Source organism: Tenacibaculum litopenaei (genome assembly GCF_964514025.1).
Classification (GTDB): domain Bacteria; phylum Bacteroidota; class Bacteroidia; order Flavobacteriales; family Flavobacteriaceae; genus Polaribacter; species Polaribacter litopenaei.
Window position 1 is genome coordinate 304,281 of sequence record NZ_CAZEQT010000007.1, and the last position, 55,690, is coordinate 359,970.

The 55,690-nt window shown below is 38.9% G+C and carries 68 protein-coding genes and 1 riboswitch (2 of these 69 only partly in view); of the genes, 17 read left to right on the forward strand and 51 right to left on the reverse strand.

Annotation, left to right across the window (positions count from 1 at the left end; genetic code table 11):
* Both ACKTS5_RS15920 and ACKTS5_RS15925 read left to right on the forward strand, forming a co-directional pair.
* A protein-coding gene (locus ACKTS5_RS15920) for a helix-turn-helix domain-containing protein (RefSeq protein ID WP_408044883.1) crosses the window boundary here: on the forward strand, positions 1–869 show its 3' portion. 46 nt of this gene lie to the left of the window's left edge; the window shows 869 of its 915 coding nt (coding positions 47–915); its start codon lies off the left edge, out of view; its stop codon occupies positions 867–869.
* A 500-nt stretch (positions 870–1,369) separates the two neighbouring features.
* Positions 1,370–2,479: a YCF48-related protein gene (locus tag ACKTS5_RS15925; protein ID WP_408044884.1), complete on the forward strand. Its 1,110-nt coding sequence runs from the start codon at positions 1,370–1,372 to the stop codon at positions 2,477–2,479.
* Here the strand turns inward: ACKTS5_RS15925 and ACKTS5_RS15930 are convergent.
* The gene (locus tag ACKTS5_RS15930) at positions 2,476–2,730 is read right to left on the reverse strand and encodes a hypothetical protein (protein ID WP_408044885.1); all 255 of its coding nucleotides are present in this window, start codon (positions 2,728–2,730) and stop codon (positions 2,476–2,478) included. The genes ACKTS5_RS15925 and ACKTS5_RS15930 overlap by 4 nt on opposite strands.
* Positions 2,731–2,745: 15 nt before the next feature.
* On the opposite strand from ACKTS5_RS15930, the gene ACKTS5_RS15935 reads away from it, so the two are divergent.
* On the forward strand, positions 2,746–3,117 hold the full coding sequence (locus tag ACKTS5_RS15935) for a hypothetical protein (RefSeq protein ID WP_408044886.1): 372 nt from the start codon (positions 2,746–2,748) through the stop codon (positions 3,115–3,117).
* Between the two features lie 8 nt (positions 3,118–3,125).
* The gene (locus tag ACKTS5_RS15940) at positions 3,126–3,755 is read left to right on the forward strand and encodes a Type 1 glutamine amidotransferase-like domain-containing protein (RefSeq protein WP_408044887.1); all 630 of its coding nucleotides are present in this window, start codon (positions 3,126–3,128) and stop codon (positions 3,753–3,755) included.
* 145 nt (positions 3,756–3,900) lie between these two features.
* Here ACKTS5_RS15940 and ACKTS5_RS15945 read toward each other — a convergent pair whose 3' ends face one another.
* A complete protein-coding gene (locus ACKTS5_RS15945; RefSeq protein WP_408044888.1) occupies positions 3,901–4,707 on the reverse strand; it encodes a DUF1338 domain-containing protein in 807 nt (268 codons plus the stop codon).
* A 157-nt stretch (positions 4,708–4,864) separates the two neighbouring features.
* Here ACKTS5_RS15945 and ACKTS5_RS15950 point away from each other — a divergent pair, with 157 nt between their 5' ends.
* The 3 genes from ACKTS5_RS15950 (at position 4,865) to ACKTS5_RS15960 (ending at position 8,848) form a co-directional block, all read left to right on the forward strand.
* A complete protein-coding gene (locus tag ACKTS5_RS15950) occupies positions 4,865–5,323 on the forward strand; it encodes an Lrp/AsnC ligand binding domain-containing protein (RefSeq protein WP_408044889.1) in 459 nt (152 codons plus the stop codon).
* A 5-nt stretch (positions 5,324–5,328) separates the two neighbouring features.
* Positions 5,329–8,235, forward strand: a complete 2,907-nt coding sequence (locus tag ACKTS5_RS15955; protein WP_408044890.1) for an FAD-binding and (Fe-S)-binding domain-containing protein — start codon at positions 5,329–5,331, stop codon at positions 8,233–8,235.
* Between the two features lie 160 nt (positions 8,236–8,395).
* On the forward strand, positions 8,396–8,848 hold the full coding sequence (locus tag ACKTS5_RS15960; RefSeq protein WP_408044891.1) for a hypothetical protein: 453 nt from the start codon (positions 8,396–8,398) through the stop codon (positions 8,846–8,848).
* A gap of 59 nt (positions 8,849–8,907) precedes the next feature.
* Here the strand turns inward: ACKTS5_RS15960 and ACKTS5_RS15965 are convergent, their stop codons facing one another.
* The 10 genes from ACKTS5_RS15965 to thiS all read right to left on the reverse strand — a co-directional run bounded on the left by ACKTS5_RS15965 (position 8,908) and on the right by thiS (position 17,709).
* The gene (locus ACKTS5_RS15965) at positions 8,908–9,444 is read right to left on the reverse strand and encodes a hypothetical protein (protein WP_408044892.1); all 537 of its coding nucleotides are present in this window, start codon (positions 9,442–9,444) and stop codon (positions 8,908–8,910) included.
* 8 nt (positions 9,445–9,452) lie between these two features.
* Positions 9,453–10,391 (reverse strand): citrulline utilization hydrolase CtlX, encoded by a 939-nt coding sequence (ctlX, locus tag ACKTS5_RS15970; protein WP_408044893.1) that lies wholly within the window; start codon positions 10,389–10,391, stop codon positions 9,453–9,455.
* A gap of 62 nt (positions 10,392–10,453) precedes the next feature.
* The gene (gene moeB, locus ACKTS5_RS15975; protein WP_408044894.1) at positions 10,454–11,527 is read right to left on the reverse strand and encodes a molybdopterin-synthase adenylyltransferase MoeB; all 1,074 of its coding nucleotides are present in this window, start codon (positions 11,525–11,527) and stop codon (positions 10,454–10,456) included.
* A gap of 8 nt (positions 11,528–11,535) precedes the next feature.
* Positions 11,536–12,678, reverse strand: a complete 1,143-nt coding sequence (thiH, locus tag ACKTS5_RS15980; RefSeq protein ID WP_408044895.1) for a 2-iminoacetate synthase ThiH — start codon at positions 12,676–12,678, stop codon at positions 11,536–11,538.
* A 25-nt stretch (positions 12,679–12,703) separates the two neighbouring features.
* Positions 12,704–13,480, reverse strand: coding sequence for a thiazole synthase (locus tag ACKTS5_RS15985; RefSeq protein ID WP_408044896.1), 777 nt, complete (start codon positions 13,478–13,480; stop codon positions 12,704–12,706).
* Between the two features lie 3 nt (positions 13,481–13,483).
* Positions 13,484–14,122 carry a thiamine phosphate synthase gene (gene thiE, locus ACKTS5_RS15990; protein WP_408044897.1) on the reverse strand — a complete coding sequence of 213 codons (639 nt, stop codon included), beginning with the start codon at positions 14,120–14,122 and terminating at the stop codon, positions 13,484–13,486.
* Positions 14,112–14,918: a hydroxymethylpyrimidine/phosphomethylpyrimidine kinase gene (locus ACKTS5_RS15995; RefSeq protein ID WP_408044898.1), complete on the reverse strand. Its 807-nt coding sequence runs from the start codon at positions 14,916–14,918 to the stop codon at positions 14,112–14,114. The genes thiE and ACKTS5_RS15995 overlap by 11 nt, the downstream gene beginning before the upstream one ends.
* A gap of 9 nt (positions 14,919–14,927) precedes the next feature.
* Positions 14,928–15,536 carry a thiamine phosphate synthase gene (locus ACKTS5_RS16000; RefSeq protein ID WP_408044899.1) on the reverse strand — a complete coding sequence of 203 codons (609 nt, stop codon included), beginning with the start codon at positions 15,534–15,536 and terminating at the stop codon, positions 14,928–14,930.
* Between the two features lie 63 nt (positions 15,537–15,599).
* Positions 15,600–17,456: a phosphomethylpyrimidine synthase ThiC gene (gene thiC, locus ACKTS5_RS16005; protein WP_408044900.1), complete on the reverse strand. Its 1,857-nt coding sequence runs from the start codon at positions 17,454–17,456 to the stop codon at positions 15,600–15,602.
* A gap of 49 nt (positions 17,457–17,505) precedes the next feature.
* Complete coding sequence (thiS, locus tag ACKTS5_RS16010; RefSeq protein WP_408044901.1) at positions 17,506–17,709, reverse strand: sulfur carrier protein ThiS; 204 nt, start codon at positions 17,707–17,709, stop codon at positions 17,506–17,508.
* A 65-nt stretch (positions 17,710–17,774) separates the two neighbouring features.
* Positions 17,775–17,868: riboswitch (TPP riboswitch) on the reverse strand.
* A 319-nt stretch (positions 17,869–18,187) separates the two neighbouring features.
* Here thiS and ACKTS5_RS16015 point away from each other — a divergent pair.
* On the forward strand, positions 18,188–18,472 hold the full coding sequence (locus tag ACKTS5_RS16015; protein WP_408044902.1) for a hypothetical protein: 285 nt from the start codon (positions 18,188–18,190) through the stop codon (positions 18,470–18,472).
* 67 nt (positions 18,473–18,539) lie between these two features.
* Here ACKTS5_RS16015 and ACKTS5_RS16020 read toward each other — a convergent pair whose 3' ends face one another.
* The 36 genes from ACKTS5_RS16020 to rpsL form a co-directional block, all read right to left on the reverse strand.
* Positions 18,540–19,499, reverse strand: a complete 960-nt coding sequence (locus ACKTS5_RS16020) for an arginase (protein ID WP_408044903.1) — start codon at positions 19,497–19,499, stop codon at positions 18,540–18,542.
* Positions 19,500–19,563: 64 nt separating this feature from the next.
* On the reverse strand, positions 19,564–20,850 hold the full coding sequence (locus tag ACKTS5_RS16025; protein WP_408044904.1) for a citrate synthase: 1,287 nt from the start codon (positions 20,848–20,850) through the stop codon (positions 19,564–19,566).
* Positions 20,851–21,100: 250 nt separating this feature from the next.
* A complete protein-coding gene (gene eno / locus ACKTS5_RS16030) occupies positions 21,101–22,393 on the reverse strand; it encodes a phosphopyruvate hydratase (protein ID WP_408044905.1) in 1,293 nt (430 codons plus the stop codon).
* 120 nt (positions 22,394–22,513) lie between these two features.
* The gene (gene carA, locus ACKTS5_RS16035) at positions 22,514–23,623 is read right to left on the reverse strand and encodes a glutamine-hydrolyzing carbamoyl-phosphate synthase small subunit (protein WP_408044906.1); all 1,110 of its coding nucleotides are present in this window, start codon (positions 23,621–23,623) and stop codon (positions 22,514–22,516) included.
* A 97-nt stretch (positions 23,624–23,720) separates the two neighbouring features.
* Positions 23,721–24,200, reverse strand: coding sequence for a 50S ribosomal protein L17 (gene rplQ, locus ACKTS5_RS16040; protein ID WP_408044907.1), 480 nt, complete (start codon positions 24,198–24,200; stop codon positions 23,721–23,723).
* Positions 24,201–24,259: 59 nt separating this feature from the next.
* Positions 24,260–25,252 carry a DNA-directed RNA polymerase subunit alpha gene (locus tag ACKTS5_RS16045; RefSeq protein WP_408044908.1) on the reverse strand — a complete coding sequence of 331 codons (993 nt, stop codon included), beginning with the start codon at positions 25,250–25,252 and terminating at the stop codon, positions 24,260–24,262.
* A gap of 98 nt (positions 25,253–25,350) precedes the next feature.
* Positions 25,351–25,956, reverse strand: coding sequence for a 30S ribosomal protein S4 (gene rpsD / locus ACKTS5_RS16050; protein WP_408044909.1), 606 nt, complete (start codon positions 25,954–25,956; stop codon positions 25,351–25,353).
* A 123-nt stretch (positions 25,957–26,079) separates the two neighbouring features.
* The gene (rpsK, locus tag ACKTS5_RS16055; RefSeq protein WP_068703467.1) at positions 26,080–26,466 is read right to left on the reverse strand and encodes a 30S ribosomal protein S11; all 387 of its coding nucleotides are present in this window, start codon (positions 26,464–26,466) and stop codon (positions 26,080–26,082) included.
* 33 nt (positions 26,467–26,499) lie between these two features.
* On the reverse strand, positions 26,500–26,865 hold the full coding sequence (rpsM, locus tag ACKTS5_RS16060; protein WP_408044910.1) for a 30S ribosomal protein S13: 366 nt from the start codon (positions 26,863–26,865) through the stop codon (positions 26,500–26,502).
* Positions 26,866–26,867: 2 nt separating this feature from the next.
* Positions 26,868–26,984 carry a type B 50S ribosomal protein L36 gene (gene ykgO, locus ACKTS5_RS16065; protein ID WP_010181906.1) on the reverse strand — a complete coding sequence of 39 codons (117 nt, stop codon included), beginning with the start codon at positions 26,982–26,984 and terminating at the stop codon, positions 26,868–26,870.
* Between the two features lie 12 nt (positions 26,985–26,996).
* A complete protein-coding gene (gene infA, locus ACKTS5_RS16070; protein WP_068206835.1) occupies positions 26,997–27,212 on the reverse strand; it encodes a translation initiation factor IF-1 in 216 nt (71 codons plus the stop codon).
* A 1-nt stretch (position 27,213) separates the two neighbouring features.
* Complete coding sequence (gene secY, locus ACKTS5_RS16075; protein WP_408045232.1) at positions 27,214–28,536, reverse strand: preprotein translocase subunit SecY; 1,323 nt, start codon at positions 28,534–28,536, stop codon at positions 27,214–27,216.
* A gap of 14 nt (positions 28,537–28,550) precedes the next feature.
* Positions 28,551–29,000, reverse strand: a complete 450-nt coding sequence (gene rplO, locus ACKTS5_RS16080; protein WP_408044911.1) for a 50S ribosomal protein L15 — start codon at positions 28,998–29,000, stop codon at positions 28,551–28,553.
* Between the two features lie 11 nt (positions 29,001–29,011).
* Positions 29,012–29,194, reverse strand: a complete 183-nt coding sequence (gene rpmD, locus ACKTS5_RS16085) for a 50S ribosomal protein L30 (protein ID WP_408044912.1) — start codon at positions 29,192–29,194, stop codon at positions 29,012–29,014.
* Positions 29,195–29,205: 11 nt separating this feature from the next.
* Positions 29,206–29,730, reverse strand: coding sequence for a 30S ribosomal protein S5 (gene rpsE, locus ACKTS5_RS16090; RefSeq protein WP_408045233.1), 525 nt, complete (start codon positions 29,728–29,730; stop codon positions 29,206–29,208).
* Between the two features lie 8 nt (positions 29,731–29,738).
* Complete coding sequence (gene rplR, locus ACKTS5_RS16095; RefSeq protein WP_408044913.1) at positions 29,739–30,089, reverse strand: 50S ribosomal protein L18; 351 nt, start codon at positions 30,087–30,089, stop codon at positions 29,739–29,741.
* Between the two features lie 19 nt (positions 30,090–30,108).
* Entirely contained in the window at positions 30,109–30,654 is a 546-nt protein-coding gene (gene rplF, locus ACKTS5_RS16100; RefSeq protein ID WP_408044914.1) for a 50S ribosomal protein L6, read from the reverse strand.
* Positions 30,655–30,669: 15 nt separating this feature from the next.
* Positions 30,670–31,068, reverse strand: coding sequence for a 30S ribosomal protein S8 (gene rpsH / locus ACKTS5_RS16105; protein WP_408044915.1), 399 nt, complete (start codon positions 31,066–31,068; stop codon positions 30,670–30,672).
* A gap of 344 nt (positions 31,069–31,412) precedes the next feature.
* Entirely contained in the window at positions 31,413–31,682 is a 270-nt protein-coding gene (gene rpsN, locus ACKTS5_RS16110) for a 30S ribosomal protein S14 (RefSeq protein WP_093868905.1), read from the reverse strand.
* Position 31,683: 1 nt separating this feature from the next.
* Entirely contained in the window at positions 31,684–32,238 is a 555-nt protein-coding gene (rplE, locus tag ACKTS5_RS16115; protein WP_408044916.1) for a 50S ribosomal protein L5, read from the reverse strand.
* 2 nt (positions 32,239–32,240) lie between these two features.
* The gene (gene rplX, locus ACKTS5_RS16120) at positions 32,241–32,549 is read right to left on the reverse strand and encodes a 50S ribosomal protein L24 (protein ID WP_408044917.1); all 309 of its coding nucleotides are present in this window, start codon (positions 32,547–32,549) and stop codon (positions 32,241–32,243) included.
* A gap of 13 nt (positions 32,550–32,562) precedes the next feature.
* The gene (rplN, locus tag ACKTS5_RS16125; protein ID WP_086030197.1) at positions 32,563–32,931 is read right to left on the reverse strand and encodes a 50S ribosomal protein L14; all 369 of its coding nucleotides are present in this window, start codon (positions 32,929–32,931) and stop codon (positions 32,563–32,565) included.
* A gap of 1 nt (position 32,932) precedes the next feature.
* Complete coding sequence (gene rpsQ / locus ACKTS5_RS16130; RefSeq protein WP_408044918.1) at positions 32,933–33,190, reverse strand: 30S ribosomal protein S17; 258 nt, start codon at positions 33,188–33,190, stop codon at positions 32,933–32,935.
* 18 nt (positions 33,191–33,208) lie between these two features.
* Complete coding sequence (rpmC, locus tag ACKTS5_RS16135) at positions 33,209–33,400, reverse strand: 50S ribosomal protein L29 (protein WP_320417884.1); 192 nt, start codon at positions 33,398–33,400, stop codon at positions 33,209–33,211.
* Positions 33,401–33,411: 11 nt separating this feature from the next.
* Positions 33,412–33,843, reverse strand: a complete 432-nt coding sequence (gene rplP, locus ACKTS5_RS16140) for a 50S ribosomal protein L16 (RefSeq protein WP_408044919.1) — start codon at positions 33,841–33,843, stop codon at positions 33,412–33,414.
* A gap of 21 nt (positions 33,844–33,864) precedes the next feature.
* A complete protein-coding gene (gene rpsC, locus ACKTS5_RS16145; RefSeq protein WP_408044920.1) occupies positions 33,865–34,581 on the reverse strand; it encodes a 30S ribosomal protein S3 in 717 nt (238 codons plus the stop codon).
* A gap of 11 nt (positions 34,582–34,592) precedes the next feature.
* Positions 34,593–34,997, reverse strand: coding sequence for a 50S ribosomal protein L22 (rplV, locus tag ACKTS5_RS16150; RefSeq protein ID WP_408044921.1), 405 nt, complete (start codon positions 34,995–34,997; stop codon positions 34,593–34,595).
* A 9-nt stretch (positions 34,998–35,006) separates the two neighbouring features.
* A complete protein-coding gene (gene rpsS / locus ACKTS5_RS16155) occupies positions 35,007–35,285 on the reverse strand; it encodes a 30S ribosomal protein S19 (RefSeq protein ID WP_408044922.1) in 279 nt (92 codons plus the stop codon).
* A 6-nt stretch (positions 35,286–35,291) separates the two neighbouring features.
* Positions 35,292–36,116: a 50S ribosomal protein L2 gene (gene rplB, locus ACKTS5_RS16160; RefSeq protein ID WP_408044923.1), complete on the reverse strand. Its 825-nt coding sequence runs from the start codon at positions 36,114–36,116 to the stop codon at positions 35,292–35,294.
* Between the two features lie 11 nt (positions 36,117–36,127).
* Complete coding sequence (gene rplW, locus ACKTS5_RS16165; protein WP_408044924.1) at positions 36,128–36,418, reverse strand: 50S ribosomal protein L23; 291 nt, start codon at positions 36,416–36,418, stop codon at positions 36,128–36,130.
* A gap of 8 nt (positions 36,419–36,426) precedes the next feature.
* Positions 36,427–37,056, reverse strand: coding sequence for a 50S ribosomal protein L4 (rplD, locus tag ACKTS5_RS16170; protein WP_408044925.1), 630 nt, complete (start codon positions 37,054–37,056; stop codon positions 36,427–36,429).
* Entirely contained in the window at positions 37,056–37,673 is a 618-nt protein-coding gene (gene rplC, locus ACKTS5_RS16175) for a 50S ribosomal protein L3 (RefSeq protein ID WP_408044926.1), read from the reverse strand. The genes rplD and rplC overlap by 1 nt, the downstream gene beginning before the upstream one ends.
* A gap of 302 nt (positions 37,674–37,975) precedes the next feature.
* Positions 37,976–38,281: a 30S ribosomal protein S10 gene (gene rpsJ / locus ACKTS5_RS16180; protein ID WP_075342599.1), complete on the reverse strand. Its 306-nt coding sequence runs from the start codon at positions 38,279–38,281 to the stop codon at positions 37,976–37,978.
* Positions 38,282–38,286: 5 nt separating this feature from the next.
* Positions 38,287–40,404 carry an elongation factor G gene (gene fusA / locus ACKTS5_RS16185; RefSeq protein WP_408044927.1) on the reverse strand — a complete coding sequence of 706 codons (2,118 nt, stop codon included), beginning with the start codon at positions 40,402–40,404 and terminating at the stop codon, positions 38,287–38,289.
* A 5-nt stretch (positions 40,405–40,409) separates the two neighbouring features.
* The gene (rpsG, locus tag ACKTS5_RS16190) at positions 40,410–40,886 is read right to left on the reverse strand and encodes a 30S ribosomal protein S7 (RefSeq protein ID WP_408044928.1); all 477 of its coding nucleotides are present in this window, start codon (positions 40,884–40,886) and stop codon (positions 40,410–40,412) included.
* 31 nt (positions 40,887–40,917) lie between these two features.
* Entirely contained in the window at positions 40,918–41,298 is a 381-nt protein-coding gene (gene rpsL / locus ACKTS5_RS16195; protein ID WP_132722869.1) for a 30S ribosomal protein S12, read from the reverse strand.
* Positions 41,299–41,482: 184 nt separating this feature from the next.
* Between rpsL and ACKTS5_RS16200 the strand changes: the two genes are divergently transcribed.
* The 5 genes from ACKTS5_RS16200 (at position 41,483) to ACKTS5_RS16220 (ending at position 49,845) form a co-directional block, all read left to right on the forward strand.
* Complete coding sequence (locus ACKTS5_RS16200; protein WP_408044929.1) at positions 41,483–43,093, forward strand: BamA/TamA family outer membrane protein; 1,611 nt, start codon at positions 41,483–41,485, stop codon at positions 43,091–43,093.
* A gap of 332 nt (positions 43,094–43,425) precedes the next feature.
* Positions 43,426–46,581 carry a SusC/RagA family TonB-linked outer membrane protein gene (locus tag ACKTS5_RS16205; protein ID WP_408044930.1) on the forward strand — a complete coding sequence of 1,052 codons (3,156 nt, stop codon included), beginning with the start codon at positions 43,426–43,428 and terminating at the stop codon, positions 46,579–46,581.
* A 20-nt stretch (positions 46,582–46,601) separates the two neighbouring features.
* Positions 46,602–48,083: a SusD/RagB family nutrient-binding outer membrane lipoprotein gene (locus ACKTS5_RS16210; protein ID WP_408044931.1), complete on the forward strand. Its 1,482-nt coding sequence runs from the start codon at positions 46,602–46,604 to the stop codon at positions 48,081–48,083.
* A gap of 88 nt (positions 48,084–48,171) precedes the next feature.
* Complete coding sequence (locus ACKTS5_RS16215) at positions 48,172–48,903, forward strand: hypothetical protein (RefSeq protein ID WP_408044932.1); 732 nt, start codon at positions 48,172–48,174, stop codon at positions 48,901–48,903.
* A gap of 252 nt (positions 48,904–49,155) precedes the next feature.
* On the forward strand, positions 49,156–49,845 hold the full coding sequence (locus ACKTS5_RS16220; protein ID WP_408044933.1) for a hypothetical protein: 690 nt from the start codon (positions 49,156–49,158) through the stop codon (positions 49,843–49,845).
* On the opposite strand, the gene ACKTS5_RS16225 is transcribed toward ACKTS5_RS16220, so the two are convergent.
* Both ACKTS5_RS16225 and ACKTS5_RS16230 read right to left on the reverse strand, forming a co-directional pair.
* Entirely contained in the window at positions 49,842–50,810 is a 969-nt protein-coding gene (locus ACKTS5_RS16225) for a DUF3179 domain-containing (seleno)protein (RefSeq protein ID WP_408044934.1), read from the reverse strand. The two genes, ACKTS5_RS16220 and ACKTS5_RS16225, sit on opposite strands and share 4 nt — an antisense overlap.
* 47 nt (positions 50,811–50,857) lie before the next feature.
* Complete coding sequence (locus tag ACKTS5_RS16230) at positions 50,858–52,141, reverse strand: metal-dependent hydrolase family protein (protein WP_408044935.1); 1,284 nt, start codon at positions 52,139–52,141, stop codon at positions 50,858–50,860.
* A 108-nt stretch (positions 52,142–52,249) separates the two neighbouring features.
* Here ACKTS5_RS16230 and ACKTS5_RS16235 point away from each other — a divergent pair, with 108 nt between their 5' ends.
* Genes ACKTS5_RS16235 through ACKTS5_RS16250 form a run of 4 tightly spaced genes read left to right on the forward strand, consistent with a single transcriptional unit; the run spans position 52,250 to position 55,631 of the window.
* Entirely contained in the window at positions 52,250–53,212 is a 963-nt protein-coding gene (locus ACKTS5_RS16235) for a DUF898 family protein (protein WP_408044936.1), read from the forward strand.
* A gap of 17 nt (positions 53,213–53,229) precedes the next feature.
* Positions 53,230–53,913 (forward strand): SDR family NAD(P)-dependent oxidoreductase, encoded by a 684-nt coding sequence (locus tag ACKTS5_RS16240; RefSeq protein ID WP_408044937.1) that lies wholly within the window; start codon positions 53,230–53,232, stop codon positions 53,911–53,913.
* Between the two features lie 34 nt (positions 53,914–53,947).
* Positions 53,948–54,538, forward strand: coding sequence for a SprT-like domain-containing protein (locus ACKTS5_RS16245; protein WP_408044938.1), 591 nt, complete (start codon positions 53,948–53,950; stop codon positions 54,536–54,538).
* 13 nt (positions 54,539–54,551) lie between these two features.
* Complete coding sequence (locus ACKTS5_RS16250; protein WP_408044939.1) at positions 54,552–55,631, forward strand: mannose-1-phosphate guanylyltransferase; 1,080 nt, start codon at positions 54,552–54,554, stop codon at positions 55,629–55,631.
* Between the two features lie 38 nt (positions 55,632–55,669).
* Here the strand turns inward: ACKTS5_RS16250 and lpxK are convergent, their stop codons facing one another.
* On the reverse strand, positions 55,670–55,690 hold the 3' portion of the coding sequence (gene lpxK / locus ACKTS5_RS16255; protein WP_408044940.1) for a tetraacyldisaccharide 4'-kinase. 1,023 nt of this gene lie beyond the right edge of the window; 21 of the gene's 1,044 nt are visible here — the last part of the coding sequence; its start codon lies off the right edge, out of view; the stop codon is at positions 55,670–55,672.

Here is a 55,690-nt window from a genome sequence, read left to right on the forward strand (position 1 = left end):
TTTTCACCCCTAATTCCGACACCGATTCACTGTATGGGCAAGATCCTGAAAATTTTTTAATCGCACCGTTTAGTGCCTTTAAAGACCTGATGAATTTACCCATCCCTCTCTACCGGCGATCCGTTACCCAACTCTATGTCATTACCCGAGGAAACATGATTAAAACCTGTAACTCTAACTCCGTAAGCATCAAAAATAACCAGGCTCACTTTTGGTTACAAGACCAGATTACCGGACTCGAATATTTTTCGGAAGACGTCGATGGCTTTTATTGTCATTTTACTACGGAATTTTTGGTACAATCCAAGTTTACCACTATGGTTATGAACGATTTTATCCCGTTGAACTCGCATATGGAGCAACAGGCCGTAACACTCCCGAATGCAACCGTGTCATTACTCATCAACAATTTAACTCGTATGCACGAAATTTACCTCCAGAACTACGATCCAAAATTATTGAGAACCTATCTCCTATCTGTTCTGTATGAAATTAAAAACGCGCTACCAGAGTTCAGCCCACTACATAGTAATGACAATCGACAAGCAAAACTGGTCAATGATTTCAAGCAATTGTTAGCTGACAACATCACCAGAGAGCAACACATTCAATACTATGCTGACCGGCTAAACGTTTCACCGAATCACCTCAACAAAACGGTAAAACAGCTCACGGGAAAAAGCACAAAAACTTGGGTCAATGAAACCTTAATTTTAGGAGCCAAAATACTGCTCAAACAATCGGATTTATCCATTCAAGAAATCGGATACACTCTCGGTTTTACCGATCCGTCGTACTTTACACGCTTTTTTAGAAAACACACCGGACTCGCCCCTTCAAATTTCCTCAAAACCCTTGAAAATGATTGAATTATACTAGTCAGTGATTACTTTGTGAAAGCCTGAACACTGCGAACATTCTATTTTTGAGTATTGTCAAGTATAAGGGTTTTGACAGGTTCACACAAACGGGTTTTAAGGACCGTTGATTTTAAAAAGTTTTCCCCTTTTTTTAACCGCTCTATCCTCAAGTACTCGTAGAAAAAACAACAATGTACACAGGCAACTTAACAAAACACCTGTAGATACCCGCTAGTAATCTTCTCCAAAAAATTACCGTTGTTTTCATAACAACCGGATAGGTCAACCTGTGATATCAATTGAGTAAGTAGTATTGACGTTGTTCTCCAAGGCAACCTAAATCAGTCACTTTCCACCTGTCTGCCTCCTCGAACTCCCCGTCAATTCTCAAACTGTCAACAACCGCAACCTATACCTCCTCATTGTTCGAGATTGAATAATCCCATTTTTAGATTGAATTTTAAAATCGCTCCCCACGGTGCTTCGCTAAGTTTGTAAAAAAGAAACAGATGAGAAAATTAAAATTATTCACCACCTGGGCCCTCGCCTTTTTACTCTTGGCTAGTTGTCAGGACAGCAGCCCTGCAGACCATCCTGATCCAGGGCAACCTGCACCTCCGCAAGTCCAAGTTCAATTCAATAAAATTGACCTACCCACTGAACTGCCACTGCGAAAAATTCAATTTGCCTCTTCCCAAATAGGCTATATCGTAACAGGTACCAGTTATCCCTCAAACAAAGGGAGTATTTTAAAAACTACGAATGGAGGAAAAACATGGAATACTGTATTTGAAAGTGATTCCTTTTATTTTAACGATGTAAGTTGTAAAAACACCACCACAGTAGTTGCAGTGACCAACAATGGTACCATCCTTAACTCGAAGGATGGCGGTCAACAATGGTCAAAACTCGAAACCTTTACCGATAAAGGATATTACATGAGTTCTGTAAGCCACACCAAAAACGACGAATTGTATATCGTTGGTCAAAAAGGGGCGTTGAGTAAAGGGTTTATTTTACACTCTACAGACTCAGGAAGCAGTTGGAATGATCTTGAAAAAAACAATACCAATCCCGCATTAGATTACGCTACACTCTTACACAATAATATACCGACCTGTATTGCCTACCACGCTCCAAGTGATGCCTTAATTTTTAGTGGCGGCATTTGGTCCGAAGGAAAGGTTGCTATTCAACAGAACAATTTCTGGGATGTTTACAATCCGAAGCAACCCGTTCGATTTACGGATTTAGCAATGAAAGAAGGGTTTGTTATAACGGTAGGCAATAACGGTCAAACAGGTTCCGGTGGCGAACGAGGAGCAATGCATACCTATGACTCCCAAACTAAGCTTTGGACAACTATCGATTACGGCTTCCAAAACAAATTAACAGCAGTTGCCTTGCACAACCAACAAATTATCGCAGTTGGTGCCAATAACTCCAACAACCTCATCGATGGAGAATTCATCATTCATTCCGCCGATCAAGGAAAAACTTGGCAACGCCTCAAACATTCTTTTGTTACGGCTGGATGGGAAGATGTATACGCCTATGACCATCGAACATTTTACGCACTGGGGTACAAAGGCCTCTTAGTAAAATTAACGGTAAACTAAGGTCGTCGTACACCTAAAAGATTAGGGTACCTGTGTACTGCTAACAACTCCATCAGGAACCCCGACACTCCCAATGGAATCCATTGACAGCAGTACCTTGTGAACGTACCGATCAACTCCTCAATAACAGCACTGTTTAGAGGAGTTTCCTTACAGAGAATTGGCCAATGATTTTCTCTATTCGTCTGATCAAAATCAGTTAAATAACTACTAACGATTGCTCCTAAGGCCAAGGGAGCAATTTTTACCATTAACACAAGCCTCTAATGCCAAAAATAACCACCATACACAGCCCTAACTGCAATGCTCAATTGTTAAAGAAGATACTAGAAAAACGCTTCATTCCACTAGGCTACGAAGTAGAATACAGCAAACTTCACACTTCTGATGTTCATGTAAAAACAAGTGAATGGATTGCTACCAACCTAAAAATATCGCAGACAAAAGATAGTACCGAGTTTATCGTAAACAACTACATTCCTAACCCAGTCTATCGATTACTGGCAACTGGGCTCTTGAGCTATCTCGTACTCAATACAAAATGGAAAGTACTCGAAGAGGAAATCACAGACTACCTAAAGTCGGAGAATTTCGTTAAAAAGCTAGCTACTGAAAAAATTACCAACCCAATAAACTAAGCCCAGTTATGCGCGTTTTTCTCAGCTCCTCGTATTCGGATGTCGCCTCCTTACTACCGGAGGTATATCGTGAGTTTCGAACAGGTCTCACGGTAACACGTATTGTCCTTTCGCACAATTGCGAAGCAGGTAAGGCCTGCGGTTCGAATGACCAAGAAGTGCTCTTAGCACAAGGATTCAATATTGACGACTTAGACATTACAACCAGCGATCAACAAACAATTGAAACGGTTATTGAACGTAATGACGCACTCTTTATTTCGGGAGAAAATGCGTTCTTGTTGTTACAAGAAGTACAACGTACCCGAGCTGATCAGTACATAAGTAAGCATATACGCAAAGGGAAACTGTATATTGGTGTGTCAGCAGGTGCTGTAATTACCACTCCCAACATCCATTATGTACTGGGTATAAACAATCCTGCAAAAGCGCCATTACTCAGTTCGTTTCGAGCGCTAAATGTCATTCCGTTTTATCCGGTGCCCCATGTTAACCAACCTCCCTTTACTGAAAAGGTTGCCGACATTATTCGTAAATACGAACACCTTTTAGAGCTAATTCCCATTCAAAATTCAGAAGCTATATACTACACTGGCAAACGCTGCACGGTAGTTGACAGCATCGAATTTCCCCAATAGTAATAAGTACCGTTGTAGCAGCCTTACTCAAAATAATTTTTCCCCCGCTACAACACTCGTGCTTATTGTGAATTTTAGCACCCTAGTTAAATAGAAAAACAGCCAAGCAATGCTTGGCTGTTTTAAAAGAATAGACCTAATATGCCTATTGTAATTTCATATCAGTACTCTCGAAAATTTTATCTGCTGAACCTGCGATAAACCCTGAATACAATTGACCGTTACTCATTGGGTGACGGAAAGCAAACTCGTAATAACACGAAGTAATTTCCTTAGTAACTTCTTTAAATGCTACTGGAATTCTATCGGCTAAAACACTTGATTGCTCTAACATTTGCTCTGGAGTTCCTTTGATTTCTCCTCCAGAAGTATTCATTTTAAACCCGTTTTCTTTTAAAAACTCGTTCACTTCCTGTAAAGAGCTAAACGTGCTTAATTTATTCACATCAACAGTAAAGTGGTTAGAGCAGAATCCGTTTACGTACAACCAAGCTGCATATTCACTCTCTTGCTGTAACTTTTCGTATACATCAAAACTCGGTTGTTCCCATAAGCGCCCTTTAAACACTAAAGTACTAGCATCTAAATCAGCTGCTGGAATACTGTCGATCATCGCCTTTACCTCTGCTTGTAATTCAGCAGAAAACTCTTTTGTTTTCAACTGACTGATAAATACACGTGGTGCATTTTTATCCGTAGCATGCTCAAAGTGTTTTGCGTATAACTTTTTAGCTTCAAATACGTAGTCTCCTTTTTCAACATACCCCGCTTCAATGAAAGGCTTAGCCAAAACTTCAATATTAACACGCTCATCATCAAACGTTCTGAATGCCACGTGATCATTGAAAACTTCATTTCCCTGATTACTAAATAATTCCTTTATTTTTTGTGCAGAAGGAGTACGCTCTGTATACTCGTTCCATAACTTATCAAAAATTTGTGTTGTGTTCATTTGAGTTACATTATTTTGCTACAAAAATAAACCGATTTTCTTTTAATAACGCTATAATATAGTTAATTTTACACCCACAACAACTATTTTGTAAAAATATAACTCAAATAACAATCAATAAATATCATATTGACATTATTGAATTAAAAATCACTCTATGGATAATCAATTTGATTATATAGACAAACAAATTCTGAACATTTTAAGAACTGACGCTCGTAAAGCCTATTCTCAAATAGCTGAAGAACTAAAAGTTTCCAACTCGCTCATCCATCAAAGAATTAAAAAGCTCCAACACGAAGGTGTTTTAGGCAAAGCAGAATTCATTGTAGATGAAAACAAGCTCGGTTATAAAACCAAATCATATACAGGGATACGCTTGCGAGAAGCTCGATTTGCGAAAAGTGTGATGAAAGAATTAGAAAAGATTGAAGAAATCGTTGAATGTAACTTTGTTTCTGGGAATTATGCCATATTTATTCTCATCTTTGCCAAGGATAACGAGCACTTGCAAAAGATTTTATACGATGAAGTACACCTCATCAACGGCGTTGCCGGAACCGATACTTTTATCTCTTTTGACACTTGCTTTAAACGTAACATACTTATTAAATAACAACAATGAGTAACAACAAACTACACAACCTACACCTATCATTAGAAGGGGAAGTTCACTTCGATGATTTACATAAAAGTATTTACGCAACCGATGCTTCGGTGTATCGAAAAATACCTTTGGCGGTAGCCTACCCTAAAACCCAAGAAGATTTAAAAAAATTAATCGCCTTTGCCAACGAAAACGAGGTGACGCTCATTCCGAGAACTGCAGGAACCTCCTTAGCCGGTCAGTGTGTAGGCGAAGGAATTGTTGTGGATGTTTCTAAGTATTTCACCAACATCCTTGCTTTCGATGAAGCCAATAAAACTATTACGCTAGAACCCGGAATTATTCGCGACGACTTAAACCGTTTTTTAAAGCCTTTTAAGTTGTTTTTCGGTCCGAATACCTCTACCTCTAATCGCTGTATGATCGGTGGTATGGTAGGAAACAATTCCTCTGGTAGTACTTCTATACGCTATGGAGTAACCCGTGATAAGGTCCTTGCCATAACGGGAATTTTGAGTGACGGAAGCGACGTTCATTTCGGTGAATTAAGTTCAGAAGCCTTTAAACAAAAACGCTTCGAGCCCACACTTGAAGGTCGCATCTATAAAGATTTATACAACGAGCTGAGCAATACAGCAGTACAGCAAGAAATAAAAAAGGAGTTCCCAAAAGCGAGCATTCACCGAAGAAATACGGGCTATGCTGTAGATGAATTTCTGAGTTCTGAATTATTTGGGGGGACAGAAACTACCGTGAACCCAGCCAAATTCCTATCGGGAAGTGAAGGTACCTTAGTATTTTCAACGGCAATTACGGTTCAACTCGATGATTTACCACCACCGGTAAGTATTATGGTTTGCCCACATTTTACAAGTGTTGATGCTAGTTTAAAAGCGACAGTTACCGCCATGAAACACCGATTATTCGCCTGTGAATTGATGGACAAGGTAATTTTGGACTGTACGAAAAACAACCGAGAACAAGCTAAAAACAGGTTCTTTTTACAAGGTGACCCTGAAGCTGTTCTCATGCTAGAAGTCAGCGCCCATACCCTCGAAGATGCAGAGCGCCAAGCGGATGCTCTTATCGATGATTTGAAAACCCACGGGCACGGGTATCACCACCCCAAGATCTACGGTGCAGATATCGCTAAAGTTCATTACCTCCGAAAAGCCGGTTTAGGTTTGCTAGGAAACATGGTGGGTGATATGAAAGCCGTTGCTTGTATTGAAGATACGGCTGTAGCTCTAGAGGATCTTCCCGATTACATCGAAGAGTTTACTGCCATCATGACCAAGTATCAGCAAGAAGCAGTATACTACGCTCATGCAGGTGCTGGAGAATTACACCTACGTCCTATATTGAACTTAAAAAAACAAGCCGATGTAGTACTCTTCAGAAAAATCACTACGGAAACTGCAGAGCTCGTCAAAAAATACCAAGGGAGTTTCAGTGGAGAGCACGGAGACGGTATCGTGCGTGCAGAATTTATCCCGTTAATGATTGGTGACAAAAACTACCAATTACTAAGGCGTTTAAAAAAATCATTCGACCCGAACAATATCTTTAACAAAGGGAAAATTACCGATGCCTATGCTATGGATGAAAACCTGCGCTATACGGTAGATCGAGAAGAACCACAAATCGAAACCCTTCAAGATTTTTCAGATAGTGAGGGCATACTAAAACTCGCCGAAAAGTGTAACGGTTCTGGAGACTGTAGAAAATCACCTGAAGCCGGCGGAACCCTATGCCCTAGTTATAGAGCCACTCGAAATGAAAAGGAAACAACTCGTGCAAGAGCCAATACACTCCGCGAAGTATTGACCAATAATACCGCAAAAAACAAATTTGACTCTAAGGAGTTAAAACAAGTTCTCGATTTGTGTTTGAGCTGTAAAGCCTGTGCAACAGAGTGTCCTAGTAATGTAGACATTGCCTCTATGAAAGCCGAATTCCTATACCAATACCAAGAAACCAACGGATATTCATTTCGAAGCAAGTTGTTTGCCAACAATGCTAAGTATAATAAGCTCGGAAGTAAATTTCCTGGGCTCACCAACTTTATGACCAATACGAGCATCGCTAAGAAAATTTTGGGAGTAGCCATGCAGCGAGAAGTTCCGAAATTGGCCAAACAACCGCTAGATGCTTGGTTGCGTAAACACCCGAGACAAGGGCAAAAAAACCCCGTAAAAACGGTGTATTTATTCAATGATGAATTTACCAATTTCTACGATACAGAAATAGGAAAAGACAGTATTTGGGTACTCGAAAAATTGGGATACAACATCGAAACCATAGCTCATGAAGAGAGTGGTCGTAGTTATATTTCAAAAGGATTCCTCGGAGAAGCTAAGGAAATCGCTACAAAAAATGTGGCCTTATTTGCACCATTAATCAATGAAAACACGCCACTTATTGGTATTGAACCTTCAGCTATTTTGAGTTTTAGAGATGAATATCTCCGATTGGCAGATGACAAACAAGCCGCTCAGGAACTCGCTAAACACACCTTTACCATAGAAGAATTCTTAGCCAAAGAATACGACCGCGGCAATATCGATACCAGCCTGTTTACTGATGCTCAAAGAGAGCTAAAAATTCACGGACACTGCCATCAAAAAGCGTTGTCAAGCACGCACGCATCCTTTACAGTGTTAAACATCCCTAAGAATTACAAGGTTACCATCATGAATACAGGTTGTTGTGGAATGGCTGGTTCTTTTGGGTATGAAAAAGAACACTACGACGTAAGTATGCAAGTAGGAGAAGATACGTTGTTTCCAAAAGTTCGCAATTGTAGTGACCAAACAGCAATTGCTGCAGCCGGAACGAGCTGTAGACATCAAATTTACGACGGTACCAAACGACTCGCACAGCACCCAGTTAGTCTGTTGCGAGAAGCTCTTACCAAATAAACACGAAGCACCTCCTCCCGAGGTGCTTTTTTTGTCAAAAATGACACCATCCGTACACAGTTCTGTACCTTCCACCCATTAAAACAAACTATATAGTTAATTTACAACTACTTATACAAAAGTATTTCGTATTTTTAAGTAACATTAAAAAACAGTACGTATGTCGTCAAACAAAATTATCGTAAACAATGCTTTACTTATTTTTGCGGGCATCACTGGGTTCTTTTTTTTCATGAAAATTCTAGGATTAGACAATGTCTCTGAGTTAAGACTATTGAATTTTGTTTTTGTATTTTGGGGTATTAACCGAGCTATAAAAACAAATATTCACAACAACCGAGAACTCGTTTATTTCCAAAATTTATTGATTGGAGTTGGAACTTCCATTATGGCCGTTGGCCTCACTATTTTGGGGCTTATTATTTATGTAACTTTTTTGGATGCTGCCTTTATTGAAGTATTAGAAAATTCTTCTTTTTGGGGCAAAGACCTCAACCTGTCACTGGTTGTTTTTGCACTCGCCATTGAAGGCATCGCCTCCTCTGTAGTTTGTGCATTTATTTTAATGCAGTACTATAAAAATTACAAAATTAACACTACCGCTGTTGCCTAGCATACAGTATAAAAGTCCTTTACCTCGAACTCCTTCTCTGTATGATGGTAAAGGGCTTTTTATTTTTTTAAAAGGGCAGATACGGCTCGAATTACACCTCTTTCTTTGTAAATATCATGACCTCCCTGATTCCAAAGTTGGTAGTTATAAGGGTACTGTGTCATCCACTGATCATCAGGCCTGAAAGGATCATTCACTCCAAATATCAAAAAGTGTAACTGGATATCTTTTGGCAATTCATAACGCAATCGCGTGGTAGATATACACACTACACGGAGCCTCGATTGCTGTAAAGTACTTAATCTCCAAGCTATATATCCTCCTATACTCAAGCCAATTACCGATAATCCCGGAATCAATTGATGAGCTAAATGCTCCAAACATTGATCAATTCCGTATTCAAGGTAATACTCGTGCATCGATTGCTCGTCCGTGAGATTCTTTGGAATTTGCGCAAGTGTTCGCACATCGATAAAAGACAGTTCAAAATACGGAGCGAATTCTGTTAGGTATAATTCCTTCCACAGCGCATTCGACCAGCCCCACATATCCGATAAAATCCAAAGTGGTGGTTTACTATTTTGCGCTGTTTCCATATACTAACTTACGCGTGGTCTTTAGGTAAAAAGACTTCTGCCATCATACAACGGGCACTCCCTCCTCCACAGGTTTCAATCGTTTCTAACGAACTGTGAACAATACTGCAGTGTTTTTCAATCGCCGTACGTTGTTGTTGTGTAAGAGATGCATTTGCAGCACTACTCATGACTAAAAACAACCTTCCTTCGTCATTTTGAACCTGAAGCATGTTGCCGGCAAACTGTGTTACTTGATTTTCTGAAATCGCCACAACCTCTTTACCATCAGCTTTTAAATGTTTGAGTAGATTTTTCTTTTCTTTTTTATCATCAATGGCATCCAGGCAAACAACGGCAAAAGTTTCGGCCACACACATCATAACATTCGTATGATAAATGGCTTCTCGGTTACCAGCAACTGTTTGGTTGGCTGTAAATACAACTGGAGTAAATTCAAAATCTTCACAAAACTCAATAAACAATTCTTCATCGGCTCTTGGTGACAATGCACAATAGGCCTTACGATGCTTTCTGTCTAAGATCATACTACCAGTACCTTCCAAAAAGATACCTTCTTCTTCCGCTTCTGAATAATCGACCACATTTTCAATTCGCAGTCCCTGTTCTTCCAGTAGGTCTAAAACATCCTCTCGCTTTTCCAATCGTCGATTTTCAGCGAACATCGGATAGATGGCTACATCTCCATTTTCGTGGAATGAAATCCAGTTGTTTGGAAATAGCGCATCAGGGGTATTCGGTTCTTCTGTATCTTCAACCACAATAACGGTTACTCCAACCGCTCGTAACTTAGCGACAAAAGTATCAAATTCTTCCTGGGCTTTGGCATTGATAGTGGCAGGCAATAATGCGACTTCCTGCTGGTAGTAGTTATTTACCGCCGTTTGCTCGTTCATCCTAAAACTGGCAGGACGAACCATAAGTATCGTATTAGTTGTTTGCTTCATACTGCGAAGGTAAGGAGATTTATCGTTTTAAACTACGAGCGCTATTCGACGATTGCTCCACACTATGCTTGAACTGCATCCATACCTCCGATAAGATTGTAAACCTCTAATTCAGGACGAAGCTCTTGAAGTACAGCCATCGCGTTAGAACTGCGACCTCCCGATTTACAATAGACTACCAAAGGTTGATCCGAAGGGATTTTCTGATGCTCGCTGCGCAATGCTGCCAACGGAATGTGTAAGCCTCCAATATTAAACTGATCGCGTTCCCACAAAGCTCTCACATCTAATAATTGAAAAGACTCCAAACGCCCTTCAAGCTCCCCCCAACTAATCTGTTGTTCTTCTTTTGAGGTGGGGATACCACAAAATACGCGGTAATCGTCTAAGAGTTCTGTTACCACTGCTTCAGCGGTTTTCTGGTACTTTAACTGGAATTGTCGCTGGTTTAAGACATCGTACATCAACAAGGTATTTGTCAATACCCTTCCGATACCACAAATGATTTTAATCACCTCGTTAGCCTGTAAACTACCGATAATGCCTGGTAACACCCCTAACACCCCAATCTCCGAGCAATTCGGTGATTCTTCAGGGTTTGGAGGAGTAGGATACAAACAACGATAACTGGCACTCCCCTGATAATTAAACACACTAACCTGTCCTTCAAACTTAAAAATGGCACCGTAGACCAATGGTTTCCCAGTGAGCACGGCAGCATCATTTGTCAGGTATCTCGTTTCAAAATTATCACTTCCATCAACGATGATATCGTACTTTTCAAATAACTCCAAAGCATTTAAACGACTCAATTGGGCGACGTGTACTTCAAAATTGATATAGGGATTTAATTTTGCCAATCGTCGCTGAGCGGTCAGTGCTTTGTACTCACCAATGTCCTCCATTGTATATAAAACTTGACGTTGTAGGTTTGATTGGTCAATACGGTCGTGATCTATTATTCCGATGGTTCCGACACCTGCAGCTGTCAAATACTGCAGTATCGGACAACCCAAGCCTCCAGCTCCGATAACCAATACCCTAGCTTTTTTTAACTTTAATTGCCCAGCTTCCCCAATGGTATCGAGTAGTATGTGTCGACTGTATTGTTTGTATTCTTCTTTCGATAATTCCATACTCAAAATTAACTAAAATGTTCCCAATCTTTCCAAACGACTTCCAATCCTTGCGACTTTAACATCGCTACGATTTCCTCAGTACTTCGTTCGTCCGAAATCTCAAACTGCTCCAATGACTGTGGTTCAACACTGTAGCCTCCTGGATTGGTTTTTGATTCAGCACTCATCGATGTTGCTCCTAGATGGACTATGTGGTTTCTGAAAAGTTCACTCTCTCGGGTAGACATCGACAATTCAACATCCTCATCCAGTAAACGAAACGCACAAATTAACTGTACTAAATCGGCATCCCCCATAGCGACCTTCGGTTCTAAGCCTCCTGAATGCGGTCGCAATCTTGGAAAGGATATCGAGTACTTTGTCTTCCAATACGTTTTCTGCAAATACTTTAAATGCAAGGCCGTAAAAAAACTATCGGCTCTCCAATCTTCCAATCCAAATAGAGCCCCCAGTCCTATTTTATGAACTCCGGCTTTCCCTAAACGATCGGGAGTATCCAGTCGGTAATAAAAATTTGATTTTTTCCCTTTAGGATGATGTTTTTTGTACTCCTGTTGATGATAGGTTTCTTGATATACCAAAACAGCGTACAATCCTTCCGCTACAAGTTCATCGTACTCTTCTTTATCCAAAGGCTGTACCTCAATAGTAATGTTAGAAAAACTAGCTTTAATGAGTTGTATCGCATTTTTTATATACGGAACTCCTACAGTCCTATTTGCTTCTCCTGTTACGAGTAAAATATGATCATAGCCTTTTTCTTTAAGAAAAGCTACCTCTTGCAATATCTCTGCATCGGTTAGGGTTCGTCTGGGAATTTTATTCGTCAAACTAAACCCACAATAGGTACAAATATTCTGACATTCATTACTCAAATACATCGGAGCGTACATTTGTATCGTATTCCCAAATCGCTTTTTTGTCAAGGCGCTGCTCAACTGTGCCATTTGTTCGATATAGGGTTTTGCGGCAGGAGAGATCAACGCTTTAAAATCGTCTAAGTTCCTTTTATCTGCACGCAGCGCTCGTTCTACATCCAGCGTTGTTTTGGTTAGTATGCTTTGGAGCTCTCGATCCCAATCATAGGTATCGAATACTTCTTGAAATCCTCCAACTTGTTTGTTATTTTTAGCATTCATTGCTGCCATTGACTTTGTAACTTCGTACTTTAGCTTATTCCATTTGACTTAAAAAAGAGGTCAGTGGGCTACTCGCCTCTGCGTGTTGCTTTACGGGAGCCAACTTGGCTTCGTAGGCCATACGCCCTGCTTCTACTGCCTTTTTAAAGGCCTTCGCCATTGCTACAGGATTTTGAGATACTGCTATTGCGGTATTTACCAATACGGCATCAGCACCTAACTCCATAGCGAAAGCGGCATGTGACGGTGCTCCTATTCCAGCATCTACAACCACTGGTACATTTGACTGCTCAATAATGATTTCCAAAAACTCCAAGGTCTTGATTCCTTTGTTACTACCAATAGGTGCTCCTAAGGGCATAACGCATTGCGTTCCTACTTCTTCAAGGCGTTTACACAAAACAGGATCCGCATGAATATAAGGCATTACCACAAACCCTTTCTTCACCAAGGCTTCTGCTGCCTTTAGCGTTTCAATTGGGTCGGGCAATAAATATTTCGGATCGGGATGAATTTCTAGTTTTATCCAATTAGTTTCCAGTGCTTCTCTTGAAAGTTCAGCTGCAAAAACAGCCTCCTTTGCCGTTCGTACGCCTGAAGTGTTAGGAAGAAGGTTTATGCGCTGATGCACCAGGTGATTTAAAATATCATCTTCTTCACTTTGTATATCTACGCGTTTTAGTGCAACGGTTACCAATTCACTTTCAGATGCCACAAGTGCCTGCTCCATCAATGCTGAGGAGCTGAATTTTCCCGTTCCAGTAAACAATCGCGATTGGAAGGTTTTATCTGCTATTTGTAATGCTGTCATAATTTAAATTTTATATACCTGATCATGGGTACTATTTGCCTTTAACATCGAATGGAATGACGGAATCGCACTGAAGTTCTCAGTAATCTCTCCTGACACTGCCACTCCGTGAATTCCTGTTTTCATCAATGCTGTAACGTCTTTAAGGGTTATCCCCCCGATAGCAACTACCGGAATCGGCTTTGATAATTGTCCGAGTATTTCTCGGTATCCTTCTAATCCTAAAATTGGACTCAATTTCTTTTTGGTTTCGGTAAATCGAAACGGTCCCATACCAATATAATCGACGTTTTTAGCAATCAATTGCTCACAGTCATCAAGGGTATTGGCAGTACCACCGACAAGTATCCACTTTCCTAACATGGCTTTCGCTTTGGCCGGACAAAAATCCGATTTTCCCAAATGAACCCCATCGGCATTTACTTCTTTGGCTACCGTTACGTAATCGTTTATAATCAAACGCGTTTGAAAATGCGCGCTGATTGCTCTCGCTTCTTTGGCGCATTCCAACACGGTTTTCTCCGGCATATTTTTTAACCGTAATTGCACCCATTCCGCACCGTAAGAGCAGGCTTTTTGTAAATTTTCTAAATGCTCTGCTGCGGTTGCTCCTTGAGTTATGTATTGTAGTTTACTTATCATTATCCGTTATTTTATGCGTGTCTTTTTCATCGTAGTCATGCAGTCCTAGAGCCCTGGTACTCGAATTTAAAAATCGCTCTGTATATCGCTTGGCGCGCTCACCTGCCTCTTGCACCTCATATCCCAGTGCTAAATTCGCAGCTAGTGCTGACGACAATACGCAGCCACTTCCGTGTTTTTGATGCACTTGAGCCACCCCTGGCGGAATCTTTATGAGCGCTCCTGACTCGGTGTAAATTTCATCCCACCCAAGCTTTTCTTTCCGATGCCCTCCTTTGAGGTACAAGGTGGTTAACTGCTTCAAAATTTCAATAATTTCGGGCAATGCGACTCCTGGGAACAAGGCAAAAATCTCTTCGTAGTTCGGTGTAATCAATGCACAATTACGCAATACTTCTCGAAGAGCTTCCGATTGTTTTTGCTCTCTAAAATCAAAACCTGCACTTGCTTTAAGTACGGGGTCCAACACTATTTTTATTCCAGGTTTGAGCTCTTGTAAGTACTGTTGGATCCCCAACAAACTTTCCCAAGACTTCACCAGGCCAATTTTTACAACTGCAATATCATAGCGCCTAAAAAGCACCTCCAATTGCGATAAAATCAGGGCCTGCTCTACCCATTGACAGCTTTCAAATTCGCTATCATTTTGCACCGTAATTGCTGTACAAACTGCCAAACCGTATAAACCGTGTGCTTCAAAGGTTTTTACATCGGCTGTTAACCCAGCTCCACTACAAGGATCAAAGCCTGCGATGGTGAGTGCGTAAGGCAATTGCTGTTGGTCTGGTAATTTCATCTCAAAAAATTAGCCTACTTCTTCTGTAAACTTCGCAAACTCCTCGCGAATAGCTGTAAAGCTCTTCACAGGATGCGCTGCATTCCATACTCCTCCTAACACTCCTACTCCTTTAAATCCCAATGCTAGTGTTCGGTGAAGGGTCTCTACTTGTATGCCTCCCATACCGATGACTTTTTTAGTCAGGTGATTGACATCAAACCCACGTCCTTCATATCCTTTTTTAGATATGGAAGCGAACACTGGGCTCAGTAAATGATAATCAAAAGTAGCCTCTACAGCTTCCAACTCGTGCAATTCGTGAAAAGAACTACTCACTGTCTTTCCTTTGATCTGAAAACTCTCGACATAAGATGTCAACTGCTCTCCTAGTGCTATTCGCGGTTGTTCTTGTAAGTGTACTCCTTTTAAATCAAAATCGTTTAGCAATTCGTGATAGTAGTGTACCACTATTCTGGAATGGTATTTACTGTCGATTTGATTTAAATACGCTACGTGTTCCTCGTAGCCCTTAAACGGCTTACGCAGGTGGTAGTAGTCGAGTCCTTTTTCGAAAAGACCGTGTAATATTGCTATTTCTTCAGGTAAATCTTGTTCTGGAGCTATTAAAACAATCATGGTTATGTTGTATGTATCGGTTCACATGGAGCAGTTAACCACGCCATGTGAACCTTATGAATTTTATAAATATACTTCAGATCCTTTTGTTTTGAACTCTTCTGACTTCTCTTTCATACCCTCTGAAATTGCTTGTTGAGAATCTAACTCCTTCTGTGCCGCATAGTCGCGTACCTCCTGGGTTATTTTCATCGAACAGAATTTAGGACCACACATCGAGCAGAAGTGGGCTATCTTTGCTCCCGCTGCTGGCAAGGTCTCATCGTGATATTCCCTGGCCAATTCTGGATCTAAACTCAAATTGAACTGATCTTCCCAACGGAATTCAAAACGCGCCTTACTCAAAGCATCATCTCTGTGTTGTGCTCCCGGATGTCCTTTTGCTAGGTCAGCGGCATGTGCTGCTAATTTATACGTCACTACTCCTGTACGTACATCGTCTTTATTTGGTAAACCTAAGTGCTCTTTTGGCGTCACGTAACACAGCATCGCTGTTCCGTACCACCCGATCATGGCCGCACCAATACCCGAAGTAATATGATCGTATCCTGGAGCGATATCTGTTGTCAAAGGTCCTAAGGTATAAAACGGAGCTTCGTCACAGGCTTCGAGTTGTTTTTCCATGTTTTCTTTAATCATGTGCATAGGTACGTGTCCTGGTCCTTCAATAAAACACTGAACTTCGTGCTTTCGCGCTATTTTCGTCAACTCACCCAAGGTTTCTAATTCTGCAAACTGTGCTTCATCATTGGCATCTGCAATACATCCTGGACGTAATCCATCACCTAATGAAAAGGCTACGTCATAAGCTTTCATGATCTCACAAATTTCTTCAAAATGAGTATATAAGAAACTTTCTGTGTGATGTGCCAAACACCATTTCGCCATGATAGACCCTCCACGTGAAACGATTCCTGTTATTCGCTTGGCAGTCATAGGTACATAGGCTAATCGCACTCCTGCATGAATGGTGAAGTAGTCTACTCCTTGTTCAGCTTGTTCTATCAAGGTATCTCTAAAAATCTCCCAAGTTAAATCCTCAGCGATTCCGTTTACCTTTTCAAGGGCTTGATAAATAGGCACTGTCCCTACAGGAACCGGAGAGTTACGAATAATCCATTCACGTGTTTCGTGGATGTTTTTTCCGGTCGATAAATCCATGATATTGTCTGCTCCCCATCGACAAGCCCAAACAGCTTTTTCTACTTCTTCTTCAATGGAAGAGGTCGTTGCTGAGTTTCCGATATTTGCATTGATTTTCACCAAGAAGTTACGTCCGATAATCATCGGTTCGGCCTCTGGGTGATTGATATTTGATGGAATTACAGCTCTTCCGCGTGCCACTTCATCACGAACGAATTCCGGTGTAATCTTCTTGGGGATACTCGCACCAAAATCCTTTCCTGGATGTTGTTTTGACAACCTAGTCATCTCGTCTATTCGCTGATTTTCTCGGATAGCGATATACTCCATTTCAGGAGTGATAATCCCTTGCTTTGCATAGTGTAACTGGGTCACATTACTCCCTTTTTTTGCTCTGAGTGGCTTTTGAAGGTGGTTAAATCGCATGTGATCTAAACTAGCATCATTCAAACGTTCGTTACAGTACTCTGACGAGAATGAATCTAGCTGTTCCACATCTCCTCTATCCATAATCCACGATTCGCGTATGCGCTCCAAACCATTATGGATATTAATGTCTTTATTGGGGTCTGTATAAGCCCCTGAGGTATCGTATACGGTTAAGGGTTCGTTTTTTGTTTTTTCTTTGGTTGTGGCATCGATGGTATCGCTGAGTTCAATCTCACGCATGGCCACTTGGATTTGCGGGTGTATGGTCCCGTTTACATAAATTTTCTTAGAATTCGGAAATGGTTTTCTCGTAATACCATTTTTTGGTGCCGTGTCTTTTTTCTTCATAAGTACGTATTGTTAGTATCAGAATTTTGTTTATGACCGGTAAGCATCACTAGCCTCCTTGGGTAGACTTGATAATGAGTACTTCGTCATTTTGTTGCAGATAGGTTTCCGACCAGTGATCGCGTTTGGCAACGGTTGCATTTACGGCAATAGCAATTCCTCTCGAAGAAATTTCGAGCTGAGCTACTAATTGCTCTAAATTAATTGCCTTTTCAAATTGATGTGCTTGGTCGTTTACTTTTATTTGAATCATTTTTCACTAATTAAAGTAAACTATAGAAGAAGTTTTAGCAGGTACCCGAAGTTTCCCATACTAAAATACGATTTATGACTTTTCCCTACGCAGGTGTTAACCCAACAGGTTCCAAGGATATTTCTCAAACTAGTTTCCTAGCTACTCCTAAAGCTTACAGTTACAAATATAAAAGATTATTCGTTTTGAGCCTTTCTAAATTAGCTTTTCTCTTCGCGGATTTCTCAACGAAGACCAATATACCTTCCTTATCCGCAATGAGCTGATAGCTTTGTAACCACACTTAATACTGAAATAACAGAATTCATACTCAAAGTAATCACTTTTAAGGATTAAACCTACAACTGTGTACAAAGGCTGGCTACCTTTAACCTCAGGTGGAGCAGTCCCCACCCTAAAAACGACTCTGTTTCGCGGAGGTAATGAGCGAAAGGCGTTTACCGAAAAGCCATATGAGTAGGAACCAAACTAATAGAAGATGGAAACGAACACTTTAACTGAAAAGCACCTAGGGGTACTAGGAGGATGGACTAAGTACAGAAAATTAAACGATGAAGATTTAGCCGTTTGGGAGGCAACTCCAAAACCTATCGGCGTTAACTATGCTCCTTATGAGGTAGCCTCACAAGTAGTGAGTGGAATGAACTACAAATTTAAAACGGTGGCTTCTATTCCGCACGCAGATGTTGAATGGCCAGCGATCGTAGAAATTTACAAGCCACTTGACGAACCTCCTTATATTACAGGAATTACAAGATTATAAAAACAACAAACGAGCCTTAACAGGCTCGTTTCGTTTTGCATTTTATTTTGGTATTTTGTTTACACACTTAGGCGTCTAAACTTTGTATTTTAGTTGTTACAGCATCTAAAACGTCAAATGCCGTCTCAGCCATTTTATTTCCTTTCAAATCCAGTAGTGGATTTACTTCCACAAACTCGACACAAGCTACTTTTTGGCTGTCTAGTAACTGCGAAATAATATCGATAATTTCGAACTGATCGAATCCTTTAGGCACAGGAGTTCCCGTTCCGTAAGAAATCATATCACAATCCATAGCATCTACATCAAAAGATACGTAGAGTACGTCACAATGCCCTAATTTTTCAAGTGCTTCTTGTACACATATCTCTAAGCCTCTGTAACGAACTTCGGCCACCATATAATTTTTGATGCCGTGTTTTTCCATTTGCTTATCCTCTGGTTCTTCGGTATCACGTACTCCAAAAAACACTATATCTTCCGGGTTTACCTTTTGTCCAGGAACACCAATATTTTTCATGCGCTCCCAAAACTCGGTAGTTTCTCTGTCTACATCGTTGATTTGACAATCGAGATTATCATCAGCAATCGCTGCAGCTAGTGGCATTCCGTGAATATTACCTGATGGAGAGGTATAAGGTGAATGCAAATCGCCATGAGCATCAATCCAAATCACACCAACTCTTTTTGTAGCATTTGCCGCCTTTACACCACTAATGGTTCCTAGTGCTGACGAGTGATCCCCTGAGAGTACCAACGGGAACTTCCCTTCTTGTAAATTCACTTTTACGTGGTTTGACAATCGCTTACATTGATTAAAAACATTTTCAATACGCTTTGCTACTGAATTGTTTTCTTTGTTGTAGATAGACTCATTTTCCGTAATTACATCTTCGTACTCAAAACGGTCAAAATAATTACTTCCTTTATTGATTGCCGCAATTTCTATGGCATCAACCCCCATATCAGACCCCCGGGTTCCGGCTCCAATATCCGATCTGTTTTTTATAATTTTTACTTCTTTCATCGTGTTGCTATGAATTCAATAAAAAAATGTCATTTGAAATCAAATGACATTTTTGATATGCTTATTATCTCTTGTTAATCTTTACAAAAGGACGGTAGTTTTCACCAGTATATACCTGACGTGGTCTACCAATAGGCTCTTTGCGTAAACGCATCTCTCTCCACTGAGAAATCCAACCTGGTAAGCGTCCTAATGCGAACATTACCGTGAACATCTCAACAGGGATTCCTAAAGCTCTGTAAATAATTCCAGAGTAGAAATCTACGTTTGGATACAACTTACGCTTAACGAAGTACTCGTCATTTAATGCTTCTTGCTCTAAACCTTTAGCGATATCCAAGATTGGATCTTGAATTCCTAAATCGTCTAATACTTCGTCTGCTGCAACCTTGATGATTTTAGCACGTGGGTCAAAGTTTTTGTACACGCGGTGTCCGAATCCCATTAAGCGGAAAGGATCTTCTTTATCTTTCGCTTTCCCCATGTACTTTTTCGTATCTCCTCCATCTTCTTTAATCGCTTCTAACATTTCTAGAACGGCTTGATTAGCTCCACCGTGTAACGGTCCCCACAAAGCTGAAATTCCAGCTGATAAAGAAGCGAATAATCCTGCGTGAGACGACCCTACTACACGCACTGTAGACGTAGAACAGTTTTGTTCGTGATCTGCGTGTAAGATTAATAATTTATCAATAGCGTCCTTGATAATAGGATTGATTTCATACTCTTCGTTTGGCTTTTCAAACATCATTTTCATAATGTTTTCAACATAGCCTAACTTACGAGATCCGTAGTGTAGTGGTAATCCCTTTTGCTTGCGCATAGTCCATGCAACCAACACAGGGAATTTACCCATGATTTTTACAATAGCATTGTACATATCCTCTTCTGAATCAACGTTCACAGAACTAGGGTTGAATGCAGTTAATGCAGATGTCAATGATGATAACACTCCCATCGGATGCGCATTCTTTGGGAAGGCATCGATGATTTTCTTGATATCGTCATCTACAATAGCATTGTCTAAAATGTCATTGTAAAATTTATCCAATTGTTCTTTGGTAGGTAACTCTCCAAAAATTAATAAATACGCTACTTCTAAGAAGTCTGCTTTTTCAGCCAATTCTTCGATTGAGTATCCTCTATAGCGTAAAATTCCCTTCTCTCCATCTAAAAATGTAATAGCACTTTGGCACGAACCTGTATTTTTGAAACCTGGGTCGATGGTTACAACTCCCCCTGTCGCTCCTCTTAAAGAAGCTATGTCTATTGCTGTTTCTTTCTCAGTACCCTGAATTAATGGAAATTCATAGGTGTTCTCGCCAATTTGTAATTTTGCTATATCTGACATTTTATATCTTAAATTTATAATTTGAAGTGAGTTGCGAAGATACCATTTTTTATAAAATTTAAAAAGTCCGAACTGATAGAATTTTAATATGAAAAAATAAGTTAATTTTATTTTACAATTTGGTAATACCACAACGTAATTTGCCCGCTAAATGTCCAAATGTTGTCTTTTTAATTCATCCCTATTGCTAGGATTAGCTCATAAAAAAACCCCGCAGTCAAACTGCGGGGTTTTCAGCGTAGAGCACGCTTTATTTTTTAATCTTAAAGGCTTTTTCCTTTGGATAAAAAGCCACATCTCCTAAGGCTTCTTCGATGCGTAACAACTGATTGTATTTCGCCATTCTATCCGAACGAGATGCCGAACCGGTTTTAATTTGTCCGGTATTCAAGGCCACCGCTAAATCGGCAATGGTATTGTCTTCAGTTTCTCCCGAACGGTGACTCATCACAGAAGTATATCCTGCGTTATGTGCCATGTTTACAGCGGCAATAGTCTCTGTCAAGGTACCGATTTGGTTTACTTTAATAAGAATTGAATTCGCAATTCCGTTGTCAATTCCTCTCGACAAACGTTCAACATTGGTTACAAATAAATCGTCACCTACTAACTGAACCTTATCTCCAATTTTCTCCGTTAGGTACTTCCATCCTTCCCAATCGTTTTCATCCATTCCATCTTCGATAGAAATAATTGGGTATTTTTCAGCTAATTCAGCCAAGTAATCCGCTTGTTCTTTACTGCTTCGTACTTGTCCTTTTGCTCCTTCAAATTTCGTATAGTCGTAGTTTCCATCTACAAAGAATTCTGCAGCTGCACAGTCAAGGGCAATCATCACTTCGTCACCAAAAGCATACCCTGCGTTTTTAGTTGCTAAAGCAATTGTTTCAATGGCGTCTTCCGTCCCTTCTAAAGTCGGTGCAAAACCACCTTCGTCACCTACTGCAGTTGACAAATTTCGATCGTGTAACACTTTTTTAAGGTGGTGAAAAATTTCAGAACCTACTTGCATGGCTTCAGTAAAATTCGCCGCTTTTACCGGCATTACCATAAACTCTTGAAACGCGATTGGTGCATCAGAATGCGACCCACCATTGATGATGTTCATCATCGGTACTGGTAAGGTGTTTGCTGATACTCCACCAACGTATCTGTACAACGGTAGGCCCAATTCATTTGCTGCTGCTTTTGCTGCTGCAAGTGACACTCCTAATATAGCATTGGCTCCTAAGTTCGCCTTGTTTGCAGTTCCGTCTAAATCGATCATAATCTTATCGATCATGTTTTGTTCGAATACAGAAACTCCTAATAATTCTTGAGCGATTACTGTATTTACATTCTCTACAGCCTTTAACACTCCTTTACCCATATAGCTTTTCTCTCCATCACGTAATTCAACTGCCTCGTGCTCTCCTGTTGAAGCTCCTGAAGGAACAGCTGCTCTACCTACTATACCATTTTCAGTAGTCACGTCTACTTCGATAGTAGGATTACCTCTTGAATCAAAAATTTGACGTGCGTGTATGTTGATAATAATACTCATAGTTATTTTGTTTGTTAGAAATTATTTCGGTAGCCAAGTTACAAAATACTACCCTCTTATTTTTTTTTAATTGCGAAAACGTTTTAAAAGCCAAATTCCCGCATAAACGCGGGAATTTCTTTAGGCTTTTACCTTTTTTATTAAGTCGATAAAATCGTCGAATAAATACTCAGCATCGTGTGGTCCAGGGCTCGCCTCTGGATGGTACTGTACTGAAAATACATTCTTGTTTACCATACGAATCCCTGCTACCGTATTGTCATTGAGGTGCACGTGAGTGATTTCCACATCTGGGTGTGCCTCTGTCTCTTCTCTATTGATGGCAAATCCGTGGTTTTGTGACGTAATTTCACCTTTTCCTGTCAATAAATTCTTTACAGGGTGGTTAATTCCACGGTGCCCGTTGTGCATTTTATAGGTTGAAATACCATTGGCCAAAGCGATTACTTGATGTCCTAAACAAATTCCAAAAAGCGGTAAGTTGTTTTCGATAATTTCCTTGGCTGTTTCCTGTGCTGCTGTCAGCGGCTCTGGATCTCCAGGACCGTTAGAGATAAAGTAACCATCAGGATTAAAACTCTTGAGATCTTCAAAGCTCGCATCGTACGGGAATACTTTTACATAAGCTCCGCGTTTAGCGAGGTTTCTCAAGATGTTTTTCTTGATTCCGATGTCCAATGCTGAAATCTTGATAGGCGCAGTTTCTTCTCCGAAGAAATAAGGCTCTTTGGTTGACACTTTAGACGCCAACTCAAGTCCTTCCATATTCGGTACCTCTGCTAATTTCGCTTTCAAAGCATCGATATTATCTACCTCCGTAGAAATAATTGCGTTCATCGCACCGTTGTCACGGATATACGAAACTAACGCACGCGTATCGACATCTGAGATTGCTACGAGATTGTGTTTAACAAACCAATCTTTTAAATTACTCTCTGAATCTGGGCGTGAATGAGTAAAACTAAAATTTCTACAAATTAACCCGGAAATTTTAATTCCATCTGATTCTACCTCTTCGTTATTCACACCGTAATTTCCGATGTGCGCGTTGGTAGTCACCATTAATTGTCCAAAATAAGAAGGATCTGTAAAAACTTCTTGATATCCTGTCATACCGGTGTTAAAGCAAATTTCACCAGTAGCAGTTCCTTCAATTCCTATAGATTTCCCATAAAAAATAGTTCCGTCTGCTAACAAAACTAAGGCCTTTTTTCTCGACTGATATTTCATTTAGTGTGTTGTGATATTTGTTTGCAAAAATATTTAAAAAAAAGGGATAAACACTAAGTGTTCATCCCTTTTAATATGATTGATAGAATAACGCATTCTATTCTTCTTCTTGAGTTGCTTGAGTTTCAACAGCTGCAGGAGCGTCGGCTTTCTTACCACCTCCACGACGGCTACGACGTGTAGATTTTTTAGCCTTGTTTCCTTTAGGGTTGTACAATTCGTTGTAATCAACTAATTCAACCATTGCCATAGGAGCGTTATCTCCTTGACGGTTTCCTAACTTGATGATACGAACGTAACCACCTGGTCTGTCTGCTACCTTTACAGAAATCTCTTTGAATAATTCAGTAACTGCGTACTTGTTTCTCAAGTAGCTAAATACTACACGACGGTTGTGAGTTGTATCGTCTTTTGATTTAGTAATCAAAGGCTCTACGAACTTACGCAACGCTTTAGCTTTCGCTTCTGTAGTATTGATACGCTTGTGCTCGATTAACGAACAAGCCATGTTTGCTAACATAGACTTTCTATGCGCAGTTTTTCTTCCTAAATGGTTAAATTTCTTTCCGTGTCTCATGACATTTGGTTTTGGCTTTCATCTTGCTCAACTCTCTTTGAGGAGCAAATTATGAAAGATTAATCTCTATCTAATTTGTATTTGCTTAAATCCATTCCGAAATTTAAACCTTTGTTATGCACTAACTCTTCTAATTCAGTTAATGACTTCTTACCAAAGTTTCTGAACTTCATTAAGTCACTCTTATTAAACGATACTAAGTCTCCTAAAGTATCTACTTCTGCCGCTTTTAAACAGTTTAAAGCACGCACAGATAAATCCATATCTACCAATTTGGTCTTTAACAACTGACGCATGTGTAATGACTCTTCGTCATAAGTTTCCGTCTGTGCAATTTCATCTGCCTCTAAAGTGATACGCTCATCAGAGAATAACATAAAGTGGTGGATTAAAATTTTAGCAGCTTCAGTCAACGCGTCTTTTGGATTAATAGACCCATCCGTATCGATATCGAAAACTAACTTTTCGTAATCAGTTTTTTGCTCTACACGGAAGTTTTCTACTGCGTATTTTACATTCTTTATCGGAGTGTAAATAGAGTCAGTAAAGATGGTACCTAATGGCGCTCCAGCTCTCTTGTTTTCCTCTGCAGGAACAAATCCTCTTCCTTTTTCTATGGTAATCTCAGCGTTTAAGTTTACTGATTTGTCCATATTACAAAGTACTAAGTCTGGGTTCAATACTTGGAAACCAGAGATAAACTTTTGTAAATCACCTGCTGTTAATTGCTCTTGACCAGAAATCGCGATAGAAACAGTTTCTCTGTCCGATTCTTCGATTTGCTTTTTAAAGCGCACTTGCTTTAAGTTCAAGATAATTTCAGTCACATCCTCAACAACTCCTTCGATAGTTGAAAACTCGTGATCTACACCATCCACGCGTAATGATGTAATTGCAAACCCTTCTAAAGAAGATAACAATACTCTTCTCAAAGCATTACCTACTGTTAAACCAAATCCTGGTTCTAAAGGTCTGAACTCAAATCTACCTGAAAAATCGGTAGATTCAACCATAATTACTTTGTCTGGTTTTTGAAAATTTAAAATCGCCATATGTTTTTCTTCGTTTTGATTGTTATTTGGTTGCGCGGTTTAAAAGATTGAAGAAGTTCTGACAAACCCTTTGGCCAAATACCAATATGATTAATTTATTACTTAGAGTATAATTCTACGATTAATTGCTCTTTGATATTCTCAGGAATTTGTAATCTTTCTGGAGCTTTTACGAAAGTACCAGACTTTTGCTCAGCATTCCAAGTTAACCACTCGTATACACTGCTGTTAGAAGCTAATGCATTTTCGATAGCGTCTAAAGATTTAGACTTCTCTCTTACTGCAACAACGTCTCCAGCTTTTAATCTATAAGAAGGAATGTTTACGATGTTACCGTTTACAGTAATGTGACGGTGAGAAACTAACTGACGAGCAGCTCTACGAGAAGTAGCAATACCTAAACGGTATACTACGTTATCTAAACGAGACTCACATAATTGTAACAATACCTCACCAGTAATTCCTTTAGAAGCTGATGCTTTTTTGAATAAGTTAGAGAACTGACGCTCTAAGATACCGTAAGTATACTTAGCTTTTTGCTTTTCCATTAACTGGATAGCGTATTCAGATTTCTTTCCTCTTCTCTTACCAACTCCGTGTTGTCCTGGAGGGTAATTTCTTTTTTCGAAGTTCTTATCGTCTCCGAAGATTGCTTCACCAAACTTACGAGCAATCTTAGTTTTTGGTCCTGTATATCTTGCCATTTCTATTAAATTTAGTAGGGATTATGAATTAAGGCGTACTCCTTCGATAATCTAGATCCTACTGAGTTAAAAATTTTTACTTTAAAAAACAAAGTAAAAGTATAAACTGAACGGATGTTCAGCTTATACTCTTCTTCTTTTAGGTGGACGACATCCGTTGTGAGGAATTGGAGTAACGTCAATGATTTCAGTTACCTCGATTCCAGCATTGTGGATAGATCTGATTGCAGATTCTCTACCGTTACCTGGTCCTTTAACATATACTTTAACTTTGCGTAATCCAGCTTCTTTAGCCACATTAGCACAATCTTCAGCTGCTAATTGCGCAGCGTAAGGAGTGTTCTTCTTAGAACCTCTAAAGCCCATTTTCCCGGCAGATGACCAAGAGATAACGTCTCCTTTTTTGTTCGTTAAAGATATGATGATATTGTTGAATGATGCAGTAACGTGTGCTTCACCTACTGATTCAATTACAACTTTACGTTTCTTTGTTACTTTAGACTTTGCCATAATTCTTTACGATTAGTAAAAATAATCTAGCGATTATTTTTTCTTGTTAGCTACAGTTTTTCTCTTACCTTTTCTCGTACGAGAGTTATTCTTAGTTCTCTGACCTCTTAAAGGTAACCCAAGTCTGTGACGAATACCTCTTTGACATCCGATGTCCATTAAACGTTTGATGTTTAACTGAACTTCCGAACGCAATTCACCTTCGATAGTGTAAGTTCCAACTTGCTCACGAATTGCTGCAATTTGATCATCAGTCCAATCTTGAACTTTGATACTTTCATCGATGTTTGCAGTCGCTAACACTTCTTTAGCTCTGCTTCTTCCTATACCAAAGATGTAAGTTAAAGCGATTACGCCTCTTTTATTCTTTGGAATGTCAATACCTGCGATTCTTGCCATAACTACCCTTGTCTTTGTTTAAATCTAGGATTCTTCTTATTTATTACATATAATCTGCCTTTTCTGCGAACGATTTTGCAGTCGGCACTTCTTTTCTTTAATGATGCTCTTACTTTCATCAGTGTTGTTTTTTAATATCTGTAAGTAATTCTAGCCTTCGTTAAATCATACGGGCTCATTTCTAACTTTACCTTATCTCCAGGTAAAAGTTTAATATAATGCATACGCATCTTTCCTGAAATATGAGCCGTTACAATATGCCCATTTTCTAATTCTACACGGAACATAGCATTGGACAATGCTTCCGTTATCGTTCCATCTTGTTGAATTGCTGGTTGTTTAGCCATATTATTTCAATGATTTTCTGTTACTATTACCAGTTTTCATTAAACCGTCATAACGACTGTTTAATAAGTACGAGTTAATTTGCTGAATCGTATCAATAGCTACCCCTACCATAATGATTAATGAGGTTCCTCCGAAGAACATCGCCCAGTTTTGAGTTACTCCAAACTTTACGATAATCGCAGGTAAGATTGACAATGCTGCTAAGAACAACGATCCTGGGAAAGTAATTCTCGACAATACAGCATCTAAGTAATTTGCAGTTTCTTCACCTGGCTTATATCCAGGAACAAAACCATTACTTCTCTTTAAATCCTCAGCCATCTTGTTTGTAGGAATAGTAATTGCCGTGTAAAAGTAACTGAAGACAATAATTAAGATAGCAAATATAACGTTATACCATAACCCGAAATTATCAGCTAAGCTCTTCATCTCTGGATATTTTTGCCCAAGTGCTACCGGTATAAACATGATAGCCTGTGCGAAGATGATAGGCATTACCCCAGCAGCATTCAACTTTAAAGGAATGTACTGACGCGCTCCATCAACGTCTTTAATATCCGTTACTGCCGTACGACGAGCGTACTGTACAGCAACCTTACGAACAGCTGTTACTAATAATACAGTTAACAAAATTACCACAAACCACGCGATTAACTCGATTAAGATCATCATGATTCCACCACCACCAGCATTATCCGTTTTAGAGATAACCTCTTGGATAAATGCTACTGGGAAGTTCGCGATAATACCAACAGTAATTAATAATGAGATTCCATTACCAACTCCTTTGTCAGTGATACGCTCTCCTAACCACATGGCAAAAATTGTTCCTGCAGTTAATAAAATCATTGACGACACCCAGAATACTGGTCCTTGTACTAAGAAAGCAGCCTCGGTTAAACCGAATTGAGTTTTGATCGCCGTGATATACGTAGGTCCTTGAACCATGGTAATTAAGATCGTTAACCAACGAGTTATTTGAGTAATCTTTTTTCTACCACTCTCTCCATCTTTTTGTAATTTCTGTAAATACGGTACCGCGATACCCATTAACTGAACTACAATCGATGCAGAAATGTAAGGCATAATCCCAAGTGCCATTACTGACGCGCGAGCAAATGCCCCTCCTGTAAATGCGTTTAATAAACCTAAAAGACCATCTCCAGCTTGGTCTTTTAATGCTGTTAGCTGTGTAGGGTCTATTCCAGGTAATGGAACAGCTGCCATAAAGCGGTAAACAGCAATTAAACCTATCGTTAAAAGAATCTTAGATTTTAATTCTTCTATCTTGAAAATATCTCTTAAAGTATTTATAAAATTCATCATTTACAGTTTTCTTATAAGGTAACCGCCTCTCCACCGGCAGCCTCGATAGCCGCTTTTGCAGTAGCAGTAAATTTGTGTACAGTAATATTTAATTTAGCTTTCAACTCACCACGACCTAAGATTTTCACTAAGTCATTCTTACGAGCTAAACGGTTCTCAACTAATACGTCTAAAGTAACTGTATCAGTGATTTTACCGCTATCCACTAAACCTTGTAATTTATCTAAATTTACACCAACATATTCCTTGCGATTGATGTTTGTAAAACCAAATTTAGGCACACGTCTTTGAAGTGGCATTTGCCCTCCTTCAAATCCAATCTTTCTAGAATATCCTGAACGAGATTTAGCTCCTTTGTGACCTCTTGTCGAAGTTCCTCCGTGACCAGAACCTTCACCACGAGCGATACGCTTACCGCTTTTAGTTGATCCAGCTGCTGGTTTTAAGTTATGTAAACTCATCTTATAATATCTTATTTAATTTCTTCTACAGAAACTAAGTGTTGAACTTTTTTTACCATTCCTAAAACTGTAGGTGTAGCGTTGTGCTCTACAGTTTGATTCATCTTACGTAATCCTAAGGCCTCTAACGTCAATTTTTGATTTTTAAGGCGACCTATTTGGCTTTTTACTTGTGTAACTCTAATCTTACTCATCCTCTTAAAAATTAACCGTTAAATACTTTATCTAAAGAGATACCTCTTTGCTTAGCGATGGTCTCAGCACTACGTAATTGTAATAAAGCGTCAAAAGTAGCTTTTACTACGTTGTGAGGGTTAGAAGAACCTTGAGACTTCGATAATACGTCTTTAATTCCTACTGATTCTAATACAGAACGTACAGCACCCCCTGCAATAACTCCGGTACCGTGTGAAGCTGGCTTGATAAATACTTTAGCTCCACCGAATTTACCTTTTTGCTCGTGAGGTAAAGTTCCATCTAAGATAGGAATGCGAACTAAGTTTTTCTTTGCATCTTCTACTGCTTTAGCAATTGCAGAAGAAACGTCTTTAGATTTCCCTAATCCGTGTCCTACAACTCCGTTACCATCTCCTACAACAACAATTGCAGAAAAACCAAAAGCTCTACCACCCTTAGTTACTTTAGTAACACGTTGAACTCCTACTAATTTATCTACAAGCTCTAATCCGCTTGGTTTTACTCTTTCTACGTTTTTATATCCTAACATAATATAATTTCTTAAAATTTTAAACCAGCTTCTCTTGCAGCGTCTGCTAATACTTTAACTCTCCCGTGGTATAAATACCCGTTACGATCAAAAGCAACAGTAGTGATGCCAGCTTTTGAAGCTTTTTCAGCGATAGTTTTCCCTACAGCTGTAGCAGCTTCTGCTTTAGAACCAGATGCAATCTCCTTGTCTCTTGATGAAGCAGATGCTAAAGTAACACCAGCAACATCGTCTATAATTTGAGCATAGATCTCTTTGTTACTTCTAAAAACCGATAATCTTGGCTTTGCAGCAGTACCAGAAATAATTTTTCTAATTCTATACTTAATGCGTTGTCTTCTTTCAAGCTTTGATAATGCCATAATAATATTTTCTTAGTTATTATGCAGATTTACCTGCTTTTCTTCTTAATACTTCTCCTACAAACTTAATTCCTTTTCCTTTGTAAGGCTCTGGCTTACGGAAAGAACGGATTTTTGCTGCTACCTGACCAACTAATTGCTTGTCGTGTGAAGTCAACTTAACGATAGGGTTCTTACCTTTTTCAGATACAGTCTCTATCTTAACTTCAGGAGCTAATTCTAATACGATGTTATGAGAAAAACCTAAAGCTAAATCTAATTTTTGACCTTGGTTAGAAGCTCTATAACCTACACCAACTAATTCTAGTTCTTTGGTAAAACCTTTAGTAACTCCTTCAATCATGTTGTTGATTAAAGCACGGTACAACCCGTGAGCGGCTCTTTGATCTTTACCGTCTGATGGTCTCTCTACAGTGATGATACCATCTTCAATTTTTACAGTAATTCCAGCAGTCAACTCTTGAGATAACTCTCCTAACTTCCCTTTTACTGTAACCACGTTTCCGTCTACTTTTACTTCAACACCTTGTGGCAATGCGATTGGATTTTTTCCTATTCTACTCATCTTACAACTGTGATTTTAGTAAACGTAACATAAAACCTCTCCACCTACATTTTCTTGACGAGCTTTCTTGTTTGTCATTACACCTTTCGATGTAGACACGATAGCAATCCCCAATCCGTTAAGTACTCTTGGCATTTCTTTCGAACCAACGTACTTACGTAAACCTGGTGTTGATACTCTTTGAATTTTTCTAATAACCGACTCTTTAGTCGCTCTGTCGTACTTTAAAGCTATCTTGATGGTACCTTGAACAGTCTCATCATTAAATTGATAACTTAAAATGTACCCTTGATCGAATAAAATTTTGGTCATCTCCTTCTTCAATTTTGAAGCAGGAACTTCAACCACTCTGTGTCCTGCACCAATTGCATTTCTCACACGAGTTAGAAAATCCGCGATAGGATCTGTGTACATAATTAATTAATTTGCGGTTTTGGTTTTTAGCAGTTTCTATAGTTCCTACGAAAAATCGTAACTACTAAACCTGAAACCAGTTAATACTTATTTTTGTCAACGTTTTCGACAAGGCGTAATTTACCCTACGAAAAACAGTTTGCAAATATACACAAAGTTTTCGGATTTCAAACCATTTTGTCAATTATCGTTTTGACTCTTAATTTATTGGCTCACGATCACAGCTTGTACAACCGAAATCCACATCGATTTGAAACCCTTTAAACGAGGTGTAGTTCAAAAAAAATAGGTGCACAACTTGCGTTGTACACCTATTTAAAGCTTTTTAGCATAAGGAAAACTTTCTACCAGCTTGCCTTTTTAACTCCTGGGATTAACCCTTGGTTAGCCATTTCACGGAAAGTAACACGTGAAATACCGAACTGACGCATATACCCTTTAGGACGCCCCGTTAATTTACAACGGTTGTGCTTTCTAATTGGAGATGCATTCTTTGGTAATTTCTGTAACGCTTCGTAATCTCCAGCTTCTTTTAAAGCCTTTCTTTTCTCAGCGTACTTCTCTACCATCTTAGCTCTTTTACGCTCACGCGCTTTCATTGATTCTTTAGCCATCTTATTGATTCTTTTTAAATGGTAAACCTAATTCTCCTAATAATGATTTCGCTTCTTTATCAGTAGTAGCAGATGTTACAAAAGTAATATCCATACCGCTAATTTTCTTCACTTGATCAATATTAATCTCTGGGTAGATGATTTGTTCAGTAATTCCTAAGTTGTAATTACCTCTACCATCAAAACCATTTGCCTTGATTCCGTCGAAATCTCTTACACGTGGCAATGAAGCAGTTACTAATCTATCTAAAAATTCGTACATGATATCTCCACGTAACGTAACTTTTGCCCCGATTGGCATCCCTTTACGTAATTTGAAGTTTGCAACGTCTTTTTTCGAAATAGTTGGTACTGCTTTTTGACCTGTAATCGTAGTTAACTCGTCAATGGCATATTCAATTAATTTCTTATCAGCAATTGCAGCACCTACACCTTTCGATACAACGATCTTTTGTAATTTAGGTACTTGCATTACATTCTTATAACCGAATTCCTCAGTAAGAGCACTAATTACTCGGCTCTTGTACTCTTCTTTTAATCTTGGTACGTAACTCATGGTTATATAGCTTTATCTGATTTTTTTGAAAATCTCACTTTCTTATCACCTTCCATTTTGTAACCAACGCGAACTGCTTCACCGTTTTCCACTAAAGCTACGTTAGAAATATGTAAAGGTGCTTCCTTTTTTACGATACCTCCTTGTGGGTTAGTAGCGCTAGGTTTCGTGTGCTTAGACACCATGTTTACCCCTTCTACTACTACTCTATCCACATCTTTAAGGATACGTAAAACTTTTCCTTCAGATCCTTTGTGATCACCTGCTATAACTTTAACAGTATCACCTGATTTGATTTTGAACTTCTTCATCTTACACTCGATTTTAAAGCACTTCAGGTGCTAATGATACGATCTTCATAAATTGCTTATCACGTAATTCACGAGCCACAGGACCGAATACACGTGTACCTCTCATCTCTTCAGAAGGATTTAATAATACACAAGCATTGTCATCAAATCTGATATATGAACCGTCTTTACGTCTAACTTCCTTCTTAGTACGAACAACAACTGCACGAGAAACTTGACCTTTCTTTACAGTTCCGTTTGGAGTTGCAGACTTTACCGTAACAACGATCTTATCTCCAACGCTAGCGTAACGCTTTTTTGTTCCTCCTAAAACTCTAATCACTAAAACCTCTTTAGCTCCAGTGTTGTCTGCTACTTTTAATCTTGATTCTGTTTGTAACATATTATTTAGCTCTTTCTAGGATTTCTACTAATCTCCAACGCTTAGATTTACTTAATGGACGAGTTTCCATTATTTTAACAGTATCTCCAATGTTGCAATCGTTATTCTCGTCATGTGCAACGTACTTCTTCGTTTTCAAAACGAACTTTCCGTACATAGGGTGCTTTACTCTTTTTACCTCGTTAACAACAATAGACTTCTCCATTTTGTTACTTGATACAACACCTATTCTTTCTTTTCTAAGATTTCTTTTTTCCATCTTTAAAACTGACTAGAATTATTGTAATTCTCTTTTTGTTAACTCTGTAGCAATTCTTGCTACAGTTTTTCTTAAGCTGCGTAACTCTAATGGGTTCTCCAAAGGAGTTATGGCGTGTGCCATCTTAAGATCAGTATAATTTTTCTTCAACGCTCCTAGCTTGTCTTGTAAGTCAGCTGTTGATAATTCTTTAATTTCTGATTGTTTCATTGTCTATAGAATTAAGCGTTATAATCGTAATCTCTTGCAATCACAAACTTCGTTTTCACTGGAAGTTTCTGTGCAGCTAAACGTAAAGCTTCTTTTGCGATTTCCATTGGTACACCACCAACTTCAAACAAAATTCTACCTGGTTTTACTACTGCAACAAAATGATCAGGTGCACCTTTACCTTTACCCATACGTACCTCTAATGGTTTCTTAGTAATTGGCTTGTCTGGGAAAATTTTAATCCAAAGTTGCCCCTCTCTTTTCATATAACGAGTTGCCGCGATACGAGCCGCCTCAATTTGGCGTGAAGTAAGTAAGTTCTGGTCTAATGATTTGATACCAAACGTTCCGTTAGAAAGTTGCGTACCTCTACCAGAGTTACCACTCATATTACCCTTGCCTTTCTGAACTCTACGGAATTTTACTCTTTTTGGCTGTAACATGTTTAATTTCTTTTAAAAAAATTATTTTCTTCTGCGAGGTTGACGCTTTCCTCCACCTTTTGAATTACCTCCTTTTTGCTTAGATAATCCAACTAATGGTGATAACTCACGCTTTCCATAAACCTCACCTTTCATTATCCATACTTTCACACCAATTCTTCCGTATGTAGTATGTGATTCAACAAGTGCATAATCGATATCTGCTCTGAACGTAGATAGAGGAATTCTACCTTCTTTATAGTGCTCAGAACGCGCCATCTCAGCTCCGTTTAAACGACCTGATAATTGTACCTTGATACCTTCAGCGTTCATACGCATAGCAGCAGCGATTGCCATCTTAGTAGCTCTCTTGTATGAAATTCTGTTTTCGATCTGACGTGCAATACTAGCAGCTACTAATTTAGCGTCTAATTCTGGACGTTTGATTTCGAAAATATTGATTTGAATTTCCTTACCAGTAATCTTCTTGAGCTCCTCTTTCAACCTGTCTACCTCTTGACCTCCTTTACCAATGATGATACCTGGACGTGCTGTAGTGATAGTAACGGTTACAAGTTTTAAAGTACGCTCAATAATTACACGAGAAACACTTGCTTTAGATAAACGAGCATTGATATACTTTCTTATCTTATTGTCTTCAGCAATCTTATCTCCGTAGTCATTTCCACCGTACCAGTTAGATTCCCATCCTCTGATAATTCCTAAACGATTTCCTATTGGATTTGTTTTTTGTCCCATTTCTACTTTGATTAATTACTGTTATTTTTAGTTCCTAACTCTAAAGTTACGTGATTAGAACGTTTTCTAATTCTGTGTGCACGTCCTTGTGGAGCTGGTCTTAATCTCTTTAACATTCCTGCGCTATCAACACAAATCGACTTTACAAATAATCCAGCGTCTTCGATGCTAGCGTCTTCGTTCTTCGCTTGCCAGTTAGCAATAGCAGATAATAATAACTTTTCTAAGTTACGAGATGCTTCTTTAGGGCTAAACTTTAAGATCTGTAAAGCTTTTTCAACTTCAACACCTCTTACTAAATCAGCAACTAAACGCATCTTTCTTGGTGATGTAGGACAGTTAGTAAGCTTAGCAAACGCTTTTTGTTTGCGCTCTTCTTTAAGCTTCCTCGCCATTTCTTTTTTACGAATTCCCATAATTTCCTACTATTTTTTTCCTTTATTTTTTGCACCAGCGTGCCCTCTAAACGAACGTGTTGGTGAAAATTCTCCTAATTTATGACCTACCATGTTCTCAGTAACGTATACTGGTACAAACTGACGTCCGTTGTGCACAGCGATTGTTTGTCCAACGAAATCAGGAGTAATCATACTTGCTCTAGACCAAGTTTTGATCACTGACTTACTTTCAGTTTCAACGTTAGCTAAGACTTTTTTCTCTAATTTATAGTGAACGTACGGTCCTTTTTTTAATGATCTTGCCATGACTTATTATTTCTTTCTACGTTCGATAATATACTTGTTACTAGCTTTAGTTTTCGATCTAGTCTTAAATCCTTTCGCTGGGATTCCGTTTCTAGATCTAGGGTGTCCTCCTGAAGAACGTCCTTCACCACCACCCATTGGGTGATCAACTGGGTTCATTCTTACAGCATTCGTTCTTGGTCTTCTACCTAACCATCTGCTTCTACCAGCTTTACCTGATACTAACAATTGGTGGTCAGAGTTAGACACAACCCCGATCGTTGCTTTACAAGTTAACAAGATTAATCTCGTTTCACCAGAAGGTAACTTTACAGTAGCATACTTACCATCTCTTGCCATTAACTGTGCAAAAGATCCAGCTGAACGAGCCATAACAGCACCTTGACCTGGGCGTAATTCGATACATGAAATTGTAGTTCCTAATGGAATATCACTTAAGAACATTGCATTTCCAACATCTGGAGTTGCTTCTGATCCTGAAACGATTTTTTGACCTACTTTTAATCCGTTTTGTGCAATTACATAACGCTTTTCTCCATCAGCATAAACTACTAATGCGATAAACGCTGTACGGTTTGGATCGTACTCAATAGTTTTTACTGTTGCTGGGATACCGTCTTTCGCTCTTTTAAAGTCGATGATACGGTATTTTTGTTTGTGACCTCCCCCGATGTTACGAGTAGTCATTCTTCCCTGATTGTTTCGACCTCCAGATCGTTTTTTCGGAGCTAATAATGATTTCTCCGGCTTATCAGTAGTAATGGTGTCGAACCCATTTACAACTCTAAAACGCTGACCTGGTGTTATTGGTTTTAATTTTCTAACTGACATTCTGTCTTTTCTTAAAGATTGTTATAAAAATCAATAGTTTCACCTTCTGCTAACTGAACTACAGCTTTCTTGTACCCACTAGTTAATCCAGAAACTAAACCTTTCTTAGTGTATTTAGTCTTTCTTTCTGCTGGATGGTTCATTGTACGTACAGACTTTACTGCTACACCATAAGTAGCTTCAACAGCTCCTTTGATTTCAACTTTGTTAGCCTTCTTATTTACAACAAATGTAAAACGGTTGAATACTTCGCTTTCATTTGTAGCTTTTTCCGTAATAATAGGTTTAATTAAAATACTCATTTCGTTCCCTATTTACTTAAATTAGATTCAATTCCTTCTAATGTGCTCTCAGCAATAACAACTTTGTTTGCGTTTAATACGCTGTAAGTATTTACTCCTGTAGCCTTAACCACTTTAGATTTCTCTAAGTTACGAGATGATAAGTACACATTTTGACTCTCTTCTCCAACTACGAATAAAGATTTTTTAGTATCTAATTCTAAAGCTTTTAATACCTTAACGAATTCTTTAGTTTTTGGAGCCTCGAAGTTGAAGTCTTCAATTACTACTAAATTGTTATCTTTTGCTTGAATACTTAAAGCTGATTTACGAGCTAAACGCTTTAAGTTCTTGTTTAATTTGAAAGAATAGTTTCTTGGTCTTGGACCGAAGATACGTCCACCACCTCTAAAAACTGGAGATTTGATACTACCCGCACGAGCTGTACCTGTACCTTTTTGTTTTTTAATCTTTCTGGTAGATCCAGTGATCTCACCACGCTCTTTAGCTTTGTGAGTTCCTTGTCTCTGATTCGCCAAATACTGCTTAACATCTAAATAGATTGCGTGGTCGTTTGGCTCAATACCGAATACTTCGCTAGAAAGTTCAACTTTTCTACCAGTATCTTTTCCTGTGATATCTAATACTGCTACTTTCATTATTTCTCGATAGTTACATAAGAGTTCTTGTGTCCTGGAATCGCACCTTTCACAACGATAAGGTTCTTTTCAGGAACTACTTTTAATACTCTTAAATTTTGAACTTTAACTTTGTCTCCTCCCATTCTTCCTGCCATGCGCATTCCTTTGAATACTCTTGCAGGATATGAAGCTGCACCAATTGAACCAGGCGCTCTTAAACGGTTATGTTGACCGTGAGTAGCTTGTCCTACTCCGGCAAAACCATGACGTTTAACAACCCCTTGAAATCCTTTACCTTTAGAAATTCCTGAAACATCAACGAATTCTCCTTCAGCAAAGAAATCAACTGTAATTGAGTCACCTAAATTGTACTCACCTTCGAATCCTTGGAATTCAACAACCTTTCTTTTAGCAGTAGTACCTGCTTTTTTGAAGTGACCATCTAAAGCTTTGTTAGAGCTTTTGGCTTTTTTGTCATCGAAACCAAGTTGTAAAGCGTTGTAGCCATCAACCTCTTCGGTTCTGACTTGGGTAACTACGCAAGGACCTGCTTCGATTACTGTACAAGGAATATTCTTCCCGTTTTCGTCGAATAAGCTGGTCATTCCTACTTTTCTTCCTATTAACCCAGACATATTTGTAAGTTTTCAGACGATTAGATACTATTTTTTTCTATCCAGCGCGTCTATTAATAAATGATTTGTTTGAAACAAAAGTTTCGGGTGACATACCGAGTTAGATTTAAACTAAAAAAAGAGCGTAAAACACCTTTTTAGCTCTTCTAGTGTTTTACCGTTTTTCCTTCGCGAAACCCTCCGGACATGTCTACTGAATTCAAATTCAGTGTATAAAATAAGCACACAGAATCGTAATTCGGTGTGCAAAAATATAAAAAACTTTCGGTTTAACAAAATTAAACCGAAAGTTATTCAATTACTTAGACTTTGATCTCAACTTCAACTCCACTTGGTAACTCGAGTTTCATTAAAGCATCAATAGTTTTCGAAGAAGAACTATAGATATCTAACAAACGCTTGTAAGCAGATAATTGAAATTGCTCTCTTGACTTTTTGTTTACGTGTGGTGAACGTAAAACAGTGAAAATCTTTTTATGAGTTGGTAACGGAATTGGTCCATTAACTACCGCTCCAGTACTCTTTACAGTCTTTACGATCTTCTCAGCTGACTTGTCAACTAAGTTATAGTCGTAAGATTTTAATTTAATTCTAATTTTTTGACTCATCTTAATTAACCTTTAGCATTAGCGATTACTTCCTCTGCAATATTTTGAGGGGTCTCAGCATAGTGAGAGAACTCCATAGTAGACGTTGCTCTACCAGAAGATAACGTACGTAACGAAGTTACATATCCGAACATCTCTGATAATGGAACGATAGCCTTTACAACCTTCGAACCGTTACGGTCACTCATGTCGTTTACTTGTCCACGTCTTCTGTTTAAGTCTCCTACGATGTCTCCCATGTTTTCTTCAGGAGTTAACACCTCTAACTTCATCATTGGCTCCATGATTACAGCACGTGCAGCTTTAGCTGCAGCCTTATAACCTAATTTAGCCGCTAATTCGAACGATAATTGATCCGAATCTACAGGGTGGAAAGATCCATCCTTTAAAGTAATCTTCATCGAATCCATTTCGTATCCAGCTAAAGGACCATTCTTCATTGCTTCCTTGAATCCTTTTTCTACTGAAGGAACGAATTCTTTTGGTACGTTTCCACCTTTAATGATAGATTCGAATACCAATCCTTGAGTTCCTTCTTCTGCTGGCTCCATAGTAAATACAATATCCGCAAACTTTCCACGTCCACCAGATTGCTTTTTGTAAACCTCTCTGTGTTCAGCAGTAGCTGTTAATGCTTCTTTGTACTCTACTTGTGGTTGTCCTTGACTTACCTCAACCTTAAACTCACGCTTTAAACGGTCAACGATAATATCTAAGTGCAACTCTCCCATTCCAGAGATAACTGTTTGCCCTGAAGCTTCGTCAGTTTTCACTGTAAATGTTGGATCTTCCTCAGCTAATTTAGCTAAAGCAATTCCTAATTTATCTACATCAGCTTTTGTTTTTGGCTCTACAGCGATACCGATTACAGGATCTGGGAAGTCCATTGATTCTAAAACGATAGGCGCTTTTTCATCAGATAAAGTATCTCCAGTTTTAATATCCTTAAATCCTACAGCAGCTCCAATATCTCCAGCTTCAATAAAATCTAATGCATTTTGTTTGTTCGAGTGCATTTGGTAGATACGTGAGATACGCTCTTTTTTACCAGAACGGTTGTTTAACACGTACGAACCTGCATCTAAACGTCCTGAATAGGCACGGAAGAATGCTAAACGTCCTACGAAAGGATCCGTAGCAATCTTAAATGCTAATGCAGCAAATGGCTCTTTTACATCTGGCTTACGAGAAATAGACTCGTCAGTGTTAGGATCTGTTCCTACGATCGCTTCCTTATCTACTGGTGAAGGTAAATAACGACAAACAGCGTCTAATAAAAACTGAACTCCTTTGTTTTTAAATGCAGAACCACAAACCATAGGAATGATAGACATGTCCATTACGGCAGCGCGTAAGGCAGCGTGGATTTCATCTTCAGTGATAGAATCCTCATCCTCCATGAATTTCTCTAACAAGTTTTCGTCATAAGCAGCAACCTCTTCAATAAGCTTACCACGTAACTCTCTTGCTTCTTCTTTTAAATCTTCTGGAATGTCGATTACGTCAAAAGTAGACCCTTGAGTCTCATCATGCCATACGATAGCACGGTTCTTTACTAAATCAACGATTCCTTTAAAATCAGCCTCATCACCGATATTTAATACGATAGGCACCGCGTTAGATCCTAACATATCTTTAACCTGCTGACATACTGCTAAGAAGTTAGACCCTTGACGGTCCATCTTGTTTACAAATCCCATACGTGGAACTTTGTAGTTATCAGCAAGTCTCCAGTTAGTTTCAGACTGTGGCTCTACCCCATCAACTGCAGAGAATAAGAACACTAATCCGTCTAACACACGTAATGAACGGTTTACCTCTACTGTAAAGTCAACGTGACCTGGAGTATCAATAATATTGAAGTGATATCCTTTAGCGTCAGCTGTTGGCTTTCCGTTTTCAGTTGGGAAGTTCCACGTACAAGTTGTCGCAGCAGAAGTAATGGTAATACCTCTTTCTTGCTCCTGCTCCATCCAGTCCATAGTAGCAGCACCATCGTGCACTTCTCCAATTTTATGAGACACTCCTGTATAATAAAGGATACGCTCAGTTGTAGTTGTTTTACCGGCATCAATGTGCGCAGCAATACCAATGTTTCTTGTGTATTTTAAATCTCTACCCATGGTTATTAAAATCTAAAGTGTGAGAATGCTTTGTTTGCTTCAGCCATTTTATGCGTATCAACTCTTTTCTTAACAGCAGCACCTTCTTCTTTAGCAGCAGCTAAAATCTCAGCAGCTAAACGTTGTGCCATTGTCTTCTCATTACGCTTACGAGCGTAAGAAATCATCCACTTAATCGCCATTGAAACCTTACGGTCTGGACGAATTTGCATTGGAATCTGAAAAGTTGCCCCACCTACACGACGAGAACGAACCTCTACGTGTGGCATTACATTTGATAAACCATCTTTCCAAACTTCTAAAGCTGACTTCTCTTCGTCAGTCTTTTTTTCGTTTACGATATCAATTGCATCGTAAAATACCTTGAATGCTACCGATTTTTTACCGTCCCACATTAGGTTGTTCACAAAACGTGTTACTAACTGATCATTAAATCTTGGATCCGGTAAAAGAACTCTTTTTTTAGCTCTTCTTTTCCTCATGTCTTTACATTAAAAAAGTTACTAATTATTTTTACTTTTTGTCTTTAGGGCGTTTTGCTCCGTACTTAGATCTACGTTGAGTTCTTCCCTCAACACCTGCAGTATCTAATGCACCACGAACAATGTGATATTTAACACCTGGTAAATCTTTTACCCTTCCACCTCTAACTAATACTATCGAGTGCTCCTGAAGGTTGTGTCCTTCACCTGGGATGTACGCGTTGATCTCGTTACCATTTGTCAATCTAACACGAGCAACTTTACGCATTGCTGAGTTAGGTTTCTTTGGTGTTGTAGTATATACACGCGTACAAACTCCACGTCTTTGAGGACATGCCATCAAAGCAGCCGATTTACTCTTCTTAGTTATTTTGGTTCTTCCTTTACGAACTAATTGTTGAATAGTTGGCATACTAATTAATTACTATTTTTCGTTTGTACTAAATAATTCTCTTATTTTAAAGAGTGCGCAAATGTACGATATTTTTTCAATTTATCAAATCGCGCTAAGTTATTTTTAATCAACTCAATAAAAACATCACATTTAGTTAATATTCATGTACCTTCGCCTTATTGAAATATCTAATTTTAGTTTTTTGAATCGCATAGCCCTCTTCCTCTTGTTTTTTTTGAGCTCCTTTCTCTGTTACAGCCAAGAATCTCCATTGCTCATACAAACAAAAAACCCAATACATCAAACTGTACTGGACAGCCTGAAGCTCACACAAAAATCGATTGATAAAAAGCAACTTAGCTCCCACCTTCAAAAAACCCAAGCAACACTTCAACGTCAAGGGTATTTCAATTCCGATTTTAAAATTCTACAACACAACGATACCACAAAAATCATCGTCACACTCGGTCAAAGAGTACCTCGCGCTAAAATAAAATGGCAACAAAAGTATTACGAAATGCCCATGGAGAAAGTTTCTCACTTTTTACGAGAACAAACGATTGCACGTGATGCCTTAGGAGAGTCATTTGCTAAACTTCAACTTACTCATATTCGCATACACAACAACTGTTTGGAAGCCACACTTACCATTAGTAACCAAACGCGCCGTCATATCGATAAAATAACTATTAAAGGTTACGAAAACTTCCCGAGGTCTTTCCTCAAACACCGAATAGCCCTTACTCCCGGAAAAATTGTGAGTAAAAAAGAACTACAACGAATACACAAACGTTTAAACAACCTGAATTTTAGCAAGTCAATTAAAACCCCAGCACTGCTATTTTCAAAAGATTCAACAGTAGTTTATCTTTACCTAGAAAAAAAACAACACAATAGCATTGACGGAATGCTCAACTTAGGCTCTAAACCCAAGTCGTCTGGCATCCAATTAAACGGGCATCTCGATTTACAACTAAACAACATATTAAATACCGGTGAACAATTTCGATTGAACTGGAAGTCGTTTAACAGCAACCAGAATTTTTCATTGCGTACAGATATCCCGTATCTTTTTAACAGTTCCATTAGTGCTCGACTCCAATTCAGCATCCATCGGCAAGACTCCAGTTTTGTGAATTCTAAATTCAACACTGCTTTGACACATCAGCTCAACCCAAAAACGCAAGTTGGTCTAAGCTACGAACAACAAGAATCTACCGAAACACTGCTTCCAACGGGGAATCAAAACAACGCTTTGGCTTCTTTTAACAGTCAATTTATAGGTGCCCTTGTAGCTTATCAGCTCCCTAACGAAAACTTTTTATGGAGTCCGTACAAACACAGCTTAATTGTCAATCCAGCAATAGGAAGCCGCGGTAATACACGTCAATACAAATTGGTAGCTGAGGGAAGTGCTTGGTTTGAAATCAATGAAAAAAACGCCATACTCACCAAAGGCAGGAGCGGATACCTTCGCAGTCCCAACTTGTTTAACAACGAGCTCTTCCGTATGGGAGGCATTAACAGCCTACGCGGATTCAACGAACAGAGCATTTTCACTCATTTGTTTGCCAGCTTACAAACAGAATACCAATTTTTAGTGAGTCCCAATCAAATTCTGTACAGCATCACAGACATTGCGTATTACAAATCAGGGGCCAACTACAAATCTGCCCTTGGGCTTGGCCTGGGCTACAAACAGCAGCGCAACAACACACTACTTTCGATCTCCTATGCAATCGGTAAAACGAGTGACGATTCTTTTGATTTCAAAAAATCATTTCTAAATATTAAAATTATCAATTTCTTTTAAAAAAAGAAACAAATGTTAGAATCGAATACTGAACCCCTAAATTCGGTAAAATCTACTTATTTCCTTTTGAAACCCTTATCAACATTGAGCTTAACGGCCTTTTAAGATCGAACACAAAAAACAAAGTCTTCCGCCCTTATTCTGTTAAAAAACACTACAGCTCTCAATCAACACGTGTTTTTTTAACAAAATCTCAAAAAAACACCCAAAACACCTAGCAAAACCCAACAAAGACAACACTTCTCACTTTAATTAATAATTAGTTAACAAAAATGTTGTTTTTTTAAGTTTTATTTAAGACTTTTGAGCCAAATAATTCAAACAATTACGCAATGAAAACAAAGTTTAATGGAATTTTAACGCTACTACTAGCGTTGATTGTGCAAATTTCATTTGCACAAGAAAAAACGATTTCAGGGACGGTTTCGGATGAATCTGGGCCATTACCTGGAGTTACTGTGTTAAAGAAAGGGACTACCCAAGGAACAGAAACGGATTTTGACGGTAAATACTCAATCAAAGCAGCTACAGGAGACATTCTTGTATTCAGTTTTGTTGGGATGAAGACTGTAGAAAGAACAGTTGGAGCGTCAAACACGATTAATGTTGCTATGGCTAGTGACAACGTACTTGATGAAGTAGTAGTTACTGCATTAGGTATTAAAAGAGAAGCTAAAAGTTTAGGTTTCGCACAGCAATCTGTAAAGGGAGAGCAATTAACACAAACGAGAGAAGTTGACATTAACAATTCAATCGCTGGTAAAGTAGCAGGGGTTCAAATGTTAGGTGCACCGAGTTCTGGTTTTGGTAATGCTTTAATCCGTTTAAGAGGTGAAAGTGATTTATTATACGTTGTGGATGGAGTAAAAGTAGATAGTTCTGCTGACATCAACATCGATGATATCGAAACGTTAAACGTACTTAAAGGTAGTGGTGCTACTGCACTATACGGACCGATTGGTAAAAACGGGGTTGTTGTAATTACTACGAAGAGAGCTAAGAATGGAAAAACTGCAGTTACTGTAGACCAATCTATTCAAGTTTCTAACGTATACATTTTACCTGAGTACCAAAATGAGTACGGTGGTGGATACACACAAACTTTTTCTACTCAAGGAGGTCAATTAATCCCTAACTACGCAGCTGACGAATCTTGGGGACCAAGATTAGACGGAAGACTAGTTAGACACTGGGATTCTTGGATTCCTAACTCAGCGGAATTTGGAGAGTTAAGACCTTGGTCTGCAAATCCAAATAACGTTCAGAACTTCTTCGAAACTGGAATTACATCGAACACCTCTGTTAACTTTTCAAAAGGTGGAGATGGATACAACATCAAAACAATCTTAAGAAACGTAGATATCGAAGGGATTGTGCCAAACTCAGAAAGAAACTTAAAGCAAATCAGCACAAGTGCTAGCTTTGATATTTCTGAAAAATTAGAAGTATACACGAACTTGAACTACCAATACAGACATACAGTAAATGATCCTGTAGGTAGATATAACGGTATCGGATCTAACTTTAACCAATGGTTCCAAAGACAGTTAGACATGAATCGTTTAAGAGACAACTACTTCCAAAACGGAAACTTCTACACTTGGAACATCAGAAGTACTTCTAACTTAGCTCCTCAATATTGGGATTCTCCTTATTTTGAAGTAAACCAAAACTTAAAGCACCAAACTAAAAACGCTACTTTTGGTAACGTTGGATTGAACTTCAAGTTAACGGATGATATCACACTTAACGCTGAATTAAGAAGAACTGTAAACTCTTACAAGAGCGACGCACGTGTAGCATTTGGTGGATTAAACCAAACGTCATTCACTGAAACTGACCAAACAATTAGCTCTACGGAGGTATTTGCAATGGCAACGTATACGAAAGACTTAACTGAAGATTTAGACTTAACTGCTTCGGTTGGTACGGAATTAAGAACTTTCCAAAACAGATATATCACTGGAGCTTCTAGTGGTGGATTAACTATTCCTGGAATCTACACAGTAGCTTCTTCTAAGGATAGACCTGTTTACACAAACAGAGAATTCAACAGAAAGAACCGCGGTTTATTCGCTACAGCATCTTTTGGATATAAAGACATGTTATACTTAGACGGTACTTTACGTTCTGACTGGAACTCTACCGCTACTCCAGACAACAACCGCGTATTAACGTACGGTGGATCTTTGAGTTTCTTATTTGACAAAGTTATTGACTTTGACGCATTGAGCTTTGGTAAGTTACGTGTTGGATATGCAGAAGCGCCAAGTTTCCCAGATATCAACGCTACAAAAGTTGTTTACCAAACTGGTGGTTCATACAATGGAGTAACGCCATTATTCCCATCTGCTAACCAAGCGAATCCTTTAATTGAAGGAGGTACTCGTCAGGAATTAGAAATCGGTACAGAATTAAAGTTCTTCAACAGCCGTTTAGGAGTTGACTTCACGTACTTCGACAGAAAAGATATTAACTTACCTATTAACGTGCCATTATCTGGATCTACTGGATTTACTTCTGCAACAGTTAACTCAGGAAAATTCTCATCTAAGGGTATTGAATTAGCCTTAACTGGTACTCCTATCAAAACAGACGATATTACTTGGGATGTTGGAATCAACGTTGCAACATTAAAGAGACAAGTAGACGAATTATACCCTGGAGTTACTACTGAAGTATTAGTATCATCTTGGAGAGGTTTAACATTAGAAGCTAGAACTGGACAAGAGTGGGGTGCTTTCTACGGTAGAAAAATCAGAAGAGACGCTAACGGAAACGCAGTGATTAACTCTAATGGTTCATACGCCTTTGACCAAAACCAATACTTAGGTAACTTATTACCTGACTTTACTGGAGGTTTAACAAACTCTTTCACTTACAAAGGAATTAACTTAACTTTCAACATCGATTTCCAAAAAGGTGGAAAGTACTTCTCAGTAACAGACATGTTTAACCACTACTCTGGATTAGGTGCTGGAACTGTTGGAAACAACGCTTTAGGAAACCCTGTACGTGACGGATTAGTTGCTGCTAACGGATCAACTATTGACCCAGCTACTGGTAACCCATATACTGTATTACCTGCAAACAATGCAGCTAGTAACTCAGGAGGTCAATTGGTAGAAGGTGTTGACGCATCAGGAAACCCTGTTTCATACTATGTAGAGGCTAAAACGTATAACCACAGTTTATTCGCTTTACACGAAAGATGGATCCACGATGCTTCTTACATCAAATTAAGACAATTATCTTTAGGATATACTTTCTCTTCAAAAATGTTCGAGAACACTCCTATCGAAAATATTTCTGTAAACTTATTTGCTAACAACCTTTGGTTAATCTATTCAGAGATTCCAGGTATCGACCCTTCAGAATTAGAAAACTCTAACGGAGGTTCAGGTGCTGGAAACGGATTTAGATGGACAGAAGGAGGACAATTACCAAGTGCAAGAACTTTTGGTATGAACATTAAAGTTAGATTTTAATTAAATAAAAATTTAAAGAAATGAAAAAAACAGCATATAAAGCTATTGTCCTATCAGCTCTTTTAGCCCTAGGTGTTAGCTGTAAATCATATGATTTTGAAAATACTGACGACAACTTAAACAACCCGTCAGCAACGGTACCATCGTCTTTATTAACGGCGAGTCAAGCAAAATTAGTAGGAACTTTAAGTTTAGTAGGTACAGCGACACCGTCGTTATACGTGCAACACTTGTCACAAACTCAATATACTGAAGAATCTCGTTACCAAACGATCAACTTCAACTGGAATGTGGTAGGTAGTGGTACTGGACAACAAGGAACTACGAGTGCCTATAACAAGCCTATTTTAGCCTTACAGACTATTATTGATGCAAACACTACAGACCCTGCAAAATACGTAGGATTTGGTTCGACTAACAACCAATTGGCTGTGGCAAGAATCATGAAAGCTTACTACTATCAGTGGATGACTGACAGATGGGGTATGTTACCTTATACAGAAGCTTTAGGTGGTATTAACAAACCAAACCCTAAATACGATACTCAAGAGTTTATCTATAAAGACTTATTCAAGGAAGTAGACGAAGCTTTAGCACAAATGGACGCTGGAGCAGGACCTCAAGGAGATATCATTTTTGGAGGAGATATGGCTAAGTGGAAAAAATTTGCAAATACGTTCAAAATGAACATGGCAATTCGTTTAGCAAAAGTATATCCTGGTGCTAGTGACTACGCAGCTACTAAGTTTAAAGAAGCTATGGCCGCTGGAACAATTACTTCTGCCGCTGAAAACATCATGTTCCCATGTATTTCTGATGATCAATACGACAATCCTTACCAAGATGATTACGTAGATTTAGGAAGAGAAGATGAGTGTTTAAGTGATGTACTTGTAAACAGAATGCAAGCGTTAAGCGATCCTCGTTTACCTAAGTTTGGAGCTCCAGCAGCTGCTACTGGTACTTTTGTTGGATTGCGTTATGGATGGGCGAATGCAGGAAGTATTCCTAACACCGCTGTATCATTCATGAACAACGATTTAATTAAAAATTCTACCAAGTCATTACCAATGTTCACCTATGCTCAGGTTTCTTTTAACAAGGCAGAAGCTGTTATATTAGGATGGATCACTGGAAATGCGCAAACTTTCTATGAAGATGGTGTAAAAGCATCTATGACGCAATGGGGAATTTCTGCTGCTGACGCAACTACGTACTTAGGTAGAGCTGGTGTTGCTTACAACGCTGGTACTGCCATGAACCAAATTGCTGAGCAAAAGTGGTTAGCTTTATTCTACCAACCATATGAGGCTTGGGCAGAGTGGAGACGTTTAGATTTCCCAGTATTAACACCTGCTGTTGATGCAATCAACGGGTCTTCTATCCCAGTAAGACACGCGTATCCATCAACAGAGCCATCACAAAACAAAGCAAACTACGATGCTGCTGTAGCAGCTCAAGGTGCTGATGGATTGTTCACTAAATTATGGTGGGACAAATAAGAACTTGATTTTTAAATCATTATACAAAACTACCTTTTGAAAAAAAGGTAGTTTTTTTTATATTTAAAATTCACTTAAAACACTAATTATGAAAAAGCAAACATGGATGGTGATAGCGCTTATCTTGAGCCATTACCTCAGCTATGCCCAAGGAGGAAAAAACAGTACAAACATCATGGTGCAAAACCCACCTCCCAAAATCAAAACTGAAGTTAATTTCAATCCGCAAATGATTGGAGGTGTCTTACAACCCACCAACCACAAATACTTCAGAAAAAACGATGAATTTAACGGTGTTTTAGGAAGTTTCTACCTCTACGAAAAGTGGTCACACGCTTCTACTATTGAAACGGAAACTGGTAAGAAATACGAGATTAATAATTTAAACTTCGATCTCGATGAGGAAAAATTTCTATCCAAGCTTTCCAAAGACAGTGTATACGTCTATCAAAACCTTTCTAGAGTAGTCATCAACAATCGCATTTTTAAAAGCATCGATGACAAATTTTACCAAACCCTATCGGATGAGGGAGCTGTAGTACTTCTTAAAAATTTTAGTGGCAAACTAAAAAAACCCGTAATGAACAAAATGACCAACCAAATTGTAAAACCTGCTCAATACGTCAAAGTAGAAAAGTACTTCGTCCAAAAAAACGGTGAAGACAATCTGGTAAAATTAAGCTTGAAAAAGTCAAAAATCCTAAAGGCGCTATCCGATAAGAAGAAAGAAATCAAAGCTTTTGTTTCCAAAAACAACTTATCGTATGACAACGAAATAGATGTCATCAAAATAGTCAATTACTACAACACCTTAAGTTAACGAGCAAAAACAACTCAATACGAAGATCGTTACTGATAATTATATATAGGCTCGCTTATCATATTAAGTTTTATGAGAGGCGAGTTTTTCTTTTCCATTTCCCACCGATCATTTATTATAGACTTTCGGACTTCTATACCCCCTTTTAGATGACCCATTGACTACAAGAGCCTTATTCATTTTAAGCTATGTTAAAAACAACTCTTATGTAGATTAGTTTCTGTATCTTTAAATCACACTAAATCCCTAATCATGAAAAAATTAACAATTGTTATGACACTCACCTTAGCCTTCACTACAGCTGCTTTTGCTCAACAAGTACCAGGCGGAGGTTCCGTAATCAACTTTAATCCACAAATGGTAGGTGGTTCCTTCCAAGGCACAGATCACGGTAGCTTTAAAAAAAATGACGCATTTAACGGAATAGAAGGATCTTTCTACCTCTATAAAATTTGGAATTTTCCGGCGGTTATTGAAACGGAAAATGGGAAGACCTTCAAAATCAACAATCTCAATTACGACTTAGACGAAGAAAAATTCTTATCTAAAATCAGTAATGACAGTGTTTACTTTTATGAGAATCTTAAACGCATCGTCATAAATAAAGACGAATTCACTCAAATAGATGGTAACTATTATCAAAAACTCTCGGCTAAAGGGAACTTAACCCTATTAAAAAAATACAGTGGAAAACTAAAAAAACCTGTACTAAACAAAATGACCAATCAAGTACTCAAACCAGCAAAGTACTTAAAAGTAGAAACCTATTTCGTAGCTGTAGATGGCGATAAACTCATTGAAGTTAGTTTAAAGAAGTCGAAAATCATGAAGCTTATGGCAGCTCACAAAAAAGAAATTAAAACTTTTGTAAAGACTCATAGATTATCCTTTAAAAAGGAAGCAGATGTCATTAAAATCATCAATCACTACAACAGTCTTTAAAAAGCAATAGCTGTTTGCTCAAAAAACCATTGCCACGCCCAAAGCTCGGCATTATAACACCTAGGAGAAGCTAATTGCTGTCCTTTTTTAGGGCCTTCAACGGCTTCTCCAAAAACGTTGTACACCGTTCCATCAGTACCTAGCATCACATTTGGAAAATCACTTCTCAACGTAAACACTGCTCCGGGCTGCACGTAAAAGGCAGTAAACAATTGTTTCTCCCTATCCCCGAGTACTACGACATTTTTCCCTCCAACAGTCGTTTCCCTGATTCTTAGCTTGTCAAAAGATTGATGTCTGTACAATTCTATGCGTTCTTCCAAGCCTTCTAATACCACCCCAAAATGATTAGATCCGTTACTCGCTGTTCGAGCTCCTTTGGTTTGTAATTTATCGTGAATATAAACCTTCGCTTCTGGAAAATAATTTTTTACCGTTTTCCAAGTAGTTTCAATAGAATAAGTAGTTTGTATAGGAAGCTCCTTTTGCCCACCACGAATACCTTTAAGGAGCATTTGTGACCAGTAACTCTTGTTTTCGCGGTCTGTTAATACCAAATTGTCTTTAAATAAATAGCCTGAGGCCAACACTGGTTGCGGCGCCCCATTAATTCTATTTGTAAAACAAATACCGCTTTTCGTTTGAGGACAATAGCTTACGATATAATTAAAACCATCGATGGCATCATTAACCACCTCTGAGTAATTTAAATAAACATACGGATAAGCCTTAAGGGTTTCATTGTGCTTCACCAAAAGTACCCGCTCTTCATCCGCTACCTTATCCACAGCGCCAACGGCTGCAAATTCAGGAGCATCGATAAAAGCAAAAGGCGCACCTTCCTTGATAAAACTTTCATCCACCGACCACAGCGAACTCTCTGGAGTAGGTTCGGCAACACCTTCTGAGTCCGCAGTACTACAAGCCATCAAAAACAAGGCTACCACAACTAACGTATTTCTCATATTAATCATTTCGAAATCAGTCGGTTTCAAATGACAAAACTTACAAATCACTCGTTTAAATAAATCACTCCCGATTTCATCACAAAATGAACGCGTTCCATCGTAGTAACATCGTTAACAGGATTAGTGTCCACCGCAATAATATCGGCTAAAAAACCCGGTTTTACCTGACCTAAATCGGTACTCCTTTGCAATATTTTTGCGTTAACCACAGTCGCTATCTTCAATATCTCCATTACAGGCATTCCCGCTTCGTGCATATAACGGAATTCACGACCATTTAACCCGTGCTTAAAAACTCCTGCGTCCGTTCCAAAAGCAATAGGAACCCCAAACTTATAGGCTTTGGCAAAGGTACCCTGGATTTGAGGCCCAACCGCTAAAGCTTTAGGAACAACAATCGCTGGGTAAAACCCTTTAACTTTTGCCTTTTCTTCAACTTCCTTTCCTGCTGTAATTGTCGGAACAAGATACACGTTGTTCTCCTTCATCAACTCCATGGTTCTTTGACTCATATAGGTCCCGTGCTCGATGGTTTTTACTCCACCTAAAATGGCTCGTTGCATACCTTCATCACCGTGGGCATGCGCAGCTACATGCATTCCGTAATCCTTAGCCATCGCACAAATTGCCTTAATTTCTTCAATGGTAAACTGCGGATTATCTCCACTCTTCGCAACACTTAACACTCCTCCTGTCGCCGTAATTTTTATACAATCGGCCCCGTTTTTATAGCGCTGTCTAACCGCTTTTTTGGCATCTTCGACACTGTTCACTACTCCTTCTTTAGGACCAGGGTTCCCTGTTAAAATTCGCTTTGCACCATTCGTAGGGTCAGCGTGTCCTCCAGTAGAGGCCAAGGCTTTTCCTGCCGTGAATATACGAGGCCCCAGTATTTTACCAGCAGCTATCGCCTTTTTCAAGGAAATGTTTACGCCAGTACCTCCTAAATCTCTTACCGAAGTAAACCCGTTCATCAAAGTAATTTTAGCGTAATTGACAGCGTTAAAGGCAATATCCGCCTCATTTAAAATATAGCGTTCTAATTGAGTATGCGGATTAAACTCTTGTTCGATATGTACATGCATATCGATCAACCCAGGCAGCACAAACTTATTTCTCAAATCGACCACCTCAATTTTCTTATTTTTCGGCTTCAGGTACCCTTGCTTTACCGCAGTTATTTTATTACCGGTAACCACAACGGTTCGTTTTTTTAACACCACTCCCTTAAACGTGTCTATTAAAGCTCCACAATGCAGGTAGGTATCTTGTGCACTCACCTCAAAGGCTTTTACAATCAGCACGAGTAGTAGTAATTTTCTCAACATCTTTTAACTCTTTTGGGTTCAAAGCATTAAATATAACACTTTCTCAAATCCATCACTCTTGGATAATAAAAAATTTAATCGCATTTTTGACTAAATTCAGATTTGCTTATGCTAGAAAACACCCACCAAGCCACCCCATCAAAAAAGCTACGCTATAGTGCTGAAGGCAGTACTTTTGCGCTCATTTATTTCAAAAATTTAGTATTGACAGTGCTCACACTCGGCCTCTACTACCCATGGGCACGAGTAGCTCTATTAAAATACCAGCACCGAGCTACTTCCCTGGGAGACAAAACCTTTGATTTCCACGGAATTCCAAGTACTATTTTTAAAAGTTACGCAAAACTCTACCTCCTCATTGTACTATTGTATTCCGTATTATTCTTTGGGCTACTCTCCCAAAACGATCTAACCTCAGCAATATGCCTAGGCTCTTTTTATCTACTGCTCGTACTTCTTCTGCCATTCGTTTTACATGGAATTGTTCAATACCGTAGTAAAAATACGAGCTGGAAGGGGATTACGTTACAATATTTAGGTAGCAAATACGAATTGTTTTGGGCCGTACTACAAGGTGTACTCATCACACTACTGACCCTTGGGATTTACGCTCCGTGGTTTCATACTAAAATTAGAAAGTACCTCATCAGTCACCTTCGCTTTGGCAATTTGTCTTTTGACTTTAAAGGGACCGGCGAAACCTTGTTCTGGATTCAACTAAAATGCATACTTTTTCTCATTCCCTCTCTTGGAATCTACAGTTTTTGGTATCTTCGCAATCTTTTGAATTTTTATGTAGAAAACATAGAAATCACTCAAGATGGTAAAAAAGTAGCACTCAAGTTCGACATTCAGATGGGCGACTTATTCCAGCTCATCATCATCAACGTCGTACTGCGTATGATAACGCTCGGAATCGCAACGCCTTGGATTATGACTAGGAATCTTCAATTCTTTAGCAAACACTTGGTTATTGAAGGAATTGAACTCAGTGAAATACAACAAGTAACATACTCGACTCCTCAAACAGGAGCACAAGCTACTGACTTTTTACATTTTGATTTAGCTTAATAAACAAGACAAGACCTATGAACAAAAACATCGTTATTACAGGAACCAGCAGAGGTATTGGATTTGAGCTCGCGCGTCTTTTTGCAGACCAAGGGCACCAAGTTATTGCCCTTTCCCGAAATGCTGACCCTATACGTGCTTTAGATCACCCTAATTTGCACCCTTTTGCTACGGATTTAACAAACGAACAATCTCTTAAAGAAGTTACCCAACAAATTAAAGCGCAATTTGAACACATCGATATCTTGGTTCACAACGCCGGTGCTTTAGTCAACAAACCTTTTGAAGAATTAACACAGGCAGATTTTCAAAAGGTATATCAAGTAAATGTCTTTTCAGTTGCACAACTCACACAATTGCTCTTGCCCGCTATCCCGAAAGGAGGTCATGTGGTAAGCATTAGTAGTATGGGAGGAATTCAAGGAAGTATGAAATTCCCGGGATTGGCAGCTTATAGCTCTTCGAAAGGAGCAATAATCACCCTGTCCGAATTGCTGGCCGAAGAATACAAAGAGCAGCAAATCGCGTTTAATGTATTGGCTTTGGGTGCAGTGCAAACAGAAATGTTAGAAGAAGCCTTCCCTGGATATCAGGCGCCGACAACAGCGCTGCAAATGGCTGAATACATCTATAATTTTGCATTAACCGGACAACAGTACTACAACGGAAAAGTACTACAAGTATCGAGTTCAACCCCTTAAAAAACAAACGAAAAGCTAAGGACTCAAGAACGCAATGGCTCATATTTTAGAGAAATACATACCGAAAGCCGCAGTTACACCTGCCTTGTATCTTATTAAGAAGTACCAAATCAACTTAAAAATTGTTGGAGAACGCCAATCTAAACACGGTGATTTTCGACGACTTCCTTCTGGTGAAATGCAAATTACGGTGAACAACAACTTAAATCCTTATCAGTTTTTACTGACCTTGATACACGAGATTGCGCATCATGTTACCTATCAAAAATTTGGTCGCGTGCAACCTCATGGGCAAGAGTGGAAAACGGTTTTCCAACACCTTATGATTCCCTTTCTCAACCCTGAAACCTATCCGCTTAGCATCTTACCTCACTTAGCAAACTACTTAAAAAACCCAAAAGCGAGCACCGATACCGATGTAAACTTATCTTTAGCTTTACGTGGTGGTGTCGCAGAATCAGGAAAGAATTTTATCTTTGAAATCCCTTTAAATAGCGTATTTAGCTTTAAAAACACCTTATTTAAACGAGGAAAAAAGAGGAGAACTCGATATGAATGCTTAAATTTAAAGAACCAAAGAGTCTATTTATTTAATCAAAACGCTGAAGTTTTTCTAATAGAGTAAAAAAAACAACCAAATGAGTACGAATTATTACGCAGTTATCATGGCCGGAGGAGTAGGATCTCGATTTTGGCCTGTAAGCACACAAGAATACCCAAAACAATTTCACGATATGCTAGGTACTGGTGCATCGTTGATCCAAAAAACATTTTCGAGGATCAACGCTTTAGTTCCTAGTGAAAATATTGTCATTGCTACCAATGAAAAATACGAAGACCTAGTACTGGAGCAACTCCCTGAACTCAGCAAAGCTCAATTACTACTAGAACCCGCTATGCGCAATACTGCTCCGTGTATTCTCTATGCAGCCTTAAAAATATACGCCCAAAATCCGGACGCCGTGATATTAGTCGCTCCTTCGGATCACTGGATAGAAAACGAAGCGGAGTTCTTAGCCAATATTGAAACCTCATTCAAAACCTGCGGGGAAAACGATTATTTAATGACCTTGGGTATTCAACCAGACCACCCAAATACTGGATACGGTTACATCCAATTTGAAAATTCTGATAGCCGCGTAAAAAAAGTAAAAAACTTTACGGAGAAACCCAACTTGGAAAAAGCGCAGGAGTTTTTGGCAAGTGGTGATTATTTATGGAATGCAGGAATATTTGTTTGGTCGGCTAAAAGCATACTTAACGCTTTCAAAAACTTCCTCCCTGAAATGTTAGCGATTCTCTCTGAAGATACTTCGGTATACAACACAGCAGCGGAAGTTGACTTTATCAATAAAAATTACGAGCGCTGTGAGAATATTTCGATAGACTTCGGTATTATGGAACACGCTAAAAACGTTCATGTCCTTCCTGTTAATTTTGGCTGGAACGATTTGGGTACTTGGGGCTCTCTCTATAACAAACTCGGTAAAGACACGCAAAACAATGCCGTAGTCGGAGCGACAACACTGTGCAGAGACGCTGAGGGTAATATGATTAGCACTACACAAGGCAAGCGCGTAATTCTTCAAGGACTTCAAGATTATATTATCGTTGAAAAAGACGACGTTTTGTTGATTTGTCCGCGAAAAGATGAACAAGACATCAAAATAATAGCCGCAGAAGCCTCGGCAAAATTCACCAAAGAACCCGTACAATAAGGTTCGAAATCAAAAAAACCTCCTAATCACACAGCTATTTAGGAGGTTTTTTTAGCGTA

Bases quoted from the DNA above. Each gene is read 5' to 3' on its own strand.
- ACKTS5_RS15925 (WP_408044884.1), top strand. From the start codon at position 1,370: ATGAGAAAATTAAAATTATTCACCACCTGGGCCCTCGCCTTTTTACTC.
- ACKTS5_RS15930 (WP_408044885.1), bottom strand. From the start codon at position 2,730: ATGGTAAAAATTGCTCCCTTGGCCTTAGGAGCAATCGTTAGTAGTTAT.
- ACKTS5_RS15935 (WP_408044886.1), top strand. From the start codon at position 2,746: ATGCCAAAAATAACCACCATACACAGCCCTAACTGCAATGCTCAATTG.
- ACKTS5_RS15940 (WP_408044887.1), top strand. From the start codon at position 3,126: ATGCGCGTTTTTCTCAGCTCCTCGTATTCGGATGTCGCCTCCTTACTA.
- ACKTS5_RS15945 (WP_408044888.1), bottom strand. From the start codon at position 4,707: ATGAACACAACACAAATTTTTGATAAGTTATGGAACGAGTATACAGAG.
- ACKTS5_RS15950 (WP_408044889.1), top strand. From the start codon at position 4,865: ATGGATAATCAATTTGATTATATAGACAAACAAATTCTGAACATTTTA.
- ACKTS5_RS15955 (WP_408044890.1), top strand. From the start codon at position 5,329: ATGAGTAACAACAAACTACACAACCTACACCTATCATTAGAAGGGGAA.
- ACKTS5_RS15960 (WP_408044891.1), top strand. From the start codon at position 8,396: ATGTCGTCAAACAAAATTATCGTAAACAATGCTTTACTTATTTTTGCG.
- ACKTS5_RS15965 (WP_408044892.1), bottom strand. From the start codon at position 9,444: ATGGAAACAGCGCAAAATAGTAAACCACCACTTTGGATTTTATCGGAT.
- ctlX (WP_408044893.1), bottom strand. From the start codon at position 10,391: ATGAAGCAAACAACTAATACGATACTTATGGTTCGTCCTGCCAGTTTT.
- moeB (WP_408044894.1), bottom strand. From the start codon at position 11,527: ATGGAATTATCGAAAGAAGAATACAAACAATACAGTCGACACATACTA.
- thiH (WP_408044895.1), bottom strand. From the start codon at position 12,678: ATGGCAGCAATGAATGCTAAAAATAACAAACAAGTTGGAGGATTTCAA.
- ACKTS5_RS15985 (WP_408044896.1), bottom strand. From the start codon at position 13,480: ATGACAGCATTACAAATAGCAGATAAAACCTTCCAATCGCGATTGTTT.
- thiE (WP_408044897.1), bottom strand. From the start codon at position 14,122: ATGATAAGTAAACTACAATACATAACTCAAGGAGCAACCGCAGCAGAG.
- ACKTS5_RS15995 (WP_408044898.1), bottom strand. From the start codon at position 14,918: ATGAAATTACCAGACCAACAGCAATTGCCTTACGCACTCACCATCGCA.
- ACKTS5_RS16000 (WP_408044899.1), bottom strand. From the start codon at position 15,536: ATGATTGTTTTAATAGCTCCAGAACAAGATTTACCTGAAGAAATAGCA.
- thiC (WP_408044900.1), bottom strand. From the start codon at position 17,456: ATGAAGAAAAAAGACACGGCACCAAAAAATGGTATTACGAGAAAACCA.
- thiS (WP_408044901.1), bottom strand. From the start codon at position 17,709: ATGATTCAAATAAAAGTAAACGACCAAGCACATCAATTTGAAAAGGCA.
- ACKTS5_RS16015 (WP_408044902.1), top strand. From the start codon at position 18,188: ATGGAAACGAACACTTTAACTGAAAAGCACCTAGGGGTACTAGGAGGA.
- ACKTS5_RS16020 (WP_408044903.1), bottom strand. From the start codon at position 19,499: ATGAAAGAAGTAAAAATTATAAAAAACAGATCGGATATTGGAGCCGGA.
- ACKTS5_RS16025 (WP_408044904.1), bottom strand. From the start codon at position 20,850: ATGTCAGATATAGCAAAATTACAAATTGGCGAGAACACCTATGAATTT.
- eno (WP_408044905.1), bottom strand. From the start codon at position 22,393: ATGAGTATTATTATCAACATACACGCACGTCAAATTTTTGATTCAAGA.
- carA (WP_408044906.1), bottom strand. From the start codon at position 23,623: ATGAAATATCAGTCGAGAAAAAAGGCCTTAGTTTTGTTAGCAGACGGA.
- rplQ (WP_408044907.1), bottom strand. From the start codon at position 24,200: ATGAGACACGGAAAGAAATTTAACCATTTAGGAAGAAAAACTGCGCAT.
- ACKTS5_RS16045 (WP_408044908.1), bottom strand. From the start codon at position 25,252: ATGGCGATTTTAAATTTTCAAAAACCAGACAAAGTAATTATGGTTGAA.
- rpsD (WP_408044909.1), bottom strand. From the start codon at position 25,956: ATGGCAAGATATACAGGACCAAAAACTAAGATTGCTCGTAAGTTTGGT.
- rpsK (WP_068703467.1), bottom strand. From the start codon at position 26,466: ATGGCAAAGTCTAAAGTAACAAAGAAACGTAAAGTTGTAATTGAATCA.
- rpsM (WP_408044910.1), bottom strand. From the start codon at position 26,865: ATGGCAAGAATCGCAGGTATTGACATTCCAAAGAATAAAAGAGGCGTA.
- ykgO (WP_010181906.1), bottom strand. From the start codon at position 26,984: ATGAAAGTAAGAGCATCATTAAAGAAAAGAAGTGCCGACTGCAAAATC.
- infA (WP_068206835.1), bottom strand. From the start codon at position 27,212: ATGGCTAAACAACCAGCAATTCAACAAGATGGAACGATAACGGAAGCA.
- secY (WP_408045232.1), bottom strand. From the start codon at position 28,536: ATGAATTTTATAAATACTTTAAGAGATATTTTCAAGATAGAAGAATTA.
- rplO (WP_408044911.1), bottom strand. From the start codon at position 29,000: ATGAGTTTACATAACTTAAAACCAGCAGCTGGATCAACTAAAAGCGGT.
- rpmD (WP_408044912.1), bottom strand. From the start codon at position 29,194: ATGAGTAAGATTAGAGTTACACAAGTAAAAAGCCAAATAGGTCGCCTT.
- rplR (WP_408044913.1), bottom strand. From the start codon at position 30,089: ATGGCATTATCAAAGCTTGAAAGAAGACAACGCATTAAGTATAGAATT.
- rplF (WP_408044914.1), bottom strand. From the start codon at position 30,654: ATGAGTAGAATAGGAAAAAATCCAATCGCATTGCCACAAGGTGTTGAA.
- rpsH (WP_408044915.1), bottom strand. From the start codon at position 31,068: ATGTACACAGATCCTATCGCGGATTTTCTAACTCGTGTGAGAAATGCA.
- rpsN (WP_093868905.1), bottom strand. From the start codon at position 31,682: ATGGCTAAAGAATCAATGAAAGCGCGTGAGCGTAAAAGAGCTAAGATG.
- rplE (WP_408044916.1), bottom strand. From the start codon at position 32,238: ATGAGTTACGTACCAAGATTAAAAGAAGAGTACAAGAGCCGAGTAATT.
- rplX (WP_408044917.1), bottom strand. From the start codon at position 32,549: ATGAAGAAGTTCAAAATCAAATCAGGTGATACTGTTAAAGTTATAGCA.
- rplN (WP_086030197.1), bottom strand. From the start codon at position 32,931: ATGTTACAAACAGAATCAAGATTAAAAGTAGCAGACAACACTGGAGCT.
- rpsQ (WP_408044918.1), bottom strand. From the start codon at position 33,190: ATGGAAAAAAGAAATCTTAGAAAAGAAAGAATAGGTGTTGTATCAAGT.
- rpmC (WP_320417884.1), bottom strand. From the start codon at position 33,400: ATGAAACAATCAGAAATTAAAGAATTATCAACAGCTGACTTACAAGAC.
- rplP (WP_408044919.1), bottom strand. From the start codon at position 33,843: ATGTTACAGCCAAAAAGAGTAAAATTCCGTAGAGTTCAGAAAGGCAAG.
- rpsC (WP_408044920.1), bottom strand. From the start codon at position 34,581: ATGGGACAAAAAACAAATCCAATAGGAAATCGTTTAGGAATTATCAGA.
- rplV (WP_408044921.1), bottom strand. From the start codon at position 34,997: ATGGGAATTCGTAAAAAAGAAATGGCGAGGAAGCTTAAAGAAGAGCGC.
- rpsS (WP_408044922.1), bottom strand. From the start codon at position 35,285: ATGGCAAGATCATTAAAAAAAGGACCGTACGTTCACTATAAATTAGAG.
- rplB (WP_408044923.1), bottom strand. From the start codon at position 36,116: ATGTCAGTTAGAAAATTAAAACCAATAACACCAGGTCAGCGTTTTAGA.
- rplW (WP_408044924.1), bottom strand. From the start codon at position 36,418: ATGAGTATTTTAATTAAACCTATTATTACGGAAAAAGCTACAAATGAA.
- rplD (WP_408044925.1), bottom strand. From the start codon at position 37,056: ATGAAAGTAGCAGTATTAGATATCACAGGAAAAGATACTGGTAGAAAA.
- rplC (WP_408044926.1), bottom strand. From the start codon at position 37,673: ATGTCTGGGTTAATAGGAAGAAAAGTAGGAATGACCAGCTTATTCGAC.
- rpsJ (WP_075342599.1), bottom strand. From the start codon at position 38,281: ATGAGTCAAAAAATTAGAATTAAATTAAAATCTTACGACTATAACTTA.
- fusA (WP_408044927.1), bottom strand. From the start codon at position 40,404: ATGGGTAGAGATTTAAAATACACAAGAAACATTGGTATTGCTGCGCAC.
- rpsG (WP_408044928.1), bottom strand. From the start codon at position 40,886: ATGAGGAAAAGAAGAGCTAAAAAAAGAGTTCTTTTACCGGATCCAAGA.
- rpsL (WP_132722869.1), bottom strand. From the start codon at position 41,298: ATGCCAACTATTCAACAATTAGTTCGTAAAGGAAGAACCAAAATAACT.
- ACKTS5_RS16205 (WP_408044930.1), top strand. From the start codon at position 43,426: ATGAAAACAAAGTTTAATGGAATTTTAACGCTACTACTAGCGTTGATT.
- ACKTS5_RS16210 (WP_408044931.1), top strand. From the start codon at position 46,602: ATGAAAAAAACAGCATATAAAGCTATTGTCCTATCAGCTCTTTTAGCC.
- ACKTS5_RS16215 (WP_408044932.1), top strand. From the start codon at position 48,172: ATGAAAAAGCAAACATGGATGGTGATAGCGCTTATCTTGAGCCATTAC.
- ACKTS5_RS16220 (WP_408044933.1), top strand. From the start codon at position 49,156: ATGAAAAAATTAACAATTGTTATGACACTCACCTTAGCCTTCACTACA.
- ACKTS5_RS16225 (WP_408044934.1), bottom strand. From the start codon at position 50,810: ATGAGAAATACGTTAGTTGTGGTAGCCTTGTTTTTGATGGCTTGTAGT.
- ACKTS5_RS16230 (WP_408044935.1), bottom strand. From the start codon at position 52,141: ATGTTGAGAAAATTACTACTACTCGTGCTGATTGTAAAAGCCTTTGAG.
- ACKTS5_RS16235 (WP_408044936.1), top strand. From the start codon at position 52,250: ATGCTAGAAAACACCCACCAAGCCACCCCATCAAAAAAGCTACGCTAT.
- ACKTS5_RS16240 (WP_408044937.1), top strand. From the start codon at position 53,230: ATGAACAAAAACATCGTTATTACAGGAACCAGCAGAGGTATTGGATTT.
- ACKTS5_RS16245 (WP_408044938.1), top strand. From the start codon at position 53,948: ATGGCTCATATTTTAGAGAAATACATACCGAAAGCCGCAGTTACACCT.
- ACKTS5_RS16250 (WP_408044939.1), top strand. From the start codon at position 54,552: ATGAGTACGAATTATTACGCAGTTATCATGGCCGGAGGAGTAGGATCT.